Origin of the sequence: Membranihabitans maritimus (assembly GCF_021729145.1) — a bacterium.
Taxonomy (GTDB): domain Bacteria; phylum Bacteroidota; class Bacteroidia; order Chitinophagales; family Saprospiraceae; genus Membranihabitans; species Membranihabitans maritimus.
In genome coordinates this window covers 259,025-316,695 of the sequence record NZ_JAJSLW010000006.1, presented here as the reverse complement: position 1 = coordinate 316,695, position 57,671 = coordinate 259,025, and the positions used below count along the sequence as shown (strand labels likewise).

At 38.9% G+C, this 57,671-nt stretch carries 40 protein-coding genes (1 of these 40 cut by a window edge); 29 read left to right on the top strand and 11 right to left on the bottom strand.

Annotation, left to right across the window (positions count from 1 at the left end; translation table 11 throughout):
• From LVD47_RS09530 to LVD47_RS09435, 20 genes are all read left to right on the top strand, one after another.
• Positions 1-1,090, top strand: the end of a protein-coding gene (locus LVD47_RS09530; protein WP_236975545.1) for a PVC-type heme-binding CxxCH protein. It extends 1,784 nt beyond the left edge of the window; 1,090 of the gene's 2,874 nt are visible here — the last part of the coding sequence; the start codon falls outside the window, past its left edge; it ends in the stop codon at positions 1,088-1,090.
• On the top strand, positions 1,080-2,354 hold the full coding sequence (locus LVD47_RS09525) for an FG-GAP repeat domain-containing protein (RefSeq protein ID WP_236975543.1): 1,275 nt from the start codon (positions 1,080-1,082) through the stop codon (positions 2,352-2,354). The genes LVD47_RS09530 and LVD47_RS09525 overlap by 11 nt, the downstream gene beginning before the upstream one ends.
• Positions 2,355-2,864: 510 nt before the next feature.
• Positions 2,865-4,349, top strand: coding sequence for an alkaline phosphatase D family protein (locus tag LVD47_RS09520; RefSeq protein ID WP_236975541.1), 1,485 nt, complete (start codon positions 2,865-2,867; stop codon positions 4,347-4,349).
• Positions 4,342-5,898, top strand: coding sequence for an arylsulfatase (locus LVD47_RS09515; protein WP_236975540.1), 1,557 nt, complete (start codon positions 4,342-4,344; stop codon positions 5,896-5,898). The genes LVD47_RS09520 and LVD47_RS09515 overlap by 8 nt, the downstream gene beginning before the upstream one ends.
• Before the next feature lie 19 nt (positions 5,899-5,917).
• Positions 5,918-7,372 carry an alkaline phosphatase D family protein gene (locus LVD47_RS09510; RefSeq protein WP_236975539.1) on the top strand — a complete coding sequence of 485 codons (1,455 nt, stop codon included), beginning with the start codon at positions 5,918-5,920 and terminating at the stop codon, positions 7,370-7,372.
• Complete coding sequence (locus LVD47_RS09505; protein WP_236975538.1) at positions 7,362-9,026, top strand: hypothetical protein; 1,665 nt, start codon at positions 7,362-7,364, stop codon at positions 9,024-9,026. Before LVD47_RS09510 ends, LVD47_RS09505 begins: the two co-directional genes overlap by 11 nt.
• Positions 9,027-9,154: 128 nt before the next feature.
• The gene (locus tag LVD47_RS09500) at positions 9,155-9,820 is read left to right on the top strand and encodes a 3-keto-disaccharide hydrolase (RefSeq protein ID WP_236975537.1); all 666 of its coding nucleotides are present in this window, start codon (positions 9,155-9,157) and stop codon (positions 9,818-9,820) included.
• Positions 9,821-9,833: 13 nt separating this feature from the next.
• Complete coding sequence (locus LVD47_RS09495) at positions 9,834-12,962, top strand: PVC-type heme-binding CxxCH protein (protein WP_236975536.1); 3,129 nt, start codon at positions 9,834-9,836, stop codon at positions 12,960-12,962.
• A gap of 6 nt (positions 12,963-12,968) precedes the next feature.
• A complete protein-coding gene (locus LVD47_RS09490) occupies positions 12,969-14,753 on the top strand; it encodes an arylsulfatase (RefSeq protein ID WP_236975535.1) in 1,785 nt (594 codons plus the stop codon).
• A gap of 593 nt (positions 14,754-15,346) precedes the next feature.
• Complete coding sequence (locus LVD47_RS09485; protein ID WP_236975533.1) at positions 15,347-16,564, top strand: FecR family protein; 1,218 nt, start codon at positions 15,347-15,349, stop codon at positions 16,562-16,564.
• Positions 16,565-16,745: 181 nt separating this feature from the next.
• Positions 16,746-20,186 (top strand): TonB-dependent receptor, encoded by a 3,441-nt coding sequence (locus tag LVD47_RS09480; protein ID WP_236975531.1) that lies wholly within the window; start codon positions 16,746-16,748, stop codon positions 20,184-20,186.
• A 27-nt stretch (positions 20,187-20,213) separates the two neighbouring features.
• Positions 20,214-21,704 carry a RagB/SusD family nutrient uptake outer membrane protein gene (locus LVD47_RS09475; protein ID WP_236975529.1) on the top strand — a complete coding sequence of 497 codons (1,491 nt, stop codon included), beginning with the start codon at positions 20,214-20,216 and terminating at the stop codon, positions 21,702-21,704.
• A gap of 410 nt (positions 21,705-22,114) precedes the next feature.
• Positions 22,115-23,344 carry an MFS transporter gene (locus LVD47_RS09470; RefSeq protein WP_236975527.1) on the top strand — a complete coding sequence of 410 codons (1,230 nt, stop codon included), beginning with the start codon at positions 22,115-22,117 and terminating at the stop codon, positions 23,342-23,344.
• A 335-nt stretch (positions 23,345-23,679) separates the two neighbouring features.
• Positions 23,680-24,693: a ThuA domain-containing protein gene (locus LVD47_RS09465; protein WP_236975525.1), complete on the top strand. Its 1,014-nt coding sequence runs from the start codon at positions 23,680-23,682 to the stop codon at positions 24,691-24,693.
• A 71-nt stretch (positions 24,694-24,764) separates the two neighbouring features.
• Positions 24,765-25,616, top strand: a complete 852-nt coding sequence (locus LVD47_RS09460; RefSeq protein WP_236975523.1) for a sugar phosphate isomerase/epimerase family protein — start codon at positions 24,765-24,767, stop codon at positions 25,614-25,616.
• A gap of 11 nt (positions 25,617-25,627) precedes the next feature.
• On the top strand, positions 25,628-26,458 hold the full coding sequence (locus LVD47_RS09455) for a sugar phosphate isomerase/epimerase family protein (protein ID WP_236975521.1): 831 nt from the start codon (positions 25,628-25,630) through the stop codon (positions 26,456-26,458).
• An 11-nt stretch (positions 26,459-26,469) separates the two neighbouring features.
• On the top strand, positions 26,470-27,276 hold the full coding sequence (locus tag LVD47_RS09450) for an alpha/beta fold hydrolase (protein WP_236975519.1): 807 nt from the start codon (positions 26,470-26,472) through the stop codon (positions 27,274-27,276).
• A gap of 281 nt (positions 27,277-27,557) precedes the next feature.
• Positions 27,558-30,356, top strand: coding sequence for an alpha-L-rhamnosidase (locus tag LVD47_RS09445; RefSeq protein ID WP_236975517.1), 2,799 nt, complete (start codon positions 27,558-27,560; stop codon positions 30,354-30,356).
• Positions 30,357-30,477: 121 nt separating this feature from the next.
• Positions 30,478-31,290 (top strand): universal stress protein, encoded by an 813-nt coding sequence (locus tag LVD47_RS09440; protein ID WP_236975516.1) that lies wholly within the window; start codon positions 30,478-30,480, stop codon positions 31,288-31,290.
• Between the two features lie 107 nt (positions 31,291-31,397).
• Positions 31,398-32,111 carry an LOG family protein gene (locus tag LVD47_RS09435; protein WP_236975515.1) on the top strand — a complete coding sequence of 238 codons (714 nt, stop codon included), beginning with the start codon at positions 31,398-31,400 and terminating at the stop codon, positions 32,109-32,111.
• 13 nt (positions 32,112-32,124) lie between these two features.
• On the opposite strand, the gene LVD47_RS09430 is transcribed toward LVD47_RS09435, so the two are convergent.
• The 4 genes from LVD47_RS09430 to LVD47_RS09415 form a co-directional block, all read right to left on the bottom strand.
• On the bottom strand, positions 32,125-32,559 hold the full coding sequence (locus LVD47_RS09430; protein WP_236975514.1) for a CBS domain-containing protein: 435 nt from the start codon (positions 32,557-32,559) through the stop codon (positions 32,125-32,127).
• Between the two features lie 150 nt (positions 32,560-32,709).
• A complete protein-coding gene (locus LVD47_RS09425; RefSeq protein WP_236975513.1) occupies positions 32,710-33,150 on the bottom strand; it encodes an Hsp20/alpha crystallin family protein in 441 nt (146 codons plus the stop codon).
• 363 nt (positions 33,151-33,513) lie between these two features.
• A complete protein-coding gene (locus LVD47_RS09420; protein ID WP_236975512.1) occupies positions 33,514-34,311 on the bottom strand; it encodes a universal stress protein in 798 nt (265 codons plus the stop codon).
• A gap of 15 nt (positions 34,312-34,326) precedes the next feature.
• Positions 34,327-35,421 carry a universal stress protein gene (locus tag LVD47_RS09415; protein ID WP_236975511.1) on the bottom strand — a complete coding sequence of 365 codons (1,095 nt, stop codon included), beginning with the start codon at positions 35,419-35,421 and terminating at the stop codon, positions 34,327-34,329.
• 163 nt (positions 35,422-35,584) lie between these two features.
• On the opposite strand from LVD47_RS09415, the gene LVD47_RS09410 reads away from it, so the two are divergent.
• Positions 35,585-36,802, top strand: coding sequence for a PAS domain-containing sensor histidine kinase (locus tag LVD47_RS09410; protein WP_236975510.1), 1,218 nt, complete (start codon positions 35,585-35,587; stop codon positions 36,800-36,802).
• 2 nt (positions 36,803-36,804) lie between these two features.
• The gene (locus tag LVD47_RS09405; RefSeq protein ID WP_236975508.1) at positions 36,805-37,839 is read left to right on the top strand and encodes a response regulator; all 1,035 of its coding nucleotides are present in this window, start codon (positions 36,805-36,807) and stop codon (positions 37,837-37,839) included.
• A 45-nt stretch (positions 37,840-37,884) separates the two neighbouring features.
• On the opposite strand, the gene LVD47_RS09400 is transcribed toward LVD47_RS09405, so the two are convergent.
• The 3 genes from LVD47_RS09400 to LVD47_RS09390 form a co-directional block, all read right to left on the bottom strand.
• Positions 37,885-38,460, bottom strand: a complete 576-nt coding sequence (locus tag LVD47_RS09400; RefSeq protein WP_236975506.1) for a hypothetical protein — start codon at positions 38,458-38,460, stop codon at positions 37,885-37,887.
• The gene (locus LVD47_RS09395; RefSeq protein WP_255785070.1) at positions 38,445-39,089 is read right to left on the bottom strand and encodes a transposase; all 645 of its coding nucleotides are present in this window, start codon (positions 39,087-39,089) and stop codon (positions 38,445-38,447) included. The genes LVD47_RS09400 and LVD47_RS09395 overlap by 16 nt, the downstream gene beginning before the upstream one ends.
• Before the next feature lie 1,046 nt (positions 39,090-40,135).
• Positions 40,136-43,504: a HEAT repeat domain-containing protein gene (locus LVD47_RS09390; RefSeq protein ID WP_236975505.1), complete on the bottom strand. Its 3,369-nt coding sequence runs from the start codon at positions 43,502-43,504 to the stop codon at positions 40,136-40,138.
• A 502-nt stretch (positions 43,505-44,006) separates the two neighbouring features.
• On the opposite strand from LVD47_RS09390, the gene LVD47_RS09385 reads away from it, so the two are divergent.
• The 4 genes from LVD47_RS09385 to LVD47_RS09370 all read left to right on the top strand — a co-directional run bounded on the left by LVD47_RS09385 (position 44,007) and on the right by LVD47_RS09370 (position 49,078).
• Entirely contained in the window at positions 44,007-44,687 is a 681-nt protein-coding gene (locus LVD47_RS09385; RefSeq protein WP_236975504.1) for a response regulator transcription factor, read from the top strand.
• Between the two features lie 9 nt (positions 44,688-44,696).
• On the top strand, positions 44,697-46,070 hold the full coding sequence (locus LVD47_RS09380) for a HAMP domain-containing sensor histidine kinase (RefSeq protein ID WP_236975503.1): 1,374 nt from the start codon (positions 44,697-44,699) through the stop codon (positions 46,068-46,070).
• Between the two features lie 306 nt (positions 46,071-46,376).
• Positions 46,377-47,945, top strand: coding sequence for a SulP family inorganic anion transporter (locus LVD47_RS09375; RefSeq protein WP_236975502.1), 1,569 nt, complete (start codon positions 46,377-46,379; stop codon positions 47,943-47,945).
• Positions 47,946-48,247: 302 nt separating this feature from the next.
• On the top strand, positions 48,248-49,078 hold the full coding sequence (locus LVD47_RS09370) for a universal stress protein (protein ID WP_236975501.1): 831 nt from the start codon (positions 48,248-48,250) through the stop codon (positions 49,076-49,078).
• 102 nt (positions 49,079-49,180) lie between these two features.
• Here the strand turns inward: LVD47_RS09370 and LVD47_RS09365 are convergent, their stop codons facing one another.
• Both LVD47_RS09365 and LVD47_RS09360 read right to left on the bottom strand, forming a co-directional pair.
• Positions 49,181-51,445, bottom strand: coding sequence for a ligand-binding sensor domain-containing protein (locus tag LVD47_RS09365; RefSeq protein WP_236975500.1), 2,265 nt, complete (start codon positions 51,443-51,445; stop codon positions 49,181-49,183).
• On the bottom strand, positions 51,411-52,787 hold the full coding sequence (locus tag LVD47_RS09360; protein WP_236975498.1) for a sialidase family protein: 1,377 nt from the start codon (positions 52,785-52,787) through the stop codon (positions 51,411-51,413). Before LVD47_RS09360 ends, LVD47_RS09365 begins: the two co-directional genes overlap by 35 nt.
• Positions 52,788-52,893: 106 nt before the next feature.
• Between LVD47_RS09360 and LVD47_RS09355 the strand changes: the two genes are divergently transcribed.
• Positions 52,894-54,168: a hypothetical protein gene (locus tag LVD47_RS09355; RefSeq protein WP_439651998.1), complete on the top strand. Its 1,275-nt coding sequence runs from the start codon at positions 52,894-52,896 to the stop codon at positions 54,166-54,168.
• Positions 54,169-54,379: 211 nt separating this feature from the next.
• On the top strand, positions 54,380-55,267 hold the full coding sequence (locus tag LVD47_RS09350; RefSeq protein ID WP_236975494.1) for an alpha/beta hydrolase: 888 nt from the start codon (positions 54,380-54,382) through the stop codon (positions 55,265-55,267).
• 59 nt (positions 55,268-55,326) lie between these two features.
• Here the strand turns inward: LVD47_RS09350 and LVD47_RS09345 are convergent, their stop codons facing one another.
• Positions 55,327-55,896 carry a YceI family protein gene (locus LVD47_RS09345; RefSeq protein WP_236975492.1) on the bottom strand — a complete coding sequence of 190 codons (570 nt, stop codon included), beginning with the start codon at positions 55,894-55,896 and terminating at the stop codon, positions 55,327-55,329.
• A gap of 623 nt (positions 55,897-56,519) precedes the next feature.
• Here LVD47_RS09345 and LVD47_RS09340 point away from each other — a divergent pair.
• Complete coding sequence (locus LVD47_RS09340) at positions 56,520-57,251, top strand: hypothetical protein (RefSeq protein WP_236975490.1); 732 nt, start codon at positions 56,520-56,522, stop codon at positions 57,249-57,251.
• 69 nt (positions 57,252-57,320) lie between these two features.
• On the opposite strand, the gene LVD47_RS09335 is transcribed toward LVD47_RS09340, so the two are convergent.
• A partial coding sequence (locus LVD47_RS09335; protein ID WP_236975488.1) for a hypothetical protein occupies positions 57,321-57,671 on the bottom strand: 351 nt, incomplete at its 5' end.

The window sequence follows — 57,671 nt, the reverse complement described above, 5'->3', positions numbered from 1 at the left end:
CCCTCACGCAGGTAATTTTCGTTCATCCTCTGCAGGGGGAGGCCATGCCCATGCAGGTGCAGTGATATACCAGGGAGCAGAGCATTGGCCTGAGGAATTCCGAAATACTATCTTTATGAACAATATTCATGGGTATCGCGTGAATGCTGATGTTTTGGAGCGACAGGGGTCTGGCTATACGGCTTCCCATGGAAAGGATTTTCTCAAGACCAATGATTCCTGGTCGCAGTGGTTGGATTATCGCTATGGTCCGGGTGGTTCGATGTATGCCATAGACTGGTATGACAAAAATCAATGCCATAGTGCGAATCCGGATGTCCACGATAAGACGTTGGGCCGGATTTATAAGATTAGCCATGAAAAAGATGAGTTTGTCCAAGTAGATTTATCGGAAAAATCGGATCTTGAATTAGTGGAGTATCAATTGCATCCGAATGAATGGTATGTGCGTCAGTCTCGTCAGATACTTCAATCGCGTGGAGGAAGTGAAGAAGTATACACAGCCCTGAAAAAGATCCTGGAAGAGAATCCCCATATTACGAGGAAACTGAGGGCTTTATGGGCACTCCATGTGACAGGAGGAATGGCAAAATCGGATTATTTAACTCTATTGGATCACGAAGACGAATTTATTCGAAGCTGGGCTTTGGAATTGTACGATGAAAATTATGATTTTGCTGAGGAAGAATTGAATAAATTGGCTATGATGGCCAGGGATGATGAATCGGCAATGGTACGTTTGTATATATGTTCAGCTATGGAAGGTATAGCGTTGGAAGATCGTTGGACCATCGTAAAAGAGTTGAATAATCACAGTGTAGATTCTGATGATCACAACTTGCCCTTAATGAATTGGTATGTTTTTGAACCTTTGATTGAAGAGGACATGGATCGGGCTATGGAGCTGGCATTGGAGTCTGAAATACCGGAAATCCTTCAATTTACGATCAAAAAGTTGGGAATGTTGGAGAATAGTCATGCCAAAGAGGTGTTGGAAAAGGCAAATGCTCAAATAAAAACCCGGGCTTCATTAGAGAAGTTTCAGGAAGCGGGACATGAACTGGAAATGATGTTAAGCCATGCGGAATAAAATAACAGAAATTAGGTTGAAACTAATTACTTTGATAACAGGCGTTTTGACTTTTGGAGCTTGTGGGGTTTCAGGGCAAGAAGTACGATATGTAGTGCATGCTTTTGAAAAGATCCAGCTATCGAAAACTTTTTATGCTGAGGGAGCTGGGATTGGGGATTTGAACGGCGACGGGCATCCGGATGTCATTGCAGGACCATATTGGTACGCTGGTCCGGAATTTGACAGTAAATTTGCCTATTACGAGCCTGTTGAACACGATCCTTATAAATACTCTGATAATTTTTTCGTGGAGACTGAGGACGTGAATGATGACGGACGAGTAGATATATTGATGGTAGGTTTTCCCGGTGAAGCAGCCTATTGGTTTGAGAATCCAGGAAGTGGTGATCTATACTGGGAAAGGCATTTGATCCACGGGCAGGTGGATAACGAATCGCCACATTTTTATGATCTGGACAAAGATGGAAAATTAGAGTTAGTGTTTCATACCGATGGGTATTTGGGATTTGCCCGTAGAGATCAGGATAATGTCAAAGATCCCTGGGAGTTTGTAAAGATTTATGTGCAGCAGGATTGGGGGAAATTTACACATGGATTTGGAATTGGAGATATTGACGGGGATGGGCTGGAAGATATTATTATGGCCAAAGGATGGTGGAAAAATCCTGGATTGAAAAATCTTGAAACAGAATGGTCATATCAATCTGCAGATTTTGGTCCCGGGGGTGCTCAAATGTATGCTTATGATGTCAATAACGATGGAATGAACGATGTGATCACTACACTTCAGGCTCATGGATGGGGAATGGCCTGGTACGAACAAAAAAGAGAAGGAAATAAGATTGAGTTTGACCAACATGAAATCATGGGAGTTATTCCTTCTGACAATAAATACGGTGTCAATTTCGCAGAAGCTCATGCCATAGACCTGGTTGATATAGATGGAGATGGAGTTAAAGATTTGGTGACTGGCAAGCGTTTTTGGGCGCATGGTCCAAATGGACACTATTTTCACAATAATGCTGCTGTATTGTATTGGTTTAAAATAGATCCCAGTGGGGAGAATGGCTATTTTGTACCTTATCTTATTGATTTTAATTCGGGTGTCGGAGTTGAAGTAGAAACGGGGGACTTGACGGGCAATGGATTAGTAGACATTGTAGTAGCGAATAAGAAAGGGACATTTGTCTTTTTACATTCTGTAGAAGAAGTAGGTAAAGAAGTATGGGAATTTATTCAACCCAAAAGACTTGATAAATAATCCCGGAGTGAAACTTATGGATTTACAATTGGATAATCCTTATTTTGAGAAGTTCTTTAAAAGGATCGTTTTTCTTTTTGTTTGGTTTGTTATCGGCGAATCGAAAATGGTCTAATTGGAGTAGGTTATCCCGTTTCTGAAAGTACTGGTAATTCGACATTGATACTTGTGGGCAATGGGTTGAATGATTCGTATCAGATACATGGGGGAAAACTTCCAAAGGTTAGTAAAGACCCTATCACAATAAATACTGTAACTCAAGTAAATGGAGTCAACCTTTCCCAGTACGTAAGCCATTTTGACGGGTTATGTAGGGCGATGTGAAGTGATGGGCCGGGAATACAAGAACCTGTTGGCCATGAAGGTATATTATTGGATGGGTAATTCAAATGTTGCTCATTCGTGAGGAATATTGGGTCGAAAACAAGCAAATGAAATGCAAAGGATTTTAATCGAAGATCTGGAAAGAATAAAATGAATTAATAAACTTCAAAAAAATGCTTACATTATATGAATAGAATTGTACTGTTAATTTTTTTGTTTGTAAAAATCGGTGTACTGAGTTCCCAAAATTTTGGCGACCAGGAACACCCCATGAACAAGTTGTCATCGAATATTTCTGTCCTTAATTATTGGGAAGAACAAAATCCGGTTTTGAATACAACGTACAACCTTGTATCAGAAATACTTTCTAAAGATGAGAAATCGGGATACGTGGATGTAGTTGAGGATCAAGGTTATAACGATTGGATTAGTGACCATAATATAGAAATTTTAGGGGGCCCCATGCTTGGCGATGTCAAGTCTGATGGCGTTTCAATCTGGGTGAGGACAGCTCTTCCGGGAGAAGTAACTGTGACAGTAGAAAACGAAGATTTTACAAAATCCTTTCCGTCTGTAAAAACAAAGCCAGAAAATGATCTCTCTGGTATTGTTAAAATAGATGGGTTAAAGCCGAATGAAAAATATTTTTATTCTTTATCAATCAATGGAAAACGCATTCATCCCTTTCAAAATTATTATTTCACAACGGCTCCTGAAGAAAATTCCGAAGTGAGACTTGCTTTTGGATCTTGTCCCCATCGCTGGGGATTAGGTAACAAAGCCTTATGGTCTGGAATAGAAAGGAGAAACCCTGATGCAATGTTTCTTTTGGGGGATATAGCTGTCCAGGATCGGAATGGTCATTTAGGAGAACACAGATTGGATTATTTGGCCCGCGATTTTCAGTTTCCATGGGCTGAATTTACTTCGAAAATTCCCGTATATGCTTCATGGGATGACCATGATTACTTCGATAATGATAAGTCAGGGATCCCAGATGGATATGTGCAAAGTGACAAGGAAGGAGTTTGGGAAGTTTTTAAGAATTCGTGGAATAATCCAACATACGGATTGGGAGAATCTTCAAAAGGGGTTTTTACCCGAACGCGAATTGGAAGTGTTGATATCCTGATGACAGATAATCGATACTTCAGGACAGGGAAAGAAGGGGATTTTTTAGGGGATAAGCAGATGGAATGGTTGAAGAAACAATTATTAGACTGTAGAGGGCCTTTTATCGTCGTGTCTTGCGGAACGATGTGGAGTGATTATGTATCCAATGGAAAAGATTCTTGGGGAAGATACGATCCGGAAGGAAGAGAAGGGTTGTTATCTTTTATTGAAAATAATAATATTAAAGGCGTTATATTTATTTCGGGTGACCGGCATGGAGCAAGGGGATTTACAATTCCACGGAAGAATGGATTTCAATATTATGAATTTGAAGCTGCCAGTTTGGGTGGTAGGGTAGGTCCTCCGGCAAGAAAGGATTCCTGGGATACCCAACTATACGGATACGATGCGGTTTTTGCCTTTGGGGAATTGACATTTAATCCGGATCCCTCTATACCCTCTGTTACCTATCGCCTTATAAAGGATAATGGTACGATTTTGTATGAAAAGGAAATATTGAGGGAAGAATTGATACCTAAAAATTATTCTAATGATTAAAATAATAAGAAGACGGATGAGGTATAGTGTTTTTTTGTTAGTTATTATTTTTATTTCCTGCAAGAATACTGAGAATAGCCAAGACATTGTAAAAAAACATCCAAATATAGTTATTGTGTTAGCAGATGATCTGGGGTACTCGGATATAGGAGCCTATGGTTCTGAGATAAATACACCAAACCTGGATCAGGTGGCGAAGGATGGAATTCGGTTTACACAAATGCATAATACTAGCAAATGCTTCCCTTCAAGGGCAGTATTATTAACTGGATTGTATGCTCAGCAGGCTGATATGCATCAAAAGCCTGAAGATTTCCATAATTCGGTATTGTTTGGAGAGGTCTTGAAGTCAGCTGGTTATAATACATTTTTTGTAGGGAAACATCATTCTACAGACAATCCGTTTGATTGGGGGTTTGACCATTATAAGGGATTGAGGGATGGGGCTGCTAATTATTTTAATCCCGGATTGCAAAGGGAAGGGGAAGTAATGCCTGCGCAAAAAAGATACGGTAAACGGGTTTTTGCTTTTGATGATTCGATTGTCCAACCCTTTACCCCGCCAAAAGATTATTATGCGACTCATGCATGGACGGATTGGGCCATTGACTTATTGGAAAAATACAAGGATGATGATTCACCTTATTTATTGTATTTGGCCTATCAAGCCCCGCACGACCCCTTGCATGCGCCGGAAGAGGAAATAGAAAAATATGACGGTATTTATGATGTGGGGTATGAAGAAATAGCTCAAAAAAGATATGAACGGCAGAGGTCTGTGAATTTACTTGATGAAAGATATCCCAGGTCAGAACCTGTTTTTCCCGATTGGGAGAAGCTTTCGGATTCCGTAAGACAAGATGAAATCAGGCGAATGCAGGTATATGCTGCCATGATAGATATATTGGATCAAAATATTGGCCGGGTTATCGACTATATAAAAAGCACCGGAGAATGGGAAAATACTCTTTTTGTATTTGCATCAGATAATGGAGCTTCGGCCGAAGTAGTAGAAATCGGAGATGGAAAGGTGGGTGCAATGGATCGATGGTCTTCATTAAAAGCTAATTGGGCAAATGTATCTAATACCCCTTTCCGTAAGTTTAAAAACTTCTCTTATGAAGGGGGAACCACAACACCTTTTATTGTTCATTGGCCAGATAGGATAAAAGAAGGTGGCCGTATCGACCATACGCCACTTCATTTTATTGACATCATGCCTACATTGGTAGATATAAGCGGGGCTATGTACCCGGAAAATTACAAAGGGGAAAAAGTGTACCCGATGCAAGGAGAAAGTATTATGCCTTTGATAAATGGCGAATCTTTGTCACGGCAATCACCCATTTATTTTAATTGGAGAAATGGTAGTGCCTTGCGCAATGATGACTGGAAGCTGGTTCGTGAAGGGAATAAGTGGGAATTATTTGATATGCATTCAGATCGCACAGAAACAAATAATATTTCGGATGAAAATAAAGAAGTATTTGAAGAATTGAAATCAGCCTGGGAAAGATGGGCCGAAAAGATGAAAATCGAATTAGAATAATAACTTGAAATAAAAGGAAATGAGTAAGAGAAGAAAGTTCCTAAAAAAAATGGGATTAGGATTTATAACAATTCCAGTACTTCAAAATCCTGTTTTACCTAAAAGGAATGGAAATAAACAACAAAATGTTTTCTTTACCACAGGGTATAAAGTATCGGGTGTAACCAGTAATCAAGCTATTGTATGGACAAGATTATGTGGTCAGCAATTTCCAAACTCTATCGTGCATGAAAGAAGGGAGAAGGTTTTTCGGCACCCTATTGATTTTGATGAAAATATGCCGGTAGATAAAATGGACGGAGCTGTAAAGGTAGCCAACGGTTTTGTACAGATAAAATTAGAGGCTGGTTCTGGTAAGGTTTTTAGTTCTGGTTGGATGGAGGCGAAAGAGCCTGGGGACAGTGTAGTGTCTTTCTTGTTTGATGAACTGGAACCTAATAGTCTATATAAAGTCGTAATTGAAGGAAAAATGACTGATGATGGTGTTTCGAGTTTTATCTATGGTAGTTTCAAAACGGCCCCTTCTCCCAATGCATCAAAAAATGTAATTTTGACTACGAGTACATGTCAATATTTCTGGAGTTTCGATGACATTGATCGGGGGTTTAGAACCTACGATAGTATGAGAAGGATGAATCCTGACTTTTATATTCAGACCGGGGATTATGTTTATTATGATAAACCGGGACCATTAGCCAAAAACCTGGAACAAGCTCGGCACAAATGGCATGCTATGGATTCGAGGCCGTCAATCCGTGATTTGTATACCAAAACACCGGTGTTTATGATAAAAGATGATCACGATCTCTTGGATAATGATGTGTTCCCGGGATCCGGGGACTATGGTGATTTGTCATTGGAGGACGGGTTGAAATTGTGGTATACTAATTCACCTGTAAGAAAGAAACCTTATCGCAAAATTCGTTGGGGCAAAGATCTTGAAATTTGGCTGGTAGAAGGTAGGGAGTTTCGATCCCCTAATGATGCAGAGGACGGGCCTGATAAAAGTATTTGGGGACAAGAGCAGAAAGATTGGTTTGTCAGAACGGTAGAAGAGTCGGATGCTACCTTCAAGCTATTATTTACAGCAACTCCGGTGGTAGGGCCCGATCGAGAAAATAAAAGTGATAACCATGCCAATACTACTTTCGAGCATGAAGGTACATGGCTGAGAAAGTATCTTTCCGGCCTGAAAAATATATTTGTAATTAATGGTGACCGTCATTGGCAATATGTCTCTAAGGATGATGAAACCGGGCTTCTGGAATTTGGATCAGGACCTGTGAGTGATTACCATGTACAGGGGTGGAAAGAAGGTGACAAAAGACCGGAACATCAGTATCTTGGATTGGTTGGAGGTTTCTTGTCAGTAGAGGTGAAGAAAGAAGGTAGTGAACCTATTATCATCTTTTGTCATAACGATGTGGACGGTCGGGTTTTGAATACGGTGAAAATTAGAAAAAGTGATTTATAAAATTGTTAAAATAGGGACTCTTTTTACATTGTGTTTTTGCCTGTTTAGGTGCGGTGAAATTCACAATGCAGGTGATAAGGTATATCAAGGTTATGAAGAGGCAAGGAATAATTCAGTTTCAGTAAATGAAGCTTTAGCGCGTAGTCAAAATTATATGAACGCCTGGCTACTACATGCAGATCCTGAAACAGGACTTATCCCCAGAAATCTAGATGGTGGAAAAGGGAATGATCTTTGGAATGCCCGTGATTGTGCAGCAGATAATTACCCCTTTTTAGTATTAACGAGTTTCTTTACAGATCGTGAAAAATACAACGGTATTATGCTGGATATCCTGGAAAGTGAAAAATTGTATACCTCCAGAGTGGGGGCTTTACCCGATACATATTCATTTTCGAAGAGAGGTTTTGAACACGATGAAATTTCGATGGACCGGATCGTTTTTGGTACATCCGAATATATCAAAGATGGTCTTCTGCCGCTTATAGAGTGGTTGGGCGAAAGCCCATGGTCCGACAGGATGATGTCGATGCTAATGGACCTGGATGAGCATATTGACGTAGCCGGCGGTTTGGATGACAAAAGTTTTGGTAACTCTCCCCAACCCGAAGTCAATGGGGAATTGTTACAGATTTTATCCAGGGTTTATTGGGAAACAGGGGATGAAAGGTATTTGGAGTGGGCCTGTAAGATTGGTGATTATTATTTACTGGGAGAAAATTATCCGCTAACGGGATTAGATTATTTGCGATTAAGAGACCATGGATGTGAATTGGTTGCCGGATTGTGTGAGCTGTATACCTCTTTACATTATGCAGATCCCGAAAAAAAGGAAGAATACCAACCATCACTTCACCGGCTATTAGACTATATATTGAAATATGGGAGAAATCCTGATGGATTATTTTACAATGCCATTAACCCCCAAACGGGACAGGTAATTGATTCTGCCATTGCAGATACCTGGGGGTATACTTTAAATGGGTACTTATCGGTCTACCAAATTGATAGTGTCCCAATGTATAAAAAAGCTGTTGAGACAATTTTTTCAAATCTCCATAAATATAAAAATTACAATTGGGAGCGAAATGGAGCTGATGGGTATGCAGATGCAATTGAAGGTTGTATTAATATTATGAATAGGATTCCTGACCCCAATGCATCCGATTGGGTAGAAAGTGAAATCAAGGTGATGTGGTCTTTGCAGGATTCCAGTCACAGGCCTGAAGCACAACAATGGAAAAACAATGGTGTTATTGAAGGATGGTATGGCGATGGTAATTTTGCCAGGACTTCCATTATGTATGCTTTGTGGAAAACAGGTGGATGTTATGCTTTACCCTGGGATGAAAATTTGAATTTTGGAGCAAAACAAATGAATGATAGTTTACTTGTTACCATTAATTCCAAAGATGAATGGCAGGGAAAATTGCATTTTGATAAAAAAAGGCATTCTGTACAAATGAAATTACCTGTTGATTGGCCCAGGATTAACCAATTCCCCGAATGGTTTACTGTAGATCCGGAGAAGCAGTATAAAATTTCCATGGGAGATTCTGTCAAAACCTATAGCGGAAGAGATCTGATTAATGGAATCGAAATAAGCGTAGGACCCCAAAAGTCTGTTCAATTGATTATTTCAATTTCAACTTGATACAATGATCCAGTATTGTACCTAATGTATTTATGTAAAAATTTAAATTCTAAAGTTGTTGGTAAAAGTAAAACAAATACTCGTAGGGATGGGGATAAAATAATTATATTGTTCGTTAAAAATAAATTATGAAATCCGATATCTTCTATTCCCTATTGAGTTTGTTTTTTCTATCGATTTTCCTATATGTTCCATTACAAAGTGAAGGGCAAAATATATTGAAAAATGATGAAGTTAGTTTGTTTGATGGGGAAACCCTTAAAGGATGGAACTTTCTCAATAGCAAGCATGCCGAATTTTGGGGGGTAAAAGATGGAGTTATTTATTGTGGAAATGGAGAGGATAAAATCCCGGTTAATCTGTTTTTATATACTGACAAAAAATATAAGAATTTTGAATTCCGGTGTTTATTTAGACTGACCGGAAATCCACAAACAGGGATGATAAATAGTGGGATTCAGTATCGATCGATAGTAGAAGGTGACAAAATGATAGGATACCAGGCTGATATTGGAGATGGTTATTGGGGTGATTTGTATGATGAGCACAGGAGGGGAGAATTGGCTGATGCAGAAGTGGATGTTCTTAATCGTATTTTAAACAAAAATGGATGGAACAGTTATGTGATTCGTTGCAAAGGCGATTTGCACGAATTGTATATCAATGGTGTAAAAACATGTGAATATGTTGAGAAAGATAAAAGCATACCTGATGAAGGAGTCATTGCCTTGCAATTGCATAGTGGTGGAAAGGCCGTAATTGAGTACAGGGATATTGTTATTGAAGAGTTTTGACAATGGGAGGGCAATGATTTCAAATCGATCCGGAACATTAATCCTATTTATTTGCATACTACCTTTCTTATCTTTTAGCCAAAAAAAAACACAATCTAATCGGGAAGGAGCACTAGCACCTGCAGAACAGCTTAAAAGATTTGAGCTTCCGGAGGGATTTGTGATTGAACTGGTAGCCAGTGAAAAAGAGGGCATTATAAATCCAATTGATATAACATTTGATGATAGAGGCCGGCTGTGGACACAGACGGCAAGCATGTATCCATTAGATCCCATAAAGGATATTTCATGGCAGGATTTATTGGAATTAATGGACAATAAAGAAAAGCAAAGTAGTCATCCAGCGTTTAAGCGTATACTTGATTTATATAAAGGTAAGTCGAAAGGGGACGATAAAATCCTTATACTCGATAATTTATACAACGACAAAAACGTGAGTGTTTCAATTTTTGAAGAAGGATTAACGATTCCTATGAGTATTCTACCTTATGGAAATGGAGTGTACGTTGTGCAGGGATCTGAATTGTTTTATCTTTCTGACCAAGATAGAGATGGCAAGGCAGATATGCGAAAGCCTTTGTTATCAGGATTTGGCTTTACAGATTCTCATACAATGGCGCATTCATTGGTGAAAGGTCCCGGAGGCTGGATTTATTTTAGTCAGGGAGCTTTGAATAAGGGAAATGTATATTCACATGTTAGTGGTCGAGAATTGCAGCTAGATTACAGTAAAATAGCACGATTTTCCCTGGATGGTAAGGAAATTGAGTTGGTGAATTCGGGCCTAAATAATATCTGGGGCTTTCAACTGCGGGGTGATGGGCAGTGGTATGGTACTGAAGCCAATGATCTGGGGTATTCAGTGGTCCCTATGGAACCCGGGACTGGTTTTCCTGGCATTGGAAATGAAAAACTGAGGTCTTACCAACCTTTTCTGCCGGAATTACATGATTTTAGGGTAGGAGGGACCGGTATTTCAGGTTTGGCATTTGCTGATGATGAAGGAGGCAGCTTCCCACCGGAATTTAAGAATGTGGCCTTTTTGGCTAATCCGATTACCAGTACCATTAATGCAGTACGTATTGAACGAAATCAAGATGGTACTGTAACTGCAAAGCATTTAGATGATTTGTTGACATGTTCGGACGATTGGTTTCGGCCTGTAAATATTGAGTTTGGACCGGATGGTTGCTTGTATATTGTAGATTGGTACAATAAAATCGTTTCTCATAATGAGTTGCCAACTACACATCCGGATCGGGATAAAAAACACGGTAGAATATGGCGTATCCGTCATAAGGGACAGAAAGGAAGAAAAATCATGGATTTTACAAAAGTGGAAACCGGTGAGTTACCCAATTACTTGTACGCAGAATCTTTATGGGCAAAAAGAGCTGTTTGGAATCAGGTTGGAGATCGCTCAAGCGGAGATCCTGTTTTGGTGAGACGATTAAAGGAAATAGCTGGGGATATGGAAGCCACAACAATGACTCGAATCCATGCTTTGTGGTGTCTGGAGTCGATTGGGCAATTAGATATGATAATTGTGAACCAACTCCTGACATCGGAAAATGATAATTTAATCAGGGAGGCGTTACGTAGCCTGGCAAGTTTTAGTCCGGAATTGGATCTGGTAGCCTCTACTTTATTACCTTTAACGGAGAATCCCAATCCTCAAATAAGATCTCAGATAATTCGTACGCTTTCAGAATTGGAAAAAGTAGATACACGGATAATTGAAATACTTGTAAAAATGTGTAAACCGGAATTACCTGGTAATAATCTGGGAGGAAGCTATGAGAGGCGGTTTGAAAGATATTTGAGTAGAATGGTATTAGAAAATTATCCTGAAGAATTATGGGAGTATCTAATGCATGAACCTATTAATGGAGATAATGCATTAAATGTGTTGTGGGCATCTCAGGTGTTACCGGTAGTTGAAAGGATTCAATTATTCGAAAAGTATTGGCCATTAATTGGGCATGAAGAATTCAGTGAGTCAGATTTTATTGCCTTGTTGGGACTTGTCGAGAATGGTTGGGTTCGCGATAAATTAGATCATCATATTAAAACATCAATTAAAAGTGTTGATTATTTAACATATGCTTTGAATAATCTGAATGCGGTACAAACTAATCAAATTTCCGGTCTTTTTGATTCAACTGTTAAACGGTTATTATCTTCGAATAAAATCGATTCAATACAATTGGGCTTAAAGGCAATAAATGATTTGGGTATGACCGGTTTTGATTCCATTTTTGAAAAATTAACTATTACAGAGCTCAATACTGCAACGCTATCGATGTTAATTTCAGCTATGGACCTGAATGTTGGTTATAACCTGGAGTTAGTAACTAAAATGATAAATTATTCCAGTTTCGATTTAGATCTTCGTATGAAGGCTTTATTATCAATTGTAGAGATCGATCCGGAATTAGGTATTCAGCTAATAGATCAAAATTTTTCCAATCTACCCCTGGACCAAAGAGGAGATCTAATATCCGTTTTTTCGTCTAGTAAAACGGGATGTGATGTTTTGTTGAAACTATACGAGTCAGGGTATTTAAATATAGATTTGTTTGATGATTCTTCGATTGAAAGAATTAATAAAATTACATCGTCTAATGCAGAAAGCAGGCTGCTGCGTGAACGTTTTAATCAAAAAAAGAATGTAAGAAAGGGTAGTGAGATCCATTCTAAATTGGATCAGTATATTAATGTAGCCAATTCGGTAAATGGGAATAGCATAAGGGGAAGGGAGTTATTTGAAACCTGTTTGCTTTGCCACCGTGTAGGGAATGAAGGCCAAAATCTGGGACCTGCATTAGATGGGTCTGCACATAGAAATACCGAAGCCCTCCTCACTGCTATTATTGATCCTGATGCGGCTGTAGAGTCGGGGTACTCTGTATTTCGGGTGGAGAAAAATGATGACACTTTGGTCGAAGGATATTTAGTTGAGAAAAATGAGAATGGGACAACTGTTGCCTTTATAGGTGGGACAACCACTTATATTAAAAAGGAAGATATTAAACAACAGTATTTCTTAAATGGTAAATCATTTATGATCAAGGGATTAATCGATCATTATTCGGATCAGCAAGTAGCAGATTTACTCGAATATATTGGAACATTAAAATAGACAAATATGTTTTACGAAAAATGGGTAATAAGAGAAACAAAATGGTGGTGGAACATTCTTGGATTTTTATGGCATTTTGTGTTTTGTGCGATTGGATTTTTGCAAGCCCAACAACAACCTAACGTAATTATAGTTATCACAGATGACCAGGGTTTTGGAGATCTTGGGATTAATGGCAACCCCCATATTAAAACGCCAAACCTGGACAGGTTTGCCAATTCCAGTATCCGATTAAATAACTTTTATGTTTCTCCTGTCTGTGCCCCGACACGATCAAGTCTAATGACTGGAAGGTATTCACTGCGCACTGGAATCCGGGATACATATAATGGTGGGGCAACAATGGCTTCTAATGAAGTAACCATTGCAGAAATGCTAAAAGAGGGCGGTTATAAAACCGGAATATTCGGAAAATGGCATTTAGGGGATAATTATCCATCTCGTCCAAAGGATCAGGGGTTTGATGAATCAGTGATCCATTTGTCTGGTGGAATGGGGCAGGTAGGAGATGTGACGACTTTTTTCCAGGGTGACAGCAGTTATTTTAATCCGGTTCTTTGGCATAATGGAAAAAGGGAGGCATATCAGGGGTATTGTTCTGATATTTTTGCAGACGAAGCCATTCATTTTATTGAAGAAAACAGTGATAAACCTTTCTTTTGTTACCTTTCTTTTAATGCTCCTCACACACCTTTACAGGTTCCTGAGAAGTATTACAATAGGTATAAAAATATCGATCCGGCATCTGGCTTTGAGGGTGATAAACGTCCATTTATAGAGATGTCTGAAAAGAATAAAGAAGACGCGAGAAAGGTATATGCAATGGTGTCCAATATTGATGATAACTTTGGGAAATTATTGGCGAAATTAGATCAATTGGAAATTAGTGATAATACGGTAGTTATATTTATGACAGATAATGGACCGCAACAGGTGCGATATTTAGCGGGAATGCGGGGGAAGAAAGGAAGTGTATACCGCGGCGGTGTCCGGGTTCCCTTTTATTTAAAATACCCAAAAATCCATACCGGGAAATTTGATGTAGAGACAACTACGGCACATATTGATGTTTTGCCAACCATTGCTTCGTTATGCGGAATGGAGTTGCCGCGAGGTAGAGTTATTGATGGTAAAACTATGGTTCCGCTTTTTAGTGGTAATCAGGTTGACTGGGAAAACAGAGCGCTATTTTTTTACTGGACCCGAAAATATCCAGAGTTATATAATAATATGGCAGTGCAAAAAGGAAGGTATAAATTAGTCGGACATACTGATTACGATGCAGGTATTGAGAGATTTGAACTTTTTGATGTTGAAAGGGATCCCTATGAGCTAACGAATTTAGTCGACAAAATGTCGGAGAAAGCAGAAGCGCTCAAAAGGACAATGGATCAATTGTATTTTGAATTGATTCAATCAAAAAACTTGGAAGAACCTCCTTTGCCTATTGTCGGGACAGGCGCAGAAAATCCTATGATTCTCAATCGGAATGACGCATCAGGAGCAAGGGGAATTTGGAACCAGAAGGAAATATTTGGCAAATGGGCTGTTTTTATAAAGGAAGGGAATTACAATATTAAATATCGATTTACCGAACCGATCAAATCAGGTGGGGTAATGTATCTGGAGGCAGGGACGCAAGTAATGAGGAAGACTGCAGATATTTCTTCAGAAATATTAGAAATGAAAAATGTATACCTACCTGAAATGAAAGGTGATTTAATACCCTTTTACACAGTCGACCGTAGACGAATTATGCCTTTTTACATAGAATTGGAGAGGATGGAATAAATGGGATGTTGAGTTTTATTAAGAAGATGTTCAGGTGCAGTGCCATCCCCTTCTACAGGTGATTTTTGTACCCATAAAAGTATATAATCCTGAGAAATAGGTTAATGTTTTCGAGTTCACTCAATCCTGGAGAATTTATATCTAAGGCGATGAGTAGGCAAAGATGATGGAAAATAAAGTGCGGTGAGTTTATGACATCAGATACCATCAGGAGCGGAGGGAACTTTTTCTGAAAGATAGAAAGTAGAAAAGGGGCCCCTTCTGTCATATTGTATGAATACAAAATGGATTAATGGTTGCCGGAAATCCGTGGAGATGGACGAATTTTGTCCTTTCTCCCCTGAGAGGTGAAACCATATATTGAGGGATGTGGAACTTTATATCAGAGAGAAAAATGATCACCACTATTTCAAATGACCATATTTCAAGTTCTGGTGTTTACAAGGATAGAGTTAGCTATTAAATTTCTATAGGCGGACTAAAAATGAGAATACGGGTGTTCGAATTATAAATTTGATAAAAAATACGTTTTTCAAGGTATACTTTTTTGATTTGGGAAAGTCTTACTTATAAATGTAAGCCCAAAAGGATAAATGGAAAATAAAGAAATTGATAATATACTGAAGAAAATTGCCTGTGGAACGGCCTCTGAAAAGGAAAAGGAATATTTGAGTAACTGGTTGGACCAAATAAATGATAGCAAATTTAGATATGTACTAGACCGATATCAGGTTTTGGTAAAAGAATACGGTCATAAAATAGAATTAGATGAAAAATTAAGATTGAGGATTGAAGGAAATATTTCCGGGAGTTCAAGGGATTCTAAATATAATTCGCGGCTACTTTGGATGAAAATACGAGAAGTGGCAGCTACTGCAGCGATTGTTATTTTAGCAATTTGGGGTAGTTGGAAAGTATTCGATCAATGGATTGATAAGGATGGTGTTCAAGTGGCGGATGTGGAACCTAAAAGTAAATATGGGGATGATGTCATGCCTGGAGGGAATAAAGCCGTGATGACTCTTGCGGGTGGTAGAACCATAGTGTTAGATGATTTGCCTGATGGGGCAGTGACGAATGAGGGAGGAATTAAATTGGAAAAAACAGGTCAGGGGCAAATTCTTCTGGATTTGATGGCAGATGATGGTAAGCAGGAAGTTAGTTATCATACCGTTAGCACTCCTAATGGAGGGGAGTATCAGGTGACATTGCCGGATGGAAGTATTGTATGGCTTAATTCAGCTTCTTCAATAACCTGTCCGACCCGATTTGATGATAAGAATAGAGTGGTTGAAGTCACAGGTGAAGCATATTTTGATATTAAAAAGTACAAATTGGAAGAAAAAAATATTCCATTTATTGTACGGACGAAAAATCAGGAAGTTGAGGTTTTAGGAACCCAATTCAATATTAAGGCATATGGTGATAAAGAGGAAATAGCTACTACGCTGGTAGAAGGGAAGGTAAAGATTTTATCAGGTGACAATTCTGTGTTTCTCTCTCCGGGACAGCAGGTTAAAGTTTCAAGTACGGGTGGGATGGCTATCGAATCGGATGTAGATATTGAAAAAATCCTCGCATGGAAGAATGGATACTTCTACTTTTCGGATGATTCGATTGACGATGTGATGAATGAAATTTCAAGGTGGTATGACATAGATGTAGACTTTGTAGGGCGTAAACCGGAGGTTGGATTCGGAGGACAGGTTTCCAGGGAAAAAAATGTATCGGAGGTACTTAGGATCCTGGAGTTGACGGGAACTGTAAACTTTATAATAGAAGGAAAGCGGATTAAAGTATATAAAGAATAAGGTGTAAAAGAGTATAGACTATTCTTATTAAAGAATTTAGACATGTGAGATAGGACTAAAAAATAATAAAATACCGCTTACTCCAGATGGCCAGATCGGAAGTAAGCGGGGATTTGGATCAAATTTATCAATACTAAATGACTAGGAAGTAAATGAATTATTTAACCCAAAATGCAAATGTATGGAATATTGGACTAATGGTAAAATAAAGTGGTGGACCTTTCTACTGCCACTTTCAATTGTAAAAAAATCAAAAGTGATGAAGCTCACTATGTTTTTAATTGTCTTGAGTATTCTCCAGGTACGCGCAGCGGGACTTGGCCAGGATATTACATTAAGTGTAGAAGAGGCTTCATTACAGGAAGTATTCAAGGAAATACGCAAACAAAGTGGATATGACTTTATTTATACTACGGACCTGATCCGTCTTTCGAAACCAATATCGGTAAATGTCTCTGATATGCCGTTAAAGGAGGTATTAGAGATATGTTTTGTTAACCAGCCGATTACGTATTTGGTAGAAGAAAAGGCTATTGTGCTTCGCAAAAAAGTTTTTGTAGACGTTGTCAACTATCTCGATAAGAAAAATTTTAATAAATTGATTCCAGCTGTTCCTGCTGATACTACTAAAGGACGTGTGATAGATGAATCAGGGGTGCCACTAATCGGTGTAAATATTCAGGTAAAAGGAACGAATAAAGGAACGACAACGGATTTTGACGGCGAATTTGAACTATTGGATGTAGAAGAAGGAAGTATTTTGGTTTTGTCTTACATAGGTTATACAACTACAGAAGTAGAGGTTGGGTCTAGTAGTACAACCCTTGAAATCGAAATGAATTCAGATGCAGAAACATTGGATGAATTGGTAGTGGTAGGGTATGGTACGCAACTGAAGTCTGATCTGACGGGTTCAGTAGGAACACTCAAAGGAGAGGAACTTCAGGAGCGACCTGTCTCCTCATTGAACCAGGGACTTTCCGGGCGGATAGCCGGAGTAGATGTTTCTACAAATTCGGGAAGGCCCGGAGGAAGGGCCAATATACGAATTCGGGGCGCCAGTTCGATCAGCGTATCCAATGATCCCCTGTATGTAATCGACGGTGTAATACTAAATTCAGTAGATTTAGAAAATGGCAGTTCTCCGATAGATTATCTCAATCCCAATGATATTGAATCCATTGAGGTTCTCAAAGATGCATCTTCTACCGCCATATATGGGGCTAGAGGTGCCAATGGAGTCATCTTAGTTACAACAAAGAGAGGATCTTCAGGAGGAGGAAGGGTGACTTATGATTCGGACTTTAGTGTGGGAGTCGCACCCCGTCATTTGCCCGTGTTAAATGCGGAGGAATTCCTGAGAGTGGAAGAAATTATTTACGAAAATGCTGAAAAATATGATCCGGTAGGTTGGGCGACAGGTACAAAATATACAGATCCGCGTACCAAGCGAACAAATCCTTTATTATTTGATGATCAGGGAAACCCACTATATGATACGGATTGGCAGGATGCAGCCTTTCAAGAGGCGTTCACACAAAATCACCAGTTGGGTTTTACCAATGGTAATGAAACCGGTAACTATGGTGTCTTTTTGAATTATCGAAATGAAAACGGAATTGTCTATGGCTCCTGGCAGAAAAGATATTCCGGCCGGTTTACGTTTGATTCCAATATCAACAGCTGGTTGAAAATTGGCGGTTCGCTAGGATATACCGACCAGAATGACAAACAAGTCGATCAATTGGGCGGCGGTGGAATTACTATGATGAGACAGGCGTTAGAAGCATTGCCTATAATACCGGTAAGATACGAGGACGGTTCCTGGGCCAGTAATCGGGATTATCCAGGAATGGAAGGTGGAGACAATCCTATCCGTGTAGCTGACGAGCGATTGTATTATTTGCGTACACAAACGATGTTGGGGAATGTTTTTGCAAATATTAGGCTGACAGATGATTTGCAATTTCGTTCAATGATAGGTTCCAATATCATTAATCAGAGAACGGATTACTTTGCGGCCGCAGGGTTGCAATATATTTCCAATAATGGAGATGCGTCAGTCACAAACAATCGATTTAATTCCTGGCAATTTGAAAATTATTTGACTTATAATAAAGATATTACGGCTGATCAATCCTTGAATGCTATGCTGGGACTATCCTGGCAGCATATAGACCGATTTAATAATCAGGCTCGCTCACAGGGGTTTGCCGATACGTATTTTGAATATAATAATTTAGGTGCTGGGACTACTGCCCTTACACCCTCATCAGTATCCACTGCTTACGGTTTAAATTCATATTTTACTAGGTTGAATTATTCTTTGCAGGATAAATACCTGGTCACATTTACCGGGCGCTTGGATGGATCTTCTAAATTTGGGGAAGAAAACCAATATGCTTTTTTCCCTTCAGCGGCTTTTGCCTGGCGGGCGATTGATGAGGAATTTATGAAGCAGCAAACTGCGATTTCAAATCTTAAATTCAGGGCTAGCTATGGAGTAACGGGTAATTCAGAAATACCGGCTTATCGAGCCTTGGCTGGAATGAATAATTACGATGTTATTTTTGGCGGTTCCCGGGAGGTAGGTATTGGTATAGGAAGAATCCCTAATCCGGCATTGCAGTGGGAAAAAACTCACCAAATAGATATTGGAATGGAACTGGGCCTTTTTTCCAGCAGGTTAAACTTTGAATTGGATGTATATCGACGGAAGGTAAATGATATGTTGTTGGACACTCCTTTACCATTGAGTAGCGGATATGGCAGCATATTTTCCAATATCGGTAGTATGGAAAATAAGGGGGTAGAGTTTGCTGTAAATTCTGTTAATGTAACAAAAAATGATTTTTCGTGGAGTACAACCTTCAATATTTCAATCAATAAAAATCAGGTTTTGGAACTTTCAGGTGGAAGTGATATATATTCGGGGGCTACGGTGATCCGTGTGGGAGAACCGGTAGGTTCTTTCTTTGGTCGGGTTCATCAGGGAATATGGTCGACCAATGAAGCTGAGGAAGCTAAAGAATACGGGCTTTTACCTGGGGATGTAAAATATCTTGATCTAAATGAAGATGGTGAAATCAATGATTTGGACCGGGCTATTATAGGAAAGGGAATTCCGGACGGTTTTGGAACTTTACTCAATACTTTTGAGTATGGAAACTGGTCTTTGACGGTTGATTTACAGTTTATGTATGGAAATGACGTTTTGGACCGGAGTATCCATTCAGCAGAAGATCGACAAGGAATAGCGAATAGCTACAAAACGGTATTGAATGCCTGGACAGAGGACAACCAAAATACTCCCATTGCGCAGATCCGGCCGATCAATGCGTATTACACTACAAATAATGATAGCCACAAGGTAACTGATGCTTCGTTTTTGCGTGGACGAAACTTGCTATTGTCGTATGTATTCCCCCATGATATTTATTCAAAAATGAAGTTGAGTAAACTAAGGGTTTATGCTTCAGTTCAAAACTTCTTTGTAGCTACTAAATATACCGGATATGATCCTGAAGTGTCAAATAGCGGGGCTGCTTTTAACCAGGGATTCGGATTGTATGATTATCCCCGTCCAAGGGTATTCATGATTGGAATAAATGCCGGTTTATAACAATTGTTTTATCTAAAATTTAGAAAAATGAAAAAATTAATATTTTTATATATAATAATTGCAATGTTTGGATTGGCGGGTTGCTCTGATTTTTTGAGCGAATCGGATCCCAGTAATTTTACAGAAGAAAATTATTTTACAAAACCTGCTCATGCTCATAGTTCAGTGAATGCCATTTACGCGAGTATGAGAGAGCCTATGAATAGTGGTTTTGGGGGTGGAGCCTGGATGATGACTGAATTCGCAACCGGTCTCGCCGCTACTGATTTGGGACAAGCAGTAAACAGTTACTTTGTCCGAGATTTGAATAATACCTCTGACAATGGATATGGATTGACCTATTGGCAGTCTTACTACCAGGGGATAGCCAATGCCAATCTTTCTATAGTGAAGGTGCCCGGTATTACAATGGATGACCAGGAAAAGCAAAAGCTGTTAGGTGAGGCTTATTTCTTAAGAGCATGGTATTATTTTAATTTGGTTCGAATGTTTGGAAATATTCCATTGGTGACATCACCAGTTTCCCTCCAATCGGATAATTTAAGACCCTCTCCGGCAGATGTGCAAGATGTGTACGATTTAATAGTTAGTGATTTGGAGAAATCGGAAAACTCCGGATTACCATGGTTTGATCCTTCCGGAAGGGTGAGTCTGGGAGCCGTAAAATCACTATTGGCCAAAGTTTATCTGACTATGGCGGGATATCCTTTACAGAAAGGAAATGAATATTACAACCTGGCGGCGCAAAAGGCACAAGAAGTGATTAATTCGGGTGAGTTTCAGCTATTTGACGATTACGATGATTTGCATGACCCTTCGATGAAGAATATAGAAGAGAATATTTTTATGATTCAATTTAAAACTCAAATTTTGCCTTCTAATTGGCAGGTCGCCATTATCCCTTACAATAAAAATATTTCCCAATATTCTGCCGAGACCGGCGGGATATATGCTACGCAAGCATTTGTGGAATCATTCGAACCTGGTGATTTAAGGGCAAAAGAGGATGAGTTCTTTTTTACCGAATTTACCCACCAGGATGACCGCAGTTTGGAAGTAGATCTGGGGGGATACTTTATTTACAAGCACTTTGATATTGTAGCACAAACCTCTTCAGCCAACAGTGATCTCAATTGGCCATTAATTCGTTATGCGGATGTTTTGTTGATTTACGCAGAGGCGTCTAATGAGGTAAATGGTCCTAATGAAGTGGCGTACGGCGCGGTAAATGCGGTTCGGTCAAGAGCGGAATTACCGGAATTATCTAATTTGTCGAAGGAAGAATTCAGGGAAGCAGTTTGGAAAGAGCGTTGGTACGAATTGTGTTATGAGAATAAAACATGGTTTGATATGGTTAGATTGCGAAAAGCTTTAAATGTAGAAACCGGCGAATTTGAAGAGTATGTGGGACATACATTCTCGTATGGGCCTACCCTTAAAGAGCGTGAATTGTTATTCCCCATTCCGACTGCTGAAATTTTAAATAATTCGAACCTGATACAAAACAATGGGTACTGATTTATATAAGAAGTAGAGCCATTAGGTAACTATATGAAACCAAATTGTATGCAGGATATTACTTTTAGTTTGTATTAATAGTTTAGTAATGTGTGTTTTTTAGGTGGCTTGTTTTTTATTTTAGTTATTATACAGAATATTATCGTATAGTGCGTTGAGACAGATAATAATTACCAGTAAACCTTTTTATTAACGCTGGTAATATTTGAAAGCTACAAAGAAAGCAGTGTAATTTACCCAAATAAAGTTTTGAATTAGAGAAGATAAATGTGTGGTATAGACTATTAATTTTGTGTTGAAAATCAAGGTTTGATTTTAAAAAAAAATGGTAATCATTTTTTTATATTGGTTGATCGTTTTTACAATCAAATTTTCACACGCAATTAAATAAAAAATCAAAATTAATATCAATGAATGAAAACATTAACAAGTCGGCCCTTTTTAACGGTAGTTGTTTTGCCCTGATAACTACTGCATTTACCTTTTCAATTCGGGCGGGTATTTTGCCCCAATTGGGTGAATCGTTTGGCTTGAGTGCTACCGAACTTGGGTTTATTAATACCATGTGGTTTTTGGGATTTCCAATATCCATGATCCTTGGAGGATTATTTTATCATATTGTAGGCCCTAAGCGAATTATGCAAATTGCCTTTATCGCCCATACCTTAGGAATAATTTTTACTATTTATTCAGGTAATTATACGATACTCTTAATGTCTACACTTTTTATAGGATTCGGTAATGGTTGTACGGAAGCTGCCTGTAATCCTATGATCGCAGACATGTATTCGGGCGTTAAAATGGATAAAATGTTGAATCGATTCCATATGTGGTTCCCTGGTGGTATTGTGGTAGGAAGTCTTATATCAAAGTTCATGACTGATTGGGGAGCCGGATGGCAGGCCCAGATGTGGGTCACATTAATCCCTACAATAATATATGCAGTATTGTTTTTTGGTAAAGATTTTCCCAAGCCGAGTGTGGAAGGTGTTCGTTCATTGTCAGAGAATTTTAAAGCTATGCTTACTCCCACCTATATCTTTTTGTTCTGTTGTATGGCGTTAACAGCCATATCGGAATTCGGCCCTCAACAGTGGGTGAGCATGATAATGGCTAATAGTGGTGCAAGTCCTATGTTGATCCTGGCGTTGGTGACCGGATTGATGGCCGTTGGTCGATTTTTTGCGGGGCCGGTTGTCGGGACATTAGGACAAACCGGTGTCCTATTGGGCGGAGCTATTTTTGCTACTTTAGGCATTTATATGTTTAGTATGGTCACAGGAGGAATGGCATATGTTGCAGCTATTTTATTTGCAATTGGGGTATGTTTTTTCTGGCCGGTAATGATTGGTGCAGTTGCGAAAAAAGTGCCGTTGAGTGGTGCGCTTGGAATGTCTATTCTCGGTGGAGTAGGTATGTTCTCTTCCTCTATCTTCCAACCCATTATTGGGGGATGGATAGATAGCTCGAGGGCTGTGAATGCCGAGTTAGGATTGACCGGTTCAGAACTGGAACTGGCAGCCGGACAAGCTACGTTGGCGAAGATGGCGTCTTTACCAGGAATTTTGATCGTCTTATTTCTGATTTTCTTCTTTTGGCAAAGAGGCAGAAATAAAAGAGCTGAACTGGAATTGGCATAGTTTTTTGAATCGACAAATGAGCAAATGTGTTTTTGAATAAACCAGAGTAATGCTGGTGAATTGTATACTATAGGACATATTTGTCGGATAAAGTAAATAAAAGTATTAAGCCGGGAACTGCACTGATTTCAGTCCCGGCTTTTATTTTTCGTGATGTAGGTGTCATTTTTAAACAAATTATTATTTTCCTGCAATGCAGGTAAAATTCGTTTTATCTTAATTTAACTTTAATGGTCCCGGCGAAATAGAATTCAAAAAAGGTGAAGTAAAGGAATTGCGATCATGTCAACAATTTTTACGAACTTCAGAATATTCATTGGTAAATAAAAAAGTATATGAAAGGAATTAAAATTATATCGGCAGTCTTGTTGGTTTTTTCGATAGCTATTTCTATTAATGCCCAGAATGATCCTCGGTGGCTGAACTTCGAACCGGAGTCAAAACAATCTAATGGTAAGCATGTGGTCTTAATAAGTGGAGATGAAGAATATCGTTCAGAAGAAGGAATGCCGATGCTCGCAAAAATTTTGACGCACCATCATGGTTTTAAGACTACTGTACTTTTTTCTATTGATGAAAGTTCAGGGGAAATAAATCCCAATCATCAGACCAATATCCCCGGGATGCATCATTTGAAGTCAGCTGATCTAGTCATAATGTTGATTCGCTTCAGGGAATTGCCCAAAGAGCAGATGGATTATTTTGCTGATTACCTGAAAGCCGGCAAGCCGATTATTGGATTGAGGACCTCTACCCATGCATTCAGGTATAGCCGGGATAAAGGAAGCCCCCATGCTAAGTATGATTTTGCATCTAAAGCTGAAGGTTGGAATGGAGGATTTGGTAAAAAAATATTAGGAGAAACCTGGATTAATCATCACGGGATTCACGGAAAAGAAGGAACACGAGCATTAGTAGACGGAATTGCAAAGCGCAATGACCACCCAATTTTGAAAGGGGTTGTTGACATTTGGGGTCCTACAGATGTGTATGGTTTGACAGACGTGCCGGAGGGTTCAGAGGTATTACTCTGGGGGCAATCAACTAATGGAATGACGGCGGATGCACCGGTAAATTGGGAAAAACCTATTATGCCAGTTGCCTGGGCCAAAACGTATAAAATCGAAAATGGTAACGAGGGCAAGGTCTTAGCTACAACTATGGGTGCTTCAATAGACCTGTTAAGTGAAGATCTCCGGAGAATGATCATTAACGGAGCTTATTGGGCGATTGACAGAGAAGATAAGATTGACGAAGAATTGAATGTAGAGATAGTGGGTGATTATAATCCGACCATGTTTGGTTTTGATCAATATAAAAAAGGAAGAAAACCGGAGTTCTATAAATAACCAGTAATTGTGTGGAATTTAGAAAAAGACGATTTAACTTGAAAATTAAGAATTAAAAGATATTTTATATTATGGCAAAAATTGGATTTAATATTCTGGCTTGGTCTGCCTCTGTTTCGGAGGAAATGTATCCTGTCGTCGAACGGCTGAAAGAAATTGGATATGATGGTGTTGAATGTTTTTATGGAACCGACAACGAAAAGGAATACCAAAAGTTTGGAGACTTTTGCAGGAAAATTGGAATTGAAGTGACTTGTGTGTTGGGCCTTGGACCGGAACAAAACCCTATAAGCCCGGATTCAAAAACAAGAAATGCCGGTTTGGAGCAAATAAAATGGGCTATTGATCGGGCAGAATCTATGGATTCCCATCTTATATGTGGCCCTTTTCACTCTGCTTTTGCTACATTCAGGGATAAAGCACCTGATGAAAATGAATACCACTGGAGTGCTGAAATACTTTATCAGGCGGGGGAATATGCCAAACAGGCCAATGTTATTTTAACTCCGGAAGCTATTAATCGTTTTGAATGTTACCTTTGCAATACGATGGAACAATTGACGGGGTTGATTAATATGGTGAATCATCCAAATGTGAAAGCTCACTTTGATACCCATCATGCCAATATCGAAGAAAAGAGTGTTGCCGACGCCATCAAAACGGTAGCTCCTGTGCTTGGACACGTTCACATCAGTGAAAATGACCGGGGTACACCGGGTGAAGGGCATATAGATTTTGATGAGAGCTTTAGCACACTCAGGGAAGTAGGGTACGATGGATGGTTTACGATTGAGGCATTCACCAGGAATGATCCGGGTTTTGCCAATTCAATTAATGTATGGAGGGAATATTCCGAACCCTGGGATGTTGCAAAAAAAGGTTTTGAATTAATAAAGAATAAATTATCTGAACACGGATTTTAAAAGTAATAAATATGACGATTGAAGAATTACCGTTTCGATTTGGATCGGAAGTGTACACGTGGTTTATGAAGAATGAAGGCAAGGCATATGAAGGGAAATTGGGACACATGATAGAAGTGATTTCTAGTTCGGGTTTTGAAGGAATTCAACCCATCTTTTCCTGGATGGGTGAGCTTAGGGATAGCGAGAGATTATCAGATAAATTGGATGAAGAAGGTATAGAATTGTCCGCATTATCCCTGGTATTAGACTGGAACCATGACGGTGAGACAGAATTTGAACGCAGAGAAGCAGATGAAGCGATTGAATTGTTGGAAAACTTTCCAGGGGCCGTTTTATGTACAGTGCAAATGCCAACCAGTAGGAAGGATTTAGTAAAACGAAGAGAAAACTTGATCAAAAATGTAAATGCTGTTTCGCAAAGAGCGTCGGATAAGGGGGTTACCTGTAGTTTTCATCCTAATTCTCCAGAAACATCAATTACCCGTACTGAAGAGGATTACAAAGTGATCCTGGAGGGGCTTAACGCTTCGGTAACGGGTTGGACCCCCGATGTAGGCCATATTATCAATGGGGGGATGGATCCACTGGAAAAGATGAAAGAATATGAATCACTAATCAATCATCTTCACTATAAGGATTGGGATGGTAATCCTGAATTCGTATTAATGGGAAAGGGCAAAATTGACCTCATTAAAATAACTCAATGGCTTAAAGATATAGAATTCGATGGATGGATAGTTTGTGAGGATGAAGGCCAGGAAGCGCTAAAGGATCCGGACTGGGTTACAGAGCATGATGGAGACTGGATTCACAATACATTAATTCCGGAAATTCGATAAAACAATTTAATATGCCTTTTGCTAATGTCAATGGAATCCGGATGTTTTATGACCAGAAAGGGGAAGGAGAACCGCTTTTACTAATTATGGGAATTACTGCTCGAGGGGAAGTTTGGGAGAAACACTTAAATTACTGGTCACAATATTTTCATTGTATTATAGCAGACAATAGAGGTGTCGGATTAACCGATGCTCCACCAGGTTCTTATTCATCAGCTGAAATGGCAACCGATTATGCCGGATTGCTGGAACATTTGGATATTGAAAGTTGCTCTGTAATCGGGTGCTCGATGGGAAGTATTATTGCGCAACAGTTAGCAATATTATTCCCAGAGAGAGTGAGTTCTCTGGTGTTGATGTGTACCTGGTCTTATTGTGATAATAAAACCAGTTCCATATTTGAGTTAATGAAAATTTATAAAGAAAGGCTTGAACCTGGGGAGTTTGCTCACTATATCCAACAGTTAATTTATTCAAAAAAGACCTGGGATGATGAAAAGCAGTTAATTACCTTTCAACAAGATCGAAAAACTGCTTCTTCAGAAGAAGTTCCCCAATCTTTACTAGGTCTCAAAGGACAGGCTGATGCGTGCATAGCTCACAATACGTTTGATGAGTTGCGCTCAATATCACAACCTACCCTCGTAATTGGCGGTGGGGAAGATCGGTTTGTACCCGATTGGATGTTGCGCGAAATAGCAGATGAAATCCCCCATTCGACTTTATATGTATATAAGGATGCAGGCCATGCCTTTCACTGGGAGCATATAGAGGATTTTAACCCCAGGATAAAAAAGTGGATTATAGCCGAAAAATAAAGGATGTAAGGGATATAAATAATTCCGGATCGGCCATTTCCTAAACGCTGTAGATCCAATTAAATATTCACTCTTTTTCAGACTGTGTTTCTACAAAGAAGAGGTTAAATAATAAATACTTACCTATGGTTTCTCTGATTTACCTTTTCTAAATTTAATGCGGAGAATGAATAATATTTGTTCTCATAGGTAATGAGTAATCTTAAATTTTAGTCAATAACATGGAGTGGGGACAAACAAAAAAAAAGACGATCTGGACTGTTTTTTTATTCATAATAGGTATGAATTTGTACGCAGAGGGTATTCTGCCGGTCAATTTACGAACGGAGTATAAAATCAATCCATTTGTAGATGTTATTTCGCCTAGATTAAGTTGGGAACTGACATCACCTGTAAATAACCAGTTTCAAAGTGCTTATCAAATAATTGTCTCATCTTCCCAAGACCTTTGTGCCTCCTCAAAAGGGGATACCTGGGATTCAGGGAAGATAGAGTCCTCTGCAACCAATCAAATTAAGTACGCTGGAAAAGAGCTTCATTCGGGAATGCGCGTTTGGTGGAAGGTAAGGGCGTGGGATAAAAATGGCGATGTCGGTCCATGGAGTGAAATGGCGTACTGGGAAATGGGATTATTGGAAAAAAAGGATTGGAAAGCGGATTGGATTGGCCTGGATTTACGGGAAAATTTTACCGACAGCGAATACGATTTACCTCCTACTCCTTATTTGAGAAAGAATATTCAATTGCGAAAAGAAGTCAAATCAGCCAGGTTATATATTTCAGCATTAGGTTTGGTTGAATTTAAGATCAATGGGAATAAAGTAGGGGATGACTATTTTGTGCCGGGTTGGACCGATTACAATGAAAGGGTTTACTATCAGGCTTATGATGTTACGGATTTAATCAAGCCGGGAGAAAATACACTTGGGGCTCATTTGTCATACGGATGGTATTCGGGATACCTGGGATATGCCTTATTGGTAGGGACCTCTAAAGTAAGGGATTTTTACGGTAGGACTCCATTGATGAAAGCGCAAGTGAGAATTGAGTATACAGATGGATCTACTGATTATATAGTTTCCGATAAAGATTGGAAAGGGTGTTCAAGTCCTTTAATTGAATCGGATATGCTACAAGGGGAAATGTATGATGCGAGGAAGGAAATCGCTGGCTGGGACAAACCGGGGTTCGATGACAGCGATTGGGAGGAAGTTCTTTCCTCTGAGGATAGTCCGCAAAGAGAAATTGAATTATACCCGGGAAATCCTGTCCGTGTAATCGATGAATTTACTCCCAGGGAAATAATTCCATCTGGTGATAAGAAGCATATAGTAGATTTGGGGCAAAACTTTGCAGGTATAATCCGGCTTAAAGTAAAGGGGAACCCAGGTGATACGGTGACTTTGAGATATGGTGAAATGTTGCATCCGGATGGAAGGTTGGTAACTGAAAATTTGCGAAGGGCAAGAGCTACGGATTATTATATTTTAAAAGGGGACCCTAACGGGGAAACCTGGATGCCAACGTTTACTTTTCACGGGTTTCAGTATGTAGAAGTTTCCGGTCTAGATGAGGTGAGTGATAGAACAATAACAGGATTGGCATTGAGTTCAGATACAAAATTAGTAGGTGATTTTGATACAGATTCTCCCATGTTAAATCAGTTATATAGTAACATAGTTTGGACCCAGTTCGCGAACTATATCGATATTCCTACGGATTGCCCCCAGAGAGATGAGAGATTAGGGTGGACCGGTGACGCTCAAATATATGTGAAGTCCGCGACTTTCAATACCGATGTTGCCGCATTTTATACAAAATGGGTGAGAGATTTGAACGATGCCCAATGGTCAAATGGTGCGTATCCGATTTATGCCCCTATGCCCAAGACCGATTTGGCTACTCCAGCTATCCGAGGTACGGACAAATATTCACCCGGATGGTCAGAGGCCGGTATCATCTGCCCATATGAAATATATGAAACGTATGGAGATACCGAGATTGTAAAGAGTTCCTGGGAGAATATGGTGGCGTATATGGAATTTTTAAAAGAAAAGAGTGGAGGAGATTATGTTTTTGAGGAAGGGGCATTCGAAGAAATAAGTCCCAAGGGTGGATTTGGTGATTGGCTTTCTGTTGGTAAAAAAACACCTCCTGATTTATTAGCTACCATGTATTATGCGTATTGTGCCGAATTAATGGGAGCGATGGCCGATGCCATTGGTAAGAAGGAAGAGGCTGGGAATTATAGAGAGTTATTTAAAAAGATTAAAGAAAGTATGGTAAGGCACTATACCGATGAGTCTGGAAAATTTGTGACGGATACTTTAGTATACGGAGATGGCTCAGGGTATGTAGACGGTCAACTGGGATTCCGTGGACATACGCAAACGGCCTATGCAAATGCTATATATATGGGACTTGTGGAAGGAGAGGACAAGAGAAAGGCCGGTGATTGGTTATCCGATTTAGTCGCTGGAAATGATGGAAAACTGGCTACGGGATTTTTGGGGTTCAAACCTTTGCTTCCAGCATTGTCTACTACCGGGCATATCCAAACGGCCTATGATTTAATTTTAAGTACGGAATATCCATCCTTGGGTTTTGAAGTAGTAAATGGTGCCACTTCAATATGGGAGCGGTGGGATAGTTATACTCTGGATGAAGGATTTGTTCACAATGCCTCAATGAATTCATTTAGCCATTACGCTTTTGGCTCAGTATGCGAATGGATGTTTGAGTTTATGGCTGGAATTCAGGTTGTAGATCCTGGATATCGCAGTTTTTCTATTAACCCAGTTATACCCCAGAAAGGATTGTCAAATGTCTCGGCAACTTACCATTCTATAAACGGCTTAATAGAATCTGCCTGGGAAAAAACGGGAAATGATTTGATTATGGATATTACAGTACCAGTAAATACCACTGCAAATATTTGTATACCCGGGCAAATGGATAAAATAACAATAAATGGGGAAGGTATCAAAACAGATAAATTTTTATTTGTTGACCGGAGGGCTGATATGACAATAGTAAAGACCGGATCAGGTAAATATAAGATTAAGGTTTCGGATCGGTAGGGGATAATTGATTAATATCATTTGTGCCGTTAAGGAAAATCAAGTAATTTTTTGTATTTTAAGGATAGTTTAGCGCTGTAAAGAAACATAATAATTCACGATAAATTAAAATATTTCAACAATGCGCAAAGTATTATTCGCAACAGATTTTTCAGACAGTGCAGAGGGAGCTTTATCATTCTTAGCTGAAATGATCGAAGGTCGAGAAATAGAGGTAGATTTGATTCATGTATTTGACATACCTATTCCGATAGCATCAGCTGTTACTCATAAGGCCATGATCGACATGATCAAGGAGCGTAGACATGCGGTTAAAAAACAACTTAGAGATGTCCTGGAACAATTTCCTAAAGAGCAACGCGGGAATGTTCACGCTGTTCACGGTGCCTATCCATCTACGGAAATATCAGAATTAGCAGAAGAGGAGGGAGTAGATTTTATTATAATGGCCATGAGGCAAAAATACAGCCTCTTTGATAAGATTATTGGTAGTTCTACAGCTCATACGATTCAAAAATCAGATATACCCGTTTTAGCTATCCCTAATGGTGCCAAGTATTCTGATTTTAAATCAATTTTGTTTCCAACCAATATGAATATTGATGATCGATTGGAAGGCCAAGAAAAGAAGGCATTGGAATGGCTTTATAATTTTTGGGAATTATTTGATAATCCGGAGGTTAATATGATCCATGTAACTGAAGATGAGTCGGTTTTGGAGTCACGGGTGCACAATAAGCCGTTTGCGGAAATGGAGTTTATTGTGACGAGTGCTGATTCCGTTGAGAAAGGAATTTTGAATTATCTTGAGAGTCATAACATTGATCTTATTGCAGTATATAAGCCAAACAGGGGATTTTGGGAGCGTCTATACCATTCAAGTGTTACTCGTAAACTTTTGATTAAAAGCAGAATTCCATTATTGGTGTTTTGAGTTGATCGTCTTTTTGTCATATATTGTTATTGATAAGAAATGAATTGAATTCATTTTCCTAAGCGCTAAGCGAGAAGGAAGAAACAAAAAGTTTTATCTTTTAAGGTATGAAAAATATTAACCGTCTCAATGATTATCTTGAGGGACCAGGAAGTCGTTTTAGTGAATTTAAGTTTACTTTCAAAGTAATGCGACAGTTTATCAAGGGCTTTAGGAAACTACATTTTGTGGGCCCTTGTATTACTGTTTTTGGTTCTGCCCGATTTCGGGATGATCATAAATATTATCGATTAGCATATGAGGTGGGTAAAGAAATATCCAGATTTGGGTTTACTGTTATGACTGGAGGTGGTCCTGGGATAATGGAAGCTGCGAATAAAGGGGCTTTTGACCAGGGAGGTAAGTCTGTAGGGTGCAACATAATCCTACCTCATGAACAAAATCCCAATCCCTATATGGATACCTGGGTAGAATTTGATCATTTTTTTGTACGAAAAGTCTTATTACTGAAGTATTCTTATGCTTTTTTTGTGTTGCCGGGTGGATGGGGAACCATGGATGAATTATTTGAAACCCTGACGCTCATACAGACAGGCATCCTCAAAAATTTCCCTGTGGTTGTAATGGGTAAAGAGTACTTTCAGCAATTAAATCAATACCTTGATTTTATGATTGAGGAAGGAACTATTTCCCGGACTGATTTGGAATTGATTTTGTTTACTGATTCGGTAGATGAAGCATTTGATCATTTGTCTCATTATCTTGAAATCAATTACAAATTGAAAATGCGAAGAAAGAGAATGTGGGTATTAGGAGAATAAAGGGTCTAAATAGTTACTTATGATAAATAAATTTTAAAATATCATACGGTGTAACGATTCCCACACATTGTCCGGAATCATTACAAATGATAGTTGAATGAATCTTATTCTCAAGAAATAACTTTATAGCATCTTTCACAGGGGCGTCTTCATGAAGGCAAATGGGATTCTCTACCATAATATCTTTGGCTAGAAGACTTTGGAATAAACGGTCATTTTCCATTTGAGATTGTTCTTTACTCCAATCCATATTTGAGAAATGATGTTTTAATGTATTATAATCATGGGTGCTAATAATACCTACAGGTTTTAAATTATTATTTACTACCGGAATATGATGAATAGATTGACTAGCAAATAAATGGGAAAAGTCGGAAAAAACATCATTCTGACCAACAGATTGTATTGCCTTGGTCATGATTTTTGCAAGTGGTGTTTGTAAGTCCATTTATTGAAGTTAATAAAAAAAAAGAGGTTGAAAAAAACGTATAATCAGTTCGCTTACCAAAAGCAGATAAAATGTGCTAGGGTACATTTTGAATTCTGCAATTTCTGGAATTGATGTATCGTTTGAACTGTTCCAACCTCCAATTTGATTTTATGATACATTGATAGTTTTTGAGTTGGAGATATTTTCTTGTAATTTAGGTATTTCAATTTTTAATATACCTTCATTATAGGAAGCATGAATGGAGTCAATATCTATACTTTTGGGTAACTGGAAAGACCTTTGAAAAGAGTGATAGCTGTATTCTTTTCTTGTATAATTTTCATTTTTTTCTTCATCTTCCTTTTTATCTTCCGAAAAAATAGTAAGTTTTGATTCATCTACCTCTATGATGAAATCTTCCTTGGCTTTTCCGGGAGCGGCCAATTCAATGGTATAGGATTCGTTTGATTCTTTAATGTTGGCGAGAGGAAAATCGTTTCCCTTTAAAGATGTGTTTACCAGGCCGGTATCTATATCCCAAAACGGATCCCGGAAAAATGAATTGAAAAAAGGTGATAACTTTTGACTTGATTTCGTAATGGTTGACATTTTTTTAGGATTTAAGGTTTTAAAATCAACTGAAAGTTAATGGTATGGGAAATGAAAAACAATGACATAGATTAGGTCGTAAAATGATCCTGATCAATAGTATGCTAGACAACAATAGTAGCCTAATTAAATGGAAAGGCTTTTCTACGAATACCTATCGAGAAAGCGAAGCTTCAATTGAAATCCCTACCTGGACTCCGATCAGGATAGGTCGACCTGAAATTTGTTAGTGGGCGTTTTTTATTGACCGGGACTTTATTAAAAATACAGGTAGAAATCTATATATTTTCATTATTGATACAAAAAAAACTTGTTTCAATTAAGGTTGAAACAAGTTTTGTAAAATATCTAAATGTTGCTTTTTTATCCGGGTAATACGAGCAAAGGAAAATTGATTTCAAATAATTCAGCCTTTGTGATACTATTATAAAATAGGCGTTGCAACCAGTTCTTTTTTTGATGGATCATTACAAGTATGCTTATATCGTTATTAGATACAAAATTAGCCATTGTAGAAGGTATGTTATTCTCTACTTCGATTGAATGAAATTCAGTTTCAAGTGATGGGAAGAGTGTTTCCATTTTAAAACTTGAAGCCATTTGACCTGCTGATCTGACATTTATGCCAATAATTTTGGCATTGTTGAAATCTGCAATTGATTCTAAAAAAGTAAGGCTATTTCTATGAATACTAACATCATTTTCTATTCCCATGGCTATAGAAGATATAGAATCTAAATTTGACTGTGGAGGAATGGCAAGAACGGGGATGTTGGATTTACGTATTATATACTCGGTAACACTTCCTATCGTTACATCTTTTAAAGCTGATAGCCCTTCTGTACCTATTGAAATTAAGTCAAAACCTTCCTTCTCTGCCAGCTTGGTTGTATAAGATTTGGGATTTTCCAAAACCACAGTACTCGTTACTTTAATTTCTGGATTGATAATTTCAATCGACTCTTTTAATTTATTGAGATCTTCTTTTGCTTGTTGTCTCAACATATCTTCCATCTTTAGAAACATTCCCGCCCTGCTAACAATATTGATGCAGTGAACCAGATGAATTTGTTTATCTTCGAAAGGGTTAATTAGCTTAGCTGCAGCGAGACAAGCGTTTGTAGATGCTTCAGAGAAATCAGTCGGACATAAAATTTTCATATTATAATATAAGTTTTATTTGTTTTCTGTGGTTTTGTGAAAAGACCACACTGGAATTTTTGTAGCTTTATAAATTAAATTTCTGGAGATATTTTGACTTAAAAACTGCTTGAATATAGAGTTACTTTCGGGAAATACTATAATTTCACTTGCATTTTTTTTCTCTGCTTCATCCAAAATGGCTTCTGTTATATTTTTGGCTTTTTGAACAGATACCGAATATCCAAATGGAAACTTTGACTTTTCAAGATTCTCAATTATTTCCTGTTCTTCCATTTTGGAATTGTCTTCATCGTCTGTAACATGTAAAATGTGGCAATGGGTCATCTTATCGAAAATCTTCGTCATTATTTGATTTGATCTGGCATTTATTTCCTCTTCTTCCAGTGCTATTATAGGTTTTGATGGAATTGATTGATATTGAGCATCTTTTGGGATGACTAATACCGGTGTTGATGAGTTTTTTAATACGTTGGTAGCCGTAGAGCCAAACCATTTTGCGATCAAATCGTATTTTTCTCGGGCCCCAAGGGCAATAAGGTTAAATAGTTTATCCGATGAATACTTTAATATGGAATTTGATGGGATCCCGGAAATAATTTCTACATTTTCTATTTGTTCAGGCAATTCTCCTTTTAATGCATCTTTAATATAAGTAATTAGTGAGTTTTTCAAAGCATCTTCACGAGGAGTAGCAGGAACTATTGTTATAGGGTCATTTAAGTCCAATAAACCCGAAAATACATGGATTATAGTCAGAGGCGAGTCGGGGAATCTGTCTATTATATACTTCAATGCATTAATCGAAGCACTGTCGAATTCCATTGGAACCAGTATGTTTTTTTGAAATGTTTTCATTGTTTCATTTTTAATGTAGGTAATAATAGTATTAATAGAACTATTAATATTATTTTTGGGAATGTTGAATATTATATTTTCGTTAATTTCAACCGATGGAATGGATTGAATATTGCTTTTGATATAATCTTCCCAACTTTGAATTTCTACAAAATTCATTTCAATGCCTAATTCATGCATTTTATAGTGAAGAACCGATTTTATATACTCATAATTTGAGGTTGGTGTACCATAAAGTTTTATGTTTATCATGTTCAAATGAATTTATACCAACTAAATAGTTAACGGTTGTTGAATTTGGATTTATGTTTAAGCATTTTGGTATTTTTATTTGAATTCAAATATATTCACGGAAAGAAAATAACAGTATGATTTCTATCAGTCAGTATTATGATAATGCTCATCTAGTAGGATTATGGAAGGTTTAAAGGACATAGCACTTCGGTTGCAAGCTATAATTGATACAGCAATTGATGCAATAATTACCATTGATGAATATGGAATTATAGAAAATTTTAATAATTCTGCGGCTAAGCTGTTTGGCTATACTCCCCAGGAAGTTATTGGGCAGAATGTGAAGGTTTTGATGCCGGACCCCTACCATTCCGAACACGATGGTTATATTCAAAGGTATAAGGATACAAAAGAGCGTCGGATCATCGGTATAGGAAGAGAGGTTTCAGGTCAAAAAAAGAATGGTGTTATTTTTCCTATCCGATTGGCTGTCAGTGAGGTAAAAATGAAGAATCGAACTATTTTTACCGGAATTATTCACGATTTAACTGAAATCAAAAGGGTTGAAAAAGAATTAATTGAGGTTAATACTGCTTTAGAGGAAAAGGTAAGGGTGCGTACATTGGAACTAGAGACCATTGTTAATCAATTGTTGGAAACGAATAAGAAATTGCAGCAAAGAGAGACCGAGTTGGAACTGGCCTTGGATAAAGAAAAAGAATTAAGTGAGCTCAAATCCAGGTTTGTATCTATGGCTTCCCATGAGTTTCGGACTCCTTTGAGTACGATTATGTCATCAGCGGCATTATTATCCAGATATAAACTTGAGGCGGAGCAGGAAAAGCGAGAAAGACATGTCAATAGAATTAAATCCTCTGTTGTTAATTTAACCGGTATTTTAAATGATTTTCTATCCTTGAGTAAATTGGAAGAGGGTAAAATAGCATTAAAAATAAGCAAAATTGATCCCGAAGAACTTTTAAAGGACACTCTGGAGGATATACAAGGATATTTGAAAAAAAATCAAAAATTTGAGATTAAAATTATAGGTGAAAATGGATACGTCGACTCCGATCGTAATATTTTGAAGAATGTCCTTTTTAATGTATTGACGAATGCTATAAAATATTCGGAGGAGGGATCCGGTATTGAATGTACTATTATATTTAGTAAGGCGTCTTTTTCGATCAAAGTCAAAGATCAAGGTATTGGGATACCGGAAGAAGAGCAAAAATACTTATTCGATCGCTTTTTCAGAGCGTCCAATGTCGAAACAATCCAGGGAACAGGATTGGGATTGAATATTGTCAAACAATATGTTGAATTGTTAAGTGGGGATATTAAGTTTGAGAGTAGGTTGGGAGAAGGTACCACTATAGATATTAAATTTCCGTATTAATTATGAAGAAAATTTTAGTTGTTGAAGATAATGATGCCGTGCGTGAGAATATCTGTGAGATTTTGGAATTAGATGGCTTTGAAGTAATATCGGCGATTAATGGGAAAAAGGGAGTAATCCTCGCACAGGAGTGCCATCCGGATCTAATCTTATGCGATGTCATGATGCCGGAGTTGGATGGTTTTGGTATGCTCAAAATTCTTATGAAGAATGAGTTGACAGCAGGTATCCCTTTTATTTTTTTGACAGCGAAAGCTGAAAAAATTGACTATAGAAAAGGAATGGGCTTAGGTGCCGATGATTACCTCACTAAACCTTTTGATGATACTGAACTTCTGGATGCTATCGAAGTAAGATTGAAGAAGTCCAGTTCGCAAAATAATACAGGAAGCGGTAGCCAGCTTATTTCTCCTGAAATGCTGAATAATTTTCTATCAGCATTATCTTTAAATAGGGAAAATCGATTATATCAGAAAAAGGACAAAGTCTATACTATAGGGGGGAATCCCTATTGGGTATTTAAAATATTATCAGGCAAGGTTAAAATGGCCAAAACCAATGAATACGGCAAAGAGTTGATTTACCGGATATTAACGGAGGGAGAAATATTTGGTTACGAATCGGTTTTGTGTGACCAAACATATTTTCATGATACGGTGGCTATGGAAGATACCAAGATCGCTTTGATTCCTACAAAAGAATTTTTGGATGGTATTTTATCTGATGCGAAACTAACATATTACTTTCTACAAAAGTCTTTACAATTGAACATCAGATCGAATGAGCGTTTAATGGAAATGGCATATGGCTCGGTACGTAGTAAAGTAGCGAAAGCTATTATCATGGCCTGCGTAACGGATGATTCTGCCCATGCACAAGTTGTGATATCAAGGGAAGATTTGGCATCATTGGCAGGCACGGCCAAAGAAACTCTGATTCGAACATTGTATGATTTCAAATCAGAAAAACTTATTGATATTGAAGGAAATTCAATATTAATCCTTGATCGTGAGGGGTTAACCACCCTTCCACAGTAATGGTATTAACAGTCATCTAGCTATACATTTTAGAATTTTTCCGAATTAAGGTTTTTTGGAAAATCTGAGATTGGCAAAATAATAGGCAATTTCAGTTTCCGGAGCCCAAGGATCTATCCCGGGTTCTCCTCCGATATTCAATACTATTACTCGATTATGTTTGTCAAGTGCCGATGACAAATCCAACGTAATCTCAGTCCATTTTTGCAATTCATTATCCTGTATTTCAAATGGATCAATGGCCCAATACTGTTGTCCGAATGAACTGTTGCTACCAAAAGACCACATGCTGTTCATAAATCGAGGCCAAAGTTTTTGGAAAGGTGAGTATGCACCCTTATAGGTGGATTTTTCAGGAGCATAAACAGACATCTTTAAATATTTGAACTCCTTTATATTGAATTCATATTCTTTGGGAAGTGCAAATACAAAAGAGGCGCTTCTTGCTTTACAGACCGTTTTGTAAATGTTTTTAAGATTCGCTCCTTCAGGTGCATCCGTGGCGGGATAGGTTATGTCCATAGTCCAATTATGGTCCTGAACTACTCCATCAAGGTGAAACTCATTTTCAATTAAAGAAGATTCTGGTGTGGTTACCAATTCTACTATACCCTCGTCCAATTTTGTTCATGCCGTTTGGCACACAAAGCGGGCATATACAAACAGGCTCGGATATAGGTATTGCCCCGCTTGGAAATAGCAGTTTTGCCCTGGCTCTGTCCGGACTCATTGAATACAATAACCAGGCCCGCATAACTGACCAGTTGCCGGATGTTTCGGATCAAATGGAACCCATTGGTCTCACAAAGAATGGTCAGTACCGTAGCTGGACCTACTCCTTTGATCGTCGCTACCTTGTTCACTTTTTCGTTCAATGTTTCATCGGCTCGTACCAGGCGATCTATTTCCTGCTCTAATTCGGCAATGGCGTCCTCATAAAACTCGATCTGTCGGCGGCGGGTAATGTCCATTGCTGTTGCCGGAGTCTGATGCGCATATTTCAAGGCATGTAACTGGTTTTGGGCCCGATTCTTTTGTTTGATCATCCCCAGCCTTTTGCGGTTCAAGGCTTTTAACACCTTATAGTTCGAAAACATGGGGCTCCAGATGGATAACGTACGTACAATACCCAACTGCGCAATAATCGACGCATCCAGCTCATCGGTCTTCGAATGCAGGTTTAAACTCCGGGCAAAATACTTCACCTGATTAGCCAATACCACACTGACCTGCTGCTCCGACTCATACAAAAATACGCTAGGTCTTCATAATACACTCCCGTCGTTTCCATCACATACTAGGCTGTGCTCCCTTTTCTCGTTTTTGCACCCACTCCATAAGCGCCTTATGTCCCAAAACCGTATTCTTGAATTTCCGCCTCTCTTTGATCTTCACCGCACCCGATTCCTCTCGTTGTTTCAACACCACTTGAAAATCTTCTTTGGCAATATCAATGCTTGCTACTAATTTCTTCACCCTTTTTCCTCGTAACCAATACTAGATATAGGCACCTGGTACTATTCTTTTAATACTATCCAAAGTCCTCGAAGAGAAGAAAAACATAGGTGCAATATCTTTGGCTCGATATACCCTCATTGGCTATCTAGGCATCTTTGCTTCCCCTCTGCTTTCTTTCCTCGTTTTTATAAAACTGAAATGTAATTCTTTATTCCCTTTTTTCCTTCTCACAAACATACGAGGTATTACTTTGTGGAAATCAATGCCAGAAACGATGTTTTACCTTGTTTTCCACCCTGGGTTGGCCCCAGGGTCAGGTATATTTCGCTTCCCGACAATTTCATGTCAGGACAGGCATTTCAGAGCTCTTATTTTCTCTGTCGAACTCACGTTATTTAAGTTGAAAGTCGATTACGACAGGGGCTTCCAGGATATGAGAAGATTCATCAGGGATCTCTTTCTGGAGATATCACGAGTAGACACCTGATAAATTATGATCTTTTGCTTTTTTTCCCCTGTACTCATTAGAAAATTCAAATTATTGATTTTGTTTGCCTTTTATCATTTTCGGTTCATCCTATATTTTCTTTGCAATAAGACCTTATGGCACAAAATGCTGCCCTTATCCCTTTTGAATCTATATCAATTAATAACTCAATCACACTAACATTTGGAAAGTAATTTACAAATTGGCAAAGACGAAGCTATTTACTAGACTAGGGCCGCAAAATTACATTTCTCCTAATTATATGGAGGGTAAACATGGAAAGATAGATAATATTTTGCCGATAATTGAGTGATGCATTTAAGTGTTGAGGGAGCCAGTGGTCTTTTTCAATTAATCCTTTTCACTTTTAAGATTTACCAGAAAAGCGACCAGGTCGCGGATTTCACTTTTGGAAAGGATCGAAGTTATATCCGGCATTCCTGATGGCATGTTTTCCCTTTCTTGTATATCTTCTTTTTTGACCGTTTTTATTTTTTCATTACCGGACTTTATTTTCACTTCCGTCGCAGACTCATCAACTAAAATTCCACTGATCTTATTTCCATTGTCTGTTACGACACTCAAATTCCCAAAGCCAGGGGCAATTCGTTTACTTGGTTCAACGATAGATTCTAACAGTTCCACACGAGATAGTTTATCACCTATCCCAGCCAGACCAGGACCGACATTTCCCCCCACTTCAAAGACAGCATGGCATCGTATACATTGTGCACCTTCGTGATTATAAAAAATATTTCTCCCACTTCGAGGATTCCCTCCTTCCAGCGCTTCCCGGTATAAATTAACTACATTGGAACTGTCTTTTGATTTGTAATACGTTTCTAATTTTTGATTAAGGGCTGGAGCATCTAATTTTTCGACAGCTTGCAGTATATCCAATTGAATTTCAGGAGGGGCTTTCCCTGATATTAATTGGTCAAAGGGTTTTGAGAGAACTTTTTCAGCATTGAATCCTGAAATGGAGCTAAGGGAAGCCAATACGGCTTGTTTCTCTTCTACGGTTCCCGAAGCTAGGATTTTTTCAAATAGTTGAGAAAAGTTTTCATTTGATATATTTGATCCCGGCAAAATTTGTAATGCCGTGGATCGAACTTCCGGGCTTTTATCTTCCAGGGCAATATCCAATGCTTTATTAAGCAGTTTTGAATGGATTTTATTAAGTGCTTTGAGTGAAGCTTTCCGCACATTAATATTTGGACTTTCTTGTATTAGTTTTATTAGGTTGGATTCAGCATTGGATATTTCCAATGCAGCTATAGCATTGGCCGCTTCCACCTGAATAGAAGGGTGTTTTTCCGTCAATAAACTATTAATTATTGGTGCAAGGGAAGTTATGACTAACTGTGCATCTCTCGAGACTTGTCCGCGGTATCTGCCGTCTACGCGATCAAATACAGAAGGTTCATGCCAGGTGCTTAACGCAGCTAACGCCTCTGCTCTCATTTCTGGTGGTGCTGTTTTATTGGTTGTATATTTTGTAAGAGTTCTTAAATTGTCTGCTTTGCCTACCCTGAGATTTGCATTAATGGCTCTTCTTACCAGGGCTTCATCGGTGAATCGGTTTTTAATGAGCAAATTAGCCAGGTCAGGAAGGCTTTGTTCTATAGAATAATCATCATTAATTGCTCTGGCTGCTTCTGTAACAATATATTCTTGCTGGTCATCGAGAAATTGGGAGACGCCTGAATTTTGCATTCTTCGTAAAGCGACAACGGCAACAATTCTCAGTGCTTCAGATTCGTGATGTGCTAAATTTACTAGTGGTTGGGGATCTCCGATCCTGCTCAACGCGATTGCCCCACAGTGACGCAGCCAGGTGTCTTCATCGTTATTTTTCTCCAACATATCCAGGATGGGTTGAATGGCTTTTTTATTCATTGTTCTACCCAGGGCTTCTGTCGCAAAAAATTGCACCCTGATATTAGGATGTTTGAGAAGCGAAATAAGTACATCACCTGCTCTGGGATAACGTACGTCTCCAATCATTTTTGCTGCCTGGGCGCATATTTCCGGGTCATTGTCCCTTAATAATGGAACGAGTGCGCTTGCAAAATCTTTATCAACCCTGGCAAATTGGGATATTCCCCAAATCGAATGAATCCTAGCTATTTGTGATTCACTTTGGCTGATGCACCTGTTGAAAACGTTGAATCCATCATCACCTCTTTTTACAAGTTCGAATTGGGACTTTTGGCGAACCCTCATATCCTGGTGACCTAATAGGTTCTCGAGTTCATCGAGGTCTTTTTGTGAGAAATCTGATTGAATCAAGGTCTTTGTTTCCTTTCTGATTTCAGATTCTTCCGCATTGTGGGTGTCCAGTTTCCATATCCTACCCTTATTATTGGGTTCCCAGCCATCGATCCAATCAGAAAAATACAATGCACCATCCGGGCCAAAATCTATACCGGTAGGAAGTAAACCTTTCGCTACTTCCTGGGTACTACTTAATTCAAAAGAAGCTCCTTTGGGTTTTAATGTAAAAGCATGTAAGGGGGAGCGGGCAGGTGTTCCTCTGAATTCTGCTATAAAAAAATGGTCATACCATTTTTCCCCTAATGCTGTTCCTGGATTGTAGGCCAGACCGGTTGGACCATTGACATAATTAGTGATGGGTGGAAGAAAATATGCTGCTTGTCCTTCCCAGCGTGGTTGATGCATATTTTCATCCATCCATACCTTGTATTGATTGTTTTTAGGATCAGTATATTTTCCGAATTGCCAATTTATCCTCCATCCCGAATCCGAACCATCGATCAAATATACCAACCTCTCACGTTCTCCTCTGTGGTCTCCGTCGTTATCTTCTGAAATAAGGTTTCCGTATTTGTCGAATACAAATTCATGAGTATTTCTTAAGCCTGCTGCAAATATTTCAAAGTTGCTTCCATCCGGTTCGCTTCTAGCGATTACTCCCTGATTAGGATATTTCCATTGCTTACCTTCCTGATCAATAATATTGGCTCCAATATCTCCAATGCCCCACCACAATCTACCGGCGGGACCTATGGTTACTCCGGACATGCCATGTCCTCCAAATCCTATGTGAACAGCATATCCATGACTTATGGACTGTTTCAGATCGGCAATGCCATCTTCATCGGTATCTTTTGTTTTCCATACATCCGGGGCTACCGAAATAAACACTTCTCCATCGTGGATGGCTATCCCATTTGCAACGTCTGTGATTTCTTCGTGAAAATCTTCAATGAACAATTGACTTCGATTGGCTACTCCGATATTGTCGGCGTCTTCTACAAACCAAACCTGCTCTTTTTCAACTGTCAGGTCCCTCCAATCCCGGACTCCGTCATTATTTAAATCTTTGAGATGTTTTTCAGATTCTTCGGATCCATCTGTAAATGTTTCCCGAAGAAATTTTCGACGGTCTTCGACAGTCTCAAATGAAATGGATGCAGTCATCCAATTGCGATGTCCCCGAATGTCAAACTCAGAGTGACCGGGTCTGATGGCCCGGGTATAATATACCCTTCCGTTTTCATCGACATCAATGGCTATTGGGTCCTTTACTAACGTGTCTGAAGCCCAAAGGGTCAACTCCAGACCATCTGCTACTTCTGTTGCTGTTTCATCCTGAATAATGTTAGCAGTTTTTATTGACTCGGAATGGGAAATAAGTACTTCTTTTTGGGGATAAATAGGCTCAGGCTTGTTATTCTGACAAGATAGAAGTGTCATTCCAAAAACTGTGGAAAGTAGTACTGGTACCGAAAAATTATGTAAAATCATTTCTCCTATTAATAGTTTCCTTTAGTAAAACTGAGTTACCCGAAATTACTAAATATATAGATATTTGTTATTACGATACTCTAAAGTCTGTTGCATAAAGACTGGTAAATACCAAATATCAAGATACGACTCTATATGGGGTAGACACTTATCCGGATACCAGTTTATATTAATTTTAATATTTAAATGTGTATTGTTGGAAAATAGAGAGCACTTGAATATTTTTTCAGCAAAAAATCAGAAAATAAGATTAGAATATTAGATTGGATATGGATATTTTACTGTTAGCAAGGAAAATATCGCATAAATGGATCTCCAATATTACAGGTAAAAGATGTATTCAAATCGAAGAGGAGTTGATAAATAAATTGATGTAAAATCCAATTTTAATTTAATTTTAAATGATAGGTGATATAACTTTAAGAAATGTAGAGGTAATTTTGTATGGATTATGAAAAAAATTTTGTTAATAGAAGATGAACATAGCGTAGCAACGTTTATTAAGAAGGGTTTGAATGAAGAAGGATATGATGTTTTAGTTGCTTATGATGGAGACATGGGACTGGAATTAATTGGACAGCATCAAATAGACCAAATTATACTAGATATTATTTTACCCGGCAAAAACGGTTGGGAAATTTGTGGGGAAGTTCGTAAAAGAGGTTTTTCTGATGTCCCTATCTTAATGCTGACAGCATTAGGGACGACTGATAATTTAGTAAAGGGGCTGGATGCAGGGGCTGATGATTATTTGACAAAACCGTTTAAGTTTAAAGAATTACTCGCTCGATTACGCGCTTTACAACGAAGAAAAAATCTCTCTGATAGCACTACGCCTGTGCTGAAAATTGCAGACCTTGAATTGGATCAACATTCCAAAATCGTAAAAAGACAAGGTAAAGAAATAAAACTCACAGCTACAGAATACCGGTTACTTGAATACTTTATTAAAAATCAAAAAAAGGTATTGTCGCGAATTGATTTACTTGAAAATGTTTGGGATATTAATTTTGATATGGGTACTAATGTGGTTGATGTATATGTCAATTATTTGAGAAATAAAATTGACAAACAATTTCAGTCAAAACTTATTCACACCGTGATAGGTATGGGCTATATAATGAAGGATTAGAATTATTGCATGAAAACACATGATAAAATTACCTGGCTTTTTACAGCCTTGACCGGTTCTCTTTTATTAATAATTTTTCTATCGATCTATTATTTTGTCGATCATTACAAGGAAAAGGAATTTTATCAGCGGTTGCAAAACAGGACTGACATTGCAGCAGAGTGGTTTTTTGAACAAGATGATATTCAGTCTCATTTATATGAAGATGTATTGAAAAAACATCTACAAATTTTGCCCGAAGAAAACGAAGAAGTAATCCCTGTAAATCTCGCTGAAAAAACTCTATTAGTTGATAATAGTAGTGGATATCCCCAAAAGTTTATTGACAAAATATTCCTTGAAGGGCTAGCTTCATGGAAAATAAATGAGAAGTATTATAGTGGTAAGTTATACAGTGAATCAGAAGGAGATTTCATTGTTGTCGTTTCTGCAATTGATGTGTACGGGCAAACAAAATTAATATTTCTCAGGAAGATTTTGATCGTTTCATTTTTATTGGGAATTGTATTTATTTATCTAATGGGTAGCAATTACTCAGGTAAAGTATTGCAACCAATCTCCAAAATTGCTGAAAAGGCCAATTCCATAAGTGTATCTAATTTACACTTGAGGCTTGATACGGATAACTCAAAAGATGAACTTTCGGAATTAGCAGATACCTTCAATAGAATGCTCGATCGTTTACAAGCTTCATTTGAAATACAGAATAACTTTGTCAATAATGCTTCTCATGAGTTGCGAAACCCTATTACAGCGGTACTGGGTATGACTGAAATAACCCTTCAAAAGGAACGTAAGCCGGAGGAATATACAGAAGCTCTGATCATTGTCCAAAAAGAAGCCGAGCGCCTTGAATTGTTGGTGAATAGTTTATTGAAGCTGGCAAGAGCAGGTTCCGATAAAGCTGAACTGAACTTTCAATCTTTGCGAATCGATGAATTGTTGATGGATGTAAAAATGAATATTGATATAATGCATCCTGAAAACAAAGTTGTATTTGATTTTACAGGATGGCCGGATGAAATAGAACCCCTCATTATCCAGGGAAATGAAAATTTATTGCAAGTGGCATTGAATAATATATTAGATAATGCGTGTAAATTTTCCATGAATGAACAGGTAATTATTCGACTTAGACCATCCAAACAAGGGATCCACGTTTTTATCAAAGATCAGGGCGTGGGGATCCCGGAGTCAGGTATGGATAATATTACGGTTCCGTTTTATAGAGCTCCCAATGCCCGGTCTTTTAGAGGGTTTGGTGTAGGGCTCCCTTTGGCACAAAGGATTATAAAATTACACAATGGAAGAATGGAAGTTTTTTCAAAAGAACTTCAGGGTACAGAGGTAGTGGTATCCTTACCCAATCAAAAAGAATCTTAGCTGAAATTTTAAATTTTCTTACCTCTTTATTCATGAAAAGTACGCTGATTGTAGGATTAACATTCTGTTAAATCATTCTAATTCCATTCTAATACACCTCTTAAATCTCTCTTAGACCTCCATCGTAGGTTTGTAGCGAAACTATTTTAAGCGTAGAAATTAATCAACTCTTTCTATTTAGGAAGTCCGTAATAGAATAATGACCACGGTTTAATATACGCTTTAGATACATTATTGGTGTCCATGTCCTGCTCCTATGTGGTTTGGGGATAGCAGGATGTGGTTTTTGATTCAAAATTAATACTTATGAGTAAATATTTTAGCTATTTAAATCGCGACATACCAGCGAGTATTGTTGTATTTCTAGTGGCTCTCCCACTGTGTTTGGGAATTGCCCTGGCTTCTGGTGCGCCTCTGTTATCGGGATTGATTTCCGGTATCATTGGTGGTATTGTTATTGGATTGTTGAGTAAATCAGATCTCAGTGTGAGTGGTCCGGCTGCCGGTTTGGTAGTGATCGTGCTTAATGCTGTTGATACTTTAGGAACATATGAGGCCTTTTTAGTAGCTGTGGTTTTGGCAGGTGTAATACAATTGGTTCTTGGTTTTATGAAGGCAGGCGTAATTGGTCTTTATTTTCCGTCCTCAGTAATTAAAGGAATGTTGGCCGCAATCGGTCTGATCCTAATTATGAAACAATTACCACACCTGGTAGGTTTTGATACGGAAGCTTTTACTGCTGAAGCCAATATGACACAAGCCGATGGGGCAAATATGCTAGCTCCGGTGTTGTCTTCATTTAATCATATGGTGATCGGAAGCCTAATCATTGGGGTCTTTTCTCTTTTGTTTTTGATAGTATGGAGCAGACCTATTATTACTAATAATAAATTTCTTAAACAAATACCCGGCGGCGTAGTAGTAGTAATTATGGGAGTGGTGATTAATTCACTTTTTAAGCAATTTTATCCTTCATTAGCCATTTCCCCCAGTCACCTTGTGAGTATACCTGTTATCGGTAGTATGGCGGAAATGTCCGAAGCATTACGATTACCTGATTTTCAGATTTTAACGAACCTGAATGTGTATGTAACGGCCATGACATTAGCTATTGTGGCTAGCTTAGAGACTTTATTATGTATCGAAGCCGTCGATAAAATGGATCCTGAAAAAAGAAGGACCCCCCAAAATACTGAGTTAAAAGCACAAGGGGTAGGTAATATCGTTTCGGGTCTCATTGGAGGGTTGCCTATTACTTCCGTAATTGTGAGAAGTTCTACAAATCTGGGAGCCGGTGCCAAGACGAAAATGTCAGCGGTTTTTCACGGTATTTTCTTATTGTTGGCAGTCGTTGCAGTTCCTACTATAATGAACTTAATCCCATTAGCATCACTTGCAGCTATTCTTATAATGGTAGGTTTCAAATTAACAAAACCTGCACTTTACAGAGCGCAAATGGCTTTGGGTAAAGAGCAATTTATCCCGTTTGTTGTTACCGTTGTATCGATCCTATTTACAGATCTTTTAGTCGGTATTTTAATCGGTATGGCTGTTGCGGTGTTTTACATCCTGCGAGATAATTATAAGGTACCATATTATTTGGATCATGGCCCTTCGACCAATGGAGACGGATCACAACAGATACGAATTCAATTAAGTGAGCATGTATCCTTTTTGAACAAGGCTAGTTTGTTGAGTAAATTGGAAGGGATACCTTCTAACAGTGAGGTGGAATTAGACGGTTCCAGAGCAAAATCTATTGACCACGATGCACTTGAAGTAATCCATAATTTTCAAATCGAAGCGCGTGAAAAGCAGATTAAATTTAGTATGAAAAATATACCGGATATAAAAAACGGTAATGGAGCCAGTTAGGATTCATTGGTTTCCAGAATGAAATAGTTTCCGTCCTGGGCTTAGACTTAATACGCCAGCACCAGTTTAAGTTTTGCCCGGGATTTTTTATCATTCCTACTCTTGGGGGGATAAAAATATAAGGAAGAATTGTGAGTAATCTGAAAGGTAGAACATAATAATGTGATTGTTAATAAACTGGTGATTTTATTCAAGCCAGAAAGATATTCTTATCGTTTTTTGACACCATTAAATTGATAAATAAAAAAATCAAATTTCGACTTAGCCATGAACCCATGAACCCCGAATTAAATTATGTCAAAATGAAAACTATATTACTTCCCACCAATTTTTCAGAGAAATCCAGGAATTCGATAAAATATGCCATTGATATGTTTGGTGACGAAGATGTTAAGTTCGTTTTATTGAATGCTTATTCTCTTCCTAATCGTCCTACAGAGCTTATGGTTTCGGCCTTAAGAGATGAAGGGGATTCTGAAAGGATAGAAGAGCTCGAAAATGAATTTAGCCAGTGTCTTGGCAATAAAAGTGAGGAAAATTATACAGTTGAAATACACTGTAGATTTGGGAGGCTTTCAAATGTGGTATTGGACTATTGTAGGGAAAATTCGGTGGATTATATTATAATGGGATTGAAGGAAACCAATCGTATTAACGCTATTTTTAATTGGGTTTTTAATAAAAAGGAGTGGGCCCAAATTGTTAATTGTCCGGTTATTTATGTTCCTAAAAACGTGAAATATAAGAAACCTACCAGGGTGATTTTACCCGTAGAAATGAGAAACAAGTTCCAAAAGAAGGAAATTAATCCGTTAGTATATATAGCGAGGAAATATAAGTTTCATGTCACGATGATCACGGATTTTAATGAAAGGAATTTAAAGTCGGAAAACATAGATCATTTTTACGAACTTAAAGATGCATTTATGGATATAGAGCATTCCATTGCATTTCACGAGGGAAATAACTTTACCAAAGGAATGGAATGGTATATGTTGGAAAATAATGCGGATCTCATTGTGACGGTAGGTGGTAAAATGCCCGTTGTTAGCCAGTTTTTCCAAAAGAATAACGTACACAACATGGTTCTCAATTCATCTGTGCCTCTCCTGGCCATTAATCACTTTCTGTGAAGCGTGGCCTTATGGATAAATGGTCTTTTTAGGTGTGGAAAAAAATATTGATTGCATCGGTGGAAAATTATATTTTGTCGATTGAATCCGTCCCACTTTCAATTACTTGATAAGACCACAATATCTTGCCAGCCAATAGGGCAATAACCAGAATACAGGTTCAAATTCTTCATGAGGATTGCCAACAACGGCGCTGTAAGGGTTTTTGTCCCATCTGATCGTCCGTATCTCATTGGCCGGTCTCAGAGGAACCTGCCAATCTTCCAATATCGGAAATCTTTTCATAGGAAGGTCTTCCCTTAGTCCATTATTTATAGGCCAATCTACCAGATCCAAAGGAGTTTTTTGTAGAAAATCAACAGAAGCTTTTAGTTCGATATCATTACCTTTCAAATAATTGAAAAGAAAATTAACCATAGGACTTTTATGAACTTTGTTTGCAGTAAACCATTGGTCTAAGTGTCGTAGATATATTTTTTTGAATTCGGGGTTCTGTTCTTTTAATAAAGCGGGAAAAAGATAGGCGGCAAGATAGATATCAAAATAGGTTTGAAATGCAGGATCTGGATCTTTTATTTTTTCAGCATTATCCAGATAGTTGTGTTCTTTTATCAGATTCAGATACGCATCCTCATACTTCTGTAATCCAGTAATGTAGTATCCGAATTTTAAAAAAGATAGTAATTCCAATGAATTCAAAGCTTTTTCAGGTTGCCAGTTAGGATCTCCATTTAATTTTTGGGGAGACCAGACCCCCCATCGGGTGTGATGCCCGTCCAGGTCCACCAGATTGAAATCGTTTTCCATTAAGTGATCCAAAATGTTGGCTACGTGGTTTCGTACGATGGCTTTTTCTCTGGGATCTGCTACTAATTCATAATAAAAAAAATAGCCGAACATATGCCCGCATATCTCATCACTACTGGTATCTCCTTTCCACCTCCATTTCCCGTCGACAGATATTCTCCACCTCTCCGGTACGAATTTTCGACGGGGATCCCGGATGAGTATTTCCGCCTTTTCTTTTTCTGAAAAAATCGTATTGGGGTCGTGCATAGTTTCCCATTCTACGGGAATAATTGTCCGTGCGAAAAAACCGCTGGTGCCGGTGACTTCCTGAAGCAGTTTTAGAAAATGAAACGCTTTTTGTGCTCGTATTTTAGAGAGGGTGTCACCCGTTACTGCATATCGAAAGGATTCCATTGCAAGGTAGTTTGATGTGTATTCGCCGTCATTGTCATCGTCATCGGATCTGTAAGACGTGGTATCTCCAGATACCTTAAGGTGATTTCTGGCAGCGATCCAGGGAGCCCGTATATGCCTTTTGATCAACCGGTCGTAGAAGTAGTCCGCTTTCTCTTCAAGGGTGATTTGTTGTCTTTCAATTTTGCTGACTCCTTGATTTGTGGCAATCCAGGCATCTCCACTGGAATCAAAAGTAATATCGCGTACTTCATTTCCCATTAGCCATCTGCGCCCCAGTAGGACGGAATATCCGCTTTGATGATTTTTGAATCGGGAAATACCGTACTTTGTACCTATCCACATGGTTTGGTCAGCAGGATTCCTTCTGATACAAGTCACTTCAGCATGAGGAAGACCCTGGTCGGGTAAAATAGTTCCCGTTTTTATACCATCTTTGAGAATCGTAATGCCTCCTAATCCACCTACCCACAAAGATCCCGAAGGGTCGTATTCGGTACTTTTGGTGTAGGCACTTAGGAGCAAGTTTGGATCGATCTTTATAGCTTTTTCTTTGAGAACCCAGTAGAGTCCCACATCCGTAGAAACCCATAAACCTCTGCCATTGAGATCACTGGCGATATTTCTTACACTGGTTGCGAGATTAATATCCAGACGATGATTCATTGAATGGTGGATCATCCAGAACCCTTTGGGACCAAAGGCCATGACTGTATCTTGTTGAACCCAAATCCGTCCCACGGGACCTTCTATTTGGGGATGATGCCGGATTTCATCCTGACGTAGAGATAATAATCCGCACCATGAGGCCATCCATAAAGTTCCTGAGTCATCCATACAGAGGTCGTATGCCGGTCCCTGGAACTGGTCCCTCGTTATTAATTCCCAATGATCGTATCCGTTTTTTTTCTTATAGACACCGTTCTTTGTAGCAATCCATATATTTTCATTTTGATCACTAATGATCCGCCTGACATCATTGGCATCGGGATTATATTCTCCTATTGCGAATCCTTTATGCGTTTCCTGTAAAAACGGAGTGTCGATATGCACGGTTTGGCCGATGCATACGGTACCAGCCGTTATAATGAGGAAGGCTAGGAAATAATTTAAAAATAAGCTTATAGGTTCAGGACTTGATCCACTTCGCTGAAAAATTAGCATATTTTATCGTTTTGGCTGGTGTAGTACCATCTTTATAGTGATAGCTATAAATGACGTGAATGCGTCCGTCTTTCCCTTGAATAATGGATGGGTAATGACTGGAAGTCCCTTTATCGGGACCCTGCTCATCGTTTTCCAAAATTCTCTTATAAGACCAGGTTTCTCCTTCATCTTCAGACAAGGCAATGGTCAAATTGTGTCTGCCTTCTTCGGTGTCATTATACACCAAAACCCAATCGCCATTATCCAGTGTAACTCCGTCAAAACCCGATCCTGGGTTGGGAATATCCGTGTCACGGGCTATACTCCAGGTCATTCCGCCATCTTTTGAAACTGTCTTTTGTATTCGTTTGGGCGGCGGGCCATTATCGCGAAGGTAAGCTGCCAAACCACCCTCGGCTTCTTTGAGTATAGTGGCCTGGATTCCTGCTCCACCCATGACTGGATTACTAAATTTCCAGGTCTCCCCTCTGTCTTCTGAAATCGCAAATATCGTGGCATCCAATCCATCCGAATAAAGTGGAAGGATCATTTTGCCATCGGTCATGACTGGTTTGTTTTTTGTTTGCCAACCGATTCTTCGGGTAATAGGATACCCTAATTCTGTACTTTCATATCCATTTGAGTTAGGAATTCTTCCTTTTCTCTTCATATTCTCACCCTTTGCAAGGCTGTCTACTTTTATCCTGTATTCGTTCCAATAGTCCCATAATCTTTCCTTTTCCTCAACACTATATTCAGTTAAGAGCTGTTCCCGCATGTATGTTTCATAGTTGTTCAACTGGTTTTCAACCGCTTTTACAAATGAATCACCGGGTTGTATACCCCGCTCTGTTTTATCACCCGGTTTAGCCAATATAATATCCTGCCAGTCCCATTCGGGTGCTCCTGTTCCTGAATATTCCATACTTTTTCGAAACATGGGGATCGAAGTCTCCCATTGATTGGCCAATACGGGATACCAAAACAACCATAGAGTTTCGTCCGGATCTAAAAAGAGAACTGGATTAATGTCGGGGAAGTCCTCTATGTCTGCCATCTCAAAAACGGGCGACCATGTAGTGTCTCCGGAATTAAGTCGTGCACCCATGATTCGTACATCGTCAGCCCACCTTTCTCCTGACCCTTGAAACCACGATGTAATTATATCTCCATTTGGCAGTTCTGCAAGGGTAGGACCGTGAACATGGTCATCTTGTAAAGGGAAGATAATGGAATAAAACGGATCTGATTTAGCGGCAGGTTCTGGAGAAGGTTTACAACTGGTTCCCAAAAATAGTAAACTCGAAAGTGCTATTAAATAGAGAGTTATCGTATTTGCTTTCAATCTATAAGATGCCATATTACTTGCTTAATTATTTGTCAAATATTTGAATATTAATGCTAAATTTAGCTATAATTGAACTTGAGTCAAATTTTATTTCTAAAAAAGATAAAATCATATAATGATGCGTAAGTATTATATCATACTCTGTTTTTTGCTATGTGGAAATATTTGTTTTTCCCAGGATTTATATGTTGGAGTATCTAAAAAGAATATAACGCCAAGTCCATTATTGCCAGTTTCAGGGGGCGTTGGTGTGCCGAAACCGGTAGAAGAAAAAAGTGGGGATTTGTATGTCCGTGCTATGGTGATTGAAAAGGGGCAAAACAAATTTGCGATAGTTGGTATTGACAATTTGGGGTGGCCTGCTTTACTCGGTGATCAGGCAAGGGACATTATTCGTAGCATCCCGGGAGAAAATGTTTTAATAGGTGCTACACATACCCATAGCGCGCCGGATGCATATGGCTTTCCTGATGAAAATGGAAATGTTTCAGCTGATACGGAATACCTCAAGCAGTGTGTCCTGAAAATAGCTGAAGCAGTAGAGGAGGCTTTTGCTAATCGTGAAAGAGCTAATTTGAAAATTGGGGTAGGGGAGGCTAGAGGACAAATAGCCTATAACTATTATGCCCCTCAATTGTATGATCCCAGATGTGGGGTAATACAGGCAATATCACCTGACAATCATGTGATAGGAACATTGGTGAATTATGCTATACACCCTGAAGTGATTGGTCCGGACCGGGGTGTATTATCTCCGGATCTGTGTGGGCCGTTATACGATAGGATAGAGGAAAAAGCAGGGGGAATAGCAATATTTATGAATGGAGCCCAGGGGGGGATGGTAACGGCGGACAATCGTCGGCCCGATGGTGAAGAAGAAAATGACTGGAAGGAGTGTCGCAGAATTGGTGAATTGTTAGCCGACGAAGCGTTGCGAATAGTAAATGAAGTCCCGGCGCAAGAATCTCCTGATGTAAAAATATTGACTAAAAGGATTACCTTTCCCGTGGAAACGCCATTAATGAAACAGTTGATGGACTTCTCGGATTTCGGAGAGAAAAAAGACGGAAAGTATTTTGTTAATACGCAGATGAACTATATTCATCTTGGAGATGCTGCCATACTTACCATTCCGGGGGAAGCTTTACCCAATATCGGATATTATCTCAAAAGGAAAATGGGGGTTGAGAATGCCTTTTTATTTGGATTGACCAATGACGCTTTTGGTTACATACTGACAAAAGTAGATTTTAATAGTTTCAAAAGGTATGAATATATCACAAGGACAAGCCTGGGAGAAATGACAGGAGAGATTTTGATCGGGGAGTCGTTAAAGTTATTTGAAGAAATGGATGGGAAGAGTCTGAAGCCGGAAGTCGGAAGACAGAAGTGATGCGACGCAAGTAGATAGTTGGATGTCAGGTGTATGTAGTTTACTTTGTCATACGTAGTTTGCCAGAAGTCCACGGATTGCTAAGCTTGACATATACCGGAAACTATGGCGAGGAAAGATTGTCCCTTACGGATCACTTTGTGGGTAAGTAGGGAGTCAAGAGCCAGGAGTCCAAATTCGAAAGCGCGGGGACAGAAATAAATATTGAACTATGAGAATTTTTATAACATTTGGATTGCTATTACTACTTTTTACTGGATGCAGTTCGGTCAGGTCTATTTCAGGACACGGGTTTTACAAATACGATCAAAGCATGGCCTTATTGACTGATATCGGACCAGAGAAAATGGAAAGTGACTTTGTGAAAAGAAGATTTACTTTTAAAAGTGTAAATGGCGAAATAGTCTACGGCGTTTTGTCACTCCCGGAGTCTCAGCCCATGCAACCGGGTTATCCCGTCATTATTTTGCAACATGGCCTTGGCGACCACAAGGAAGTAGATTATATACAGGCGGGAACGCGCCAATTCCTGGAAAATGGATATGCAGTAGTTAGTATCGATCTGGCCAATCACGGAGAGCGGGTGACAGAAGAATTTGATTTTGACTTTACAGGTGACACAAAATACAGGACCCGGCAGATCATAACACAATCTGTTTTTGACTTAAGCCGACTTGTTGATTTTATTGAATCGATTCCTGAACTGGATGAAGGAAGGATAGGATATTACGGAATTAGTTTAGGCGGTATTATTGGCACGATATTCTGTGCGGTAGATCAGAGAGTGAAGGTGCCGGTCATTGCGATCGCAGGTGGAAATATCAATTTAATGTTTGGTATGAAAGCTTTGTCAGGGAAAGTAAAAGACTATCTAAGTGTCATTGATCCGATCAATTATGTAAGAGACATAGCGCCCAGGCCGTTTTTGATGATTAATGCAGAGCAGGACGAAGTAATTCCACCGCTCATGAGTAAGTTATTGTATAAAAAAGCCCGTAATCCTAAAGATATTATCTGGTATCCCACTAAGCACAGGGAGCTTCCGGTGGAGAAAGTGTATGGGGACGGGGTGGAGTGGTTTGACAGGTATTTGAATTAAAAAAACCTCCGGCGAATACTTTCATCGGAGGTTGAGTTTTTATATTTTATATCAGACTATTATTTCATTGAGACAATGTTGATGTCTACATCAGTCCAGGTTTTGCCCGCATGAAGTTCGTTGCATGCTTCATTAATAGCTTCCAGAGCGGCATTTCCGCTAAAGTCACTTACGATGTCGATGGTACCGGATACCAGGGTCGCAGTATCGTTTACTTCATAGTCAAAGTCAAATGATTTTTCTACTCCGTTCATGGATATGGTGATGGGAATTTTACTTCCTTCCGGAGCGCCATAACTTCCGGATATTGTAGTATTGGACATCTTTTCAAAGAAAAATTGAACCAATTTAGGATCGCGGATCCCGTCACCGCTATTGACGGATGTGGCATCTATAGAAAATTGATTTCCATTCAGGGTAATGTCGTCGAATGTCCCGCTTACGCCCACTTTTTCAGGTGTTTTGAAAGCAGTCCAGGTGAGGGAGGTCTTTTCCAAATTGTATTCAGGTGCAGTCATTTCTGCAGATTCAACAGTAGCGGGTGCATCGCCACTTCCCTCAGTGGATTCGGATTGATTATTACAGGAAAAAAATACAAATAGTGTTAAGATAAATAATAGGTTTTTCATGATCTACGTGTTTTCGTCAAAGGTATTAAAAGATGAATAAAGTGTGTATTAATTACAGGGAGATTTTAAAGGAGGGGAGAAGTTTGTAGCTGGTAGGCGGAAACCTGTTCCCCGGCCCCTCAGAGAAGAACGACGACTTTATTGCTTTGGAAGAAAGGGGAGATTGAAGTCTGTGGTTCGATTATTGAAGAAGTAAGTCAAAAGCTCTACACTTCAAGCCACAAGCGTACAGTATTTCTAAGACGGAAGAAAAAAAAATGGTAAAGGAGCATTCCTTTTCGACATTACCAACTGCAAAATTCTTCCAGATTAATGACTTGGATGTAAAGCGGTATTTTGGCAGAAGAAGCTTACCATCAGGGCTATGCATAGGAAAAAAGGTTTACACTCTGGTTTGCTAGTTCTTCGCTTTAACAAGAGTCAATGTTTGAAGAGGGAACAATCGACCGGATAGCTAAGGAATTTGCGTAATGAAAAGGGGAAAAAATAACGGTATTCCACCAACCTTTACCCGTTTGGCTACGTCTTATTTTAAAATCCGGATACCTTTGATTTGTGGGGAATGTAATAAATTAAACTCTGTAATAGCTAATTGAACGATTATAGGATTAGAATGACTAAAGATGTATTCACTTTTTATCATATCATTTATTTTGTTGTCGGTTACTTCTATCCGCTCACAATCCTTTTTAGAAGATCTTACCCTATCCGCTTCCTATGCGTATGAGTCGGTTGACGACCGTATCGTCTCTGTAGCTGATGAAGGAGAGAAGGTGTACCAGTGGTCGGTAGGGGTGAATAAAACAATCTGGGAAACACGACGATGGGAGATGGATATGGGGCTTGGGTACTCAAAACGCCTTGTACAATATGATCGCAGTTTCAATCGGTGTTATTTCGGTGCAACGGGTTTTGGCGTACATTGTTTGAATGAAATATACATTCCTATGAAGACATATCGGTCGGATTTGATTACTACACCGGTAAACCTGTATTTTTACCCTTTAGCCAAAAGAGAAAAATGGAGCCCCTATCTCAATGTCTTTTTATTAAACGGCATCGCATTTCATCGGAAGGTAGAAGCGACCGGGGATCGATCGGAGCAAAAGTGGGAAGCAGAATGGGAAGGCCTGGAAGTGAATCCGGGAATCGGGATACGGTTTGGAAGGTTTCATGCGGGGATAAATTACCGGTTGTTGCATTTCAGGCCCTATGATCCCGTTTTTTTTAATACCAAGAAAGCAGAGGGGCTTGAAGATTATGTGGGGGATCCACCTTATAAAGGGGAATTGAATAACTATAATCCTTTTAAGCTATGGCTTAGCATGGGATATAGGCTGGGGAGGATCGAGTAGGTTCGGAGAAATCGGAGGATTGAAACCCGGAGATCGAAGTCGGGAGACCAGAGTCCGAAGTCCAAAGCTTTAAGCCCGCAAGTTACAAGCTGCAAGCTTTGTGAATTCCCAAAAACCTGTAAGCGTCGAAAAGACCTGAGAGCGTTTTTGGAAGAGGTCGGGGACGGGAGTTTGCCACGTATTGACGTGGACGGAAGTATCGACGGAAGAAGCTTCCGGCACTGTCCATGCGCAGGGAAAGCGGCTTACGCCTGGAATTACGGGATTGTATATAGTACTTCCGGAATAAAAGTAGAGTACGAAATCTGAAGCTGGAAGTCCGGAGACCGAAGGAAGAAGACGTGGACGCAAGCCAAAAAAATGGCAGAAACGTAAAATTTTGCTTCTGGAACTCTGTTTCTCATAGAATTGTAATTTCAA

Excerpts from the sequence above, each read along its gene's own strand:
- LVD47_RS09435 (WP_236975515.1), top strand. The coding sequence starts at position 31,398 with ATGAAAAATATTAACCGTCTCAATGATTATCTTGAGGGACCAGGAAGT.
- LVD47_RS09375 (WP_236975502.1), top strand. The coding sequence starts at position 46,377 with ATGAGTAAATATTTTAGCTATTTAAATCGCGACATACCAGCGAGTATT.
- LVD47_RS09475 (WP_236975529.1), top strand. The coding sequence starts at position 20,214 with ATGAAAAAATTAATATTTTTATATATAATAATTGCAATGTTTGGATTG.
- LVD47_RS09430 (WP_236975514.1), bottom strand. The coding sequence starts at position 32,559 with ATGGACTTACAAACACCACTTGCAAAAATCATGACCAAGGCAATACAA.
- LVD47_RS09385 (WP_236975504.1), top strand. The coding sequence starts at position 44,007 with ATGAAAAAAATTTTGTTAATAGAAGATGAACATAGCGTAGCAACGTTT.
- LVD47_RS09500 (WP_236975537.1), top strand. The coding sequence starts at position 9,155 with ATGAAATCCGATATCTTCTATTCCCTATTGAGTTTGTTTTTTCTATCG.
- LVD47_RS09465 (WP_236975525.1), top strand. The coding sequence starts at position 23,680 with ATGAAAGGAATTAAAATTATATCGGCAGTCTTGTTGGTTTTTTCGATA.
- LVD47_RS09420 (WP_236975512.1), bottom strand. The coding sequence starts at position 34,311 with ATGAAAATTTTATGTCCGACTGATTTCTCTGAAGCATCTACAAACGCT.
- LVD47_RS09455 (WP_236975521.1), top strand. The coding sequence starts at position 25,628 with ATGACGATTGAAGAATTACCGTTTCGATTTGGATCGGAAGTGTACACG.
- LVD47_RS09515 (WP_236975540.1), top strand. The coding sequence starts at position 4,342 with ATGATTAAAATAATAAGAAGACGGATGAGGTATAGTGTTTTTTTGTTA.
- LVD47_RS09520 (WP_236975541.1), top strand. The coding sequence starts at position 2,865 with ATGAATAGAATTGTACTGTTAATTTTTTTGTTTGTAAAAATCGGTGTA.
- LVD47_RS09345 (WP_236975492.1), bottom strand. The coding sequence starts at position 55,896 with ATGAAAAACCTATTATTTATCTTAACACTATTTGTATTTTTTTCCTGT.
- LVD47_RS09415 (WP_236975511.1), bottom strand. The coding sequence starts at position 35,421 with ATGATAAACATAAAACTTTATGGTACACCAACCTCAAATTATGAGTAT.
- LVD47_RS09365 (WP_236975500.1), bottom strand. The coding sequence starts at position 51,445 with ATGCTAATTTTTCAGCGAAGTGGATCAAGTCCTGAACCTATAAGCTTA.
- LVD47_RS09405 (WP_236975508.1), top strand. The coding sequence starts at position 36,805 with ATGAAGAAAATTTTAGTTGTTGAAGATAATGATGCCGTGCGTGAGAAT.
- LVD47_RS09525 (WP_236975543.1), top strand. The coding sequence starts at position 1,080 with ATGCGGAATAAAATAACAGAAATTAGGTTGAAACTAATTACTTTGATA.
- LVD47_RS09480 (WP_236975531.1), top strand. The coding sequence starts at position 16,746 with ATGGAATATTGGACTAATGGTAAAATAAAGTGGTGGACCTTTCTACTG.
- LVD47_RS09440 (WP_236975516.1), top strand. The coding sequence starts at position 30,478 with ATGCGCAAAGTATTATTCGCAACAGATTTTTCAGACAGTGCAGAGGGA.
- LVD47_RS09410 (WP_236975510.1), top strand. The coding sequence starts at position 35,585 with ATGGAAGGTTTAAAGGACATAGCACTTCGGTTGCAAGCTATAATTGAT.
- LVD47_RS09460 (WP_236975523.1), top strand. The coding sequence starts at position 24,765 with ATGGCAAAAATTGGATTTAATATTCTGGCTTGGTCTGCCTCTGTTTCG.
- LVD47_RS09510 (WP_236975539.1), top strand. The coding sequence starts at position 5,918 with ATGAGTAAGAGAAGAAAGTTCCTAAAAAAAATGGGATTAGGATTTATA.
- LVD47_RS09425 (WP_236975513.1), bottom strand. The coding sequence starts at position 33,150 with ATGTCAACCATTACGAAATCAAGTCAAAAGTTATCACCTTTTTTCAAT.
- LVD47_RS09470 (WP_236975527.1), top strand. The coding sequence starts at position 22,115 with ATGAATGAAAACATTAACAAGTCGGCCCTTTTTAACGGTAGTTGTTTT.
- LVD47_RS09485 (WP_236975533.1), top strand. The coding sequence starts at position 15,347 with ATGGAAAATAAAGAAATTGATAATATACTGAAGAAAATTGCCTGTGGA.
- LVD47_RS09445 (WP_236975517.1), top strand. The coding sequence starts at position 27,558 with ATGAATTTGTACGCAGAGGGTATTCTGCCGGTCAATTTACGAACGGAG.
- LVD47_RS09350 (WP_236975494.1), top strand. The coding sequence starts at position 54,380 with ATGAGAATTTTTATAACATTTGGATTGCTATTACTACTTTTTACTGGA.
- LVD47_RS09360 (WP_236975498.1), bottom strand. The coding sequence starts at position 52,787 with ATGGCATCTTATAGATTGAAAGCAAATACGATAACTCTCTATTTAATA.
- LVD47_RS09450 (WP_236975519.1), top strand. The coding sequence starts at position 26,470 with ATGCCTTTTGCTAATGTCAATGGAATCCGGATGTTTTATGACCAGAAA.
- LVD47_RS09370 (WP_236975501.1), top strand. The coding sequence starts at position 48,248 with ATGAAAACTATATTACTTCCCACCAATTTTTCAGAGAAATCCAGGAAT.
- LVD47_RS09355 (WP_439651998.1), top strand. The coding sequence starts at position 52,894 with ATGCGTAAGTATTATATCATACTCTGTTTTTTGCTATGTGGAAATATT.
- LVD47_RS09390 (WP_236975505.1), bottom strand. The coding sequence starts at position 43,504 with ATGACACTTCTATCTTGTCAGAATAACAAGCCTGAGCCTATTTATCCC.
- LVD47_RS09340 (WP_236975490.1), top strand. The coding sequence starts at position 56,520 with ATGTATTCACTTTTTATCATATCATTTATTTTGTTGTCGGTTACTTCT.
- LVD47_RS09495 (WP_236975536.1), top strand. The coding sequence starts at position 9,834 with ATGATTTCAAATCGATCCGGAACATTAATCCTATTTATTTGCATACTA.
- LVD47_RS09380 (WP_236975503.1), top strand. The coding sequence starts at position 44,697 with ATGAAAACACATGATAAAATTACCTGGCTTTTTACAGCCTTGACCGGT.
- LVD47_RS09490 (WP_236975535.1), top strand. The coding sequence starts at position 12,969 with ATGTTTTACGAAAAATGGGTAATAAGAGAAACAAAATGGTGGTGGAAC.